Genomic DNA, 55,287 nt, shown 5'->3' on the forward strand with positions numbered 1-55,287 from the left:
GTGGCGATGAATTTAAATAGATAGCGGCTAGCGCTGTGTAGCCTGCGTGTTGCTATCTTATGTGCGTGAATGCATTGATGGGTGCACGCTAAGTGCTCTGTTTTTTAAAGTCGCAGACTGCGGCAAGGTGATGAATATGCAGTTGCAAGACATTCTTTACTCCCAAGGTTTCGGGATTCGCCGCGTATGCTCGGGCCTGGTACAGCAGGGCTGGGTGGAGGTGTATGAGGGCGATGCTGCGGAGCCTGTGAAGGTGACGGATTCAACAGCGGATTACGAGCCCGAGGGCCTGCGCTTTCGTGTGCAAGGCGTGGAGTGGGTTTACCATGAAAAAGGCTATGTGCTGCTGTACAAGCCTGCGGGTACCGAGTGCTCGCAGAAGCCTTCTGCCTACCCCAGCATCTACACTTTGTTGCCAGCGCCGCTGCGCCAGCGGCCCAACAAGGCGGCCGTGCAAGGGCTGCAGGCGGTGGGCCGTCTGGACCAAGATACCACCGGTTTTTTGCTGCTCAGCGATGATGGTCAATTCATTCACCGCATGAGCTCGCCCAAGAAGCATGTGGCCAAGGTATACCGCGTGACGGCCAAGCATGCGGTGACCCAAGCCATGGTCGACAAGCTGCTTGCTGGTGTAGTTCTGGATGATGATCCCAAGCCTGTGAAGGCAGCGGCTTGCGAAATCATTGCAGAGAATGTGTTGGACCTGACGCTGACAGAAGGCAAGTACCACCAAGTCAAGCGCATGCTGGCGGCGGTTGGAAACCGTGTGGAAGGGTTGCACCGCTGGAAGATCGGCAGCATGGCCTTGCCTGCAGACATGCAGCCTGGCGAATGGCGCTGGCTCAGTGCGCAGGACTTGGAACAGCTGCGTTGATGGGGTGAAGATGCATATAAAAAAAGCCAAGTTCAAAAAAGCTTGGCTTTTTTTATGCCGGTAGTGGCTGTGCTGCTCTGCGTGGCGTTAGGTGTGCTGGAGGGTTTGCTGCATGTCGAACATCACGCCATGACGCAGCGCTCCTTGTGCGATGCGCATGTGGTTGAGCCCCAGCACATCGAAGACAGAGCACATGATGCTGACCCCGCCACCAATGACTGGGCGCAGCTCTTCACGCAAGCCCTGCAATGGCAGGCGATCGATATGCCCCGCGTGGATGAGCTGCTGCTTGAGCTGGAACAGGGTGGGTCGGGTGATTTCCCCCGCAGGGTAGCCTGCCTGATGCAGGGCTTTGCTGATGGCTCCTGCCGTGCCGGATGAGCCAAACACCTGCTCCCAGCGCCCTTGTTTGAGTGGTGCCAGGTGTTGCTGCAACAGTGCTTGGGCTTGGGCATCGGCTGCAGCAAAACGCTCGGCGCTCAGGCATCCATCGCCAAAAAAACGCTGTGCCCACGCCACACTGCCAATCGGGCAGGACGTGGCAATGTGCAGCTGGCGGCCTTGGCCGATACATACCTCGCTGGAGCGGCCGCCGATGTCGATGACAAGTCTGCGCTCGGCAGTGGCGGGCAACAGGCTGGTGACACCCTGGTAGATGAGGGCGGCTTCGCGTTCGCCGGAAATCAGCTCCACCGGGCAGCTCAAAATACTTTGCGCCTGGGTCAGAAAGACTTCGCGGTTGTGCGCTTCACGCAGGGTTTGTGTGGCCACCGCGCGGCGGTGCTCCGGTGCTACGTGGGACATGAGCCCCGCGTAGCGGCGCAGACATTCCAGGCCCCGCTCTAGCGCGGCAGGCACAAGGTTGCCTTCGCTATCTAAGGCGCCGCCCAGGCGCACGGTCTCTTTGCGCTGCAGCTCTACTTGTAACTGGCCATCCTCAATACGGCCGACAAGCAGCAAGATGCTATTGGATCCGATATCGATGCTGGCGAGCAGAGGAGCTTTCATGGTGCAAAAGAAAATACGCAGCCCGCCAGATTACCATTACAAGCCGGTCATTCCAGTGGTTCGCTGCGGAAAGCATGTCACAGCGCTGTCATGCTTTCGTCATATCGCTTGGAGATACTGATACAGCAACGTCAAAGAGCTTTCATGTATTCAAAGACCGAACCATTCATCGCGCTGTATCAGGTCATGGCAGGTGGGCAGGTGTGCCATGCCTGACAGACTGCCTAGTGGCCTGCTGCATTCCCCTTCGGTGGCACTGCATGTGCCGCCACTGGCACTGCTCCCTCGTGACCATTGCATCCTGGCGTTCAATGAACGGGTGATGGCGTGGGCACGCCGCGTGGATGTGCCTTTGCTGGAGCGGCTGCGTTATTTGTGCATCGTCTCCTCCAACCTGGACGAATTTTTTGAAGTGCGCGCCGCACCCCATATTGCGGCAGTGAATGCGCAGGCGCAAGGTATCTACAACATGGCGGACGGTCTGGCCTTGCTGGACAAGGCCCAAGAGCTGGTGGCACGCCAATATGCGCTGTACAACGAAGCGCTGCTGCCGGCTTTTGAGACGGCAGGCTTGCGCATGGTGACGAACCAAGAGCGCACCGCCACACAGCGGCGCTGGGTGCACCGGCATTTCCAGCAGGCGGTCAAGCCTTTGCTGGTGCCCGTAGCGCTGGACCCTGCCCACCCCTTCCCGCAGGTGGCCAACAAGTCACTGAATATGGTGGTGCGCTTGAAGGGCTGCGATGCGTTTGGCCGCGCCAATGAGGTGGCGATTGTGAAGCTGCCGCGCGCGTTGCCCCGGCTGATGGAGTTGCCGCCCAGTATTTCCGGGCACCAGCGGGTGTTTGTGAGCCTGTCGAGCATGGTGCGCGCACACATCTCGGAGCTGTTTGATGGCCGTGAGGTGGTAGAGGCTGTGCAGTTCCGCGTGACGCGCAACACCGAGTTGCTGGTGGAAGAGGACGAGGTTGATGACTTGCGCACCGCGTTGCGCGAGGAGCTGGCCTATCGCCAGTTTGGGCAGGCGGTGCGGCTGGAGGTCAGCAGCCATTGCTCGGACTTCTTGGCCAGCACCTTGCTGCAGGAGTTCGATTTGCCACGGCAGGCACTGTTCCGTGTGCCGGGGCCGGTGAACTTGGTGCGGTTGACCGAGCTGATTGACCTGGTCAATGCGCCAGACATGCTGTTTCAGCCCTGGCAGGGCAGCTGGCCGCGCCAGCTCAAGCCTGCAGCCAAGGTGATGGCGCAGATGCGCAAGCAAGATGTGCTGATCCACCAGCCGTTTGAGCAGTTTGATGCGGTGCTGGAGTTGCTGCGGGAGGCGGTGCACGATCCAGCCGTGGTGGCGATCAAGCAGACCATCTACCGCACCGGTGCCAAGTCTGAATTGATGGACTTGCTGGCCAAAGCCGTGCGCATGGGCAAGGAAGTGATGGCCGTGGTGGAGCTGAAAGCGCGTTTTGACGAAGAGGCCAACATCAACTGGGCCGATGCGCTGGAAGCGGTGGGTGCGCAAGTGGTGTATGGCGTGGTGGGGCTCAAGACCCACGGCAAGATGCTGCTGATCACCCGCAGAGAAGGCCGGGGGCTGCGCCGCTACGGCCACTTGTCGACCGGTAACTACAACCCCAAGACCGCACGCATGTACACGGATTTGAGCTATCTGACCTGTGATGCCGTGCTGACCGCCGATATGGATGCGGTGTTCCGCCACTTGGCCAGCCCGAATGTGAAGCCCCAACTGGACAAGCTGGTCATGGCCCCTTTTGCGCTGCAGCAGACCATGCTGGCGCATCTGCAGGCCTGCAAGCATGCCGCGCTGCAAGGTGACGAGGCGCGGGTGGTGATCAAGACCAATGCGATGACGGATGAGGTGCTGATGCAAGCGCTGGTCGAGGCTGGCCAGGCCGGTGTGCAGATTGACCTGATCGTGCGTGGTGCGTGCATGCTGGCGCCGCAGGTGCCGGGCGTGACGGACAACATTCGGGTGCGCTCCATCATTGGGCGCCTGCTGGAGCATTCGCGGGTGTTTTACTTTGCCTGGGGTTCGCAGCACGAGCATGTCTACCTGTCCAGCGCCGACTGGATGCGCCGCAACATGACGCGCCGTGTGGAGCTGGCGTGGCCGGTGCATGACGCCAAGTTGCGCCAGCGCGTGATTGATGAATGCTTGGTGGCCTATCTGCACGATGACCGTGATGCCTGGCTGCAGCAAGCCGATGGGCGTTATCTGCCACCAGCGCACCCGCAGGATGGGCGTGGTGCGCAAAACGCCTTGATGCAGTTGTACGGGGCCTGAGTCTGCTGTTGAGGGGGCTTGCAGCAAGGTGCTGATTTGCCCGCTTGCATCTAGCGAATGCCTAGGACAGATCAGATGCGAGGTGCCTTGGTGGGATGGTGCGGAGCAGTCTGTATCAGCGGTTGTTTCTTGAAAAAAGGAGCATTAAGCGCTGGTGAATCCATGGCTTCAATGCATAAAGCATCGGAAGACAAGTGTGGATCAGCGCTAGACGCTCTGTTTTTTACATATCCAACTGCAGTTGCCAGTCGGTTTTGGCCACAGCTTCGGCTTCTTCGTGCAGCAGTTGTGCACTTAGGGGAAAGCGCGTTGCCCAGTCGGGCGGTGTGTGCAGCTGCATGTGCAGGCCCTGGCGCTGCAGCTGGACACCGGTCATATCGGGGGCACGGCGGCTGTTGCACAGCACCACGGCCAAACGCAGGCACAGCAGCTGCTCGGCGTGGGCGGGCAGGTGCATCAGCGATTCGACTTTTTTCAGCTTGCCGCGGTGGCCCAACACCAGCTCGCCCAGGTGGGCCAGCTCTGCCGGGGTAAAGCCGGGGGCGTTGCAGTGCTCCAGAATGTAGGCGCTGTGGCGGTGGTAGTTGCTGCGCGCGATGCGGCAACCCACTTCATGCAGCAAACCGGCCCATGCCAGCACGGCAGGGGCGGCTGTTTCTTGGGGGTGCAGCTGCAGCCACAGTTGCTGCGCGGTGTCGGCCACGTGGTGGGCATGCATGGTGTGTACGCCAAAGCGTTGCATCAGCCCCAAGACGCTGGCGGTATGGATGTCGCCTTCGCCCACTTGTGCGGCATCGTTGTCCACCAAACCGTAGAGCACCCCCATGCGCAGCGCACCTTGGGCCACTTCCATGCGCTCCAGACCCAGCAGGTCAAACACGGCGCGCAGCACACTCAGGCCGCCGGCAACGACAGGGCGGCGGTCTTCCTTGAGGCCGTCAAGTTTGATTTTGTCGATGTGCTTGGCGTGCAGCAGCTGCTGGTGCAGCCAGTCCAGGCCCGCGCGGGTGATGACGCCTTGGCCCTGGCCATTGGCCGCCAGGGTATCGCCCACGGCATTGGCTGTGCCTGCCGATGCGTAGGCCACATCCCAGCTGCCCGGGCTGAAGGTGTCCAGGGCTTCATCAAGGACAGCGCGCGCGGCAATTTCGGCGGTGCGAAAAGCTTCGGGCGTGAGTTCGCCCTGGGGGAAGTAGCGCGAGGTCCAGGCCACACTGCCAATGCGGTAGGAAGCCACGGCGTGGGTCACGCTGTTTTGGCCCAGCACAAATTCGGTGGAGCGCCCTCCAATATCAATGACCAGGCGGTGTTCATCGGAGGCAGGCAGCTGGCTGATAACGCCGCGGTAAATCAGCGCGGCTTCTTCTTCGCCAGAGATGACTTCGATGGGAAAGCCCAGGAGTTCGCTAGCGCGGTCAATAAAGACATCGCGGTTGCGGGCTTCGCGCAGGGTTTGCGTAGCGACTGCACGGACATGCTCCGCTTGAAATCCGCGCAGGCGTTCACCAAAGCGCGCCAGGCAATCCCAGCCGCGCTCCATCGATTCCTGGGTGAGGTTGCGCTGGCTGTCGAGGCCATTGCCCTGGCGCACGGTTTCTTTGAGGTATTCCACCCGATGCATCTGGTGGTGCTCATAGCTACCAATTTCAAGGCGGAAACTGTTGGAGCCGAGGTCTACGGCTGCCAGGGCAAGCGCATTGTTCATGGGAAAGTTCAGCGAACGGCAGAAAAAGCGCAGCTTATCAGCCACCGCTGCCTGGTGCTGCGAAAAACCTGTAAGACAAGGTGCGAGGGCGCGATGCTAGAGATGCCATGTGACGGCGTCATGACAATTTTTTGAAAGATGCACACTGTGGTTTTTGGAGGGTTCAACCTTTTATTTCAGAGTGTCATAGGTGTGTCACAAACGCTTTTTACATTCACGTCATCGAGTTTTCTTCGATCTTGTTCTTAACCGAAAGAGGTGCTTGCATGAAGATGTCCATGATGCGTATTTGGGTAACCGGTGCCTTGGTATCGGGTGGTTTGCTGAATGTGGCGATGGCCCAAGAGGCCACCGGTGCAGGCGCCAGCTTCCCAGCGCCGCTGTACTCCAAGTGGGCGGCGGATTACAACAAGGCGACAGGCGTCAAGATCAATTACCAGTCGGTGGGCTCCAGCGCTGGCCTCAAGCAGATTGAAGCCAAGACGGTGGACTTTGGCGCATCGGATGAGCCTTTGAAAGATGCAGATCTGGAAGCCAAGGGCCTGGTGCAGTTCCCGACGGTGATTGGCGGCATCGTGCCTGTGGTGAACATCAAGGGCGTGCAACCCGGCCAGCTGAAGCTGACGGGTCAGGTGCTGGGCGATATTTACTTGGGCAAGATCACCAAGTGGAATGACCCCGCGATCACTGCGCTGAACCCCGGGGTGGCGCTGCCTGATGGCAAGATCACGCCGGTGCGCCGTGCGGACGGCTCGGGAACCACCTTTGGCTTTACCAATTACCTCAGCCAGGTGAACCCCGAGTGGAAAGACAAAGTTGGCGAAGGCAAGGCCGTGAACTGGCCCACCGGTGCGGGTGGCAAGGGCAATGAAGGTGTGGCAGCCTTTGTGGGGCGCCTGGCCAACTCCATTGGCTATGTGGAATATGCCTACGTGAAGCAAAACAAGCTGACCTATGCGGTGCTGAAAAACAGCGAAGGCCAGTTTGTCTCGCCCAACGAAGGCAGCTTCAAGGCAGCCGCTGCGGGTGCCGACTGGAGCAAGAGCTTCTATCAAATCTTGAACAACAAGCCTGGCAAGGAAGCATGGCCCATCACCAGCGCCACGTTCATCTTGATGCACAAAGTGCAGGACAAGCCTGAGCAAGCTGCGACTACGCTGAAGTTCTTTGACTGGGCGTATAAGGGTGGCGATGCGACAGCGAACGGCCTGGACTATGTGCCCATGCCTGAGGCGGTGAAGGCGCAAGTGTTCAAGGCCTGGGCTGAGATCAAGGACGGCGCTGGCAAGCCCGTGTCCTGGAAGTAATCGGCGGATCTGACCGTGACATCCTGCCTGGTGCATGTGTGCTGGGCAGACCTAGTTTTTGTAAAGAGGTGGCATCAGTGTCCTCATCCATGTCTTCTGCCAATGCGGCGGCTACGCGGCAACAGCCTGTAGCCAATCGCAGACAGCCCCCGCAGCGCAAACGCTGGGCGGCGTCTGGCTGGACAGACCATTTGTTCGCATGGCTGGCCAAGGGCGCTGCTTTCGTGACATTGGGTCTGTTGCTGGCCATCATGGGTTCCTTGTTTGTCGGTGCATGGCCTGCGATTCATGAATATGGACTGGGCTTTTTCACCCGAACCGAATGGGATCCCGTGCAGGACCAGTACGGTGGCCTGGTGATGATTTACGGCACGCTGATGACCTCGCTGATTGCCCTGGTCATTGCCGTGCCGGTGAGCTTCGGGATTGCCCTCTTTTTGACCGAACTGGCACCCAGCTGGCTCAAGCGCCCGCTGGGTACTGCTATTGAATTGCTGGCTGCGGTGCCCTCCATCGTTTACGGTATGTGGGGCCTGATGGTTTTCGGTCCTGTGCTGGCAACGTATGTACAGCAACCGCTGCAGAGTCTGCTGGATGGCGTGCCCTATCTGGGGGCGCTGGTATCTGGCCCTCCGGTGGGGATCGGCATTTTGTCGGCCGGTATTATTTTGGCCATCATGATCATCCCCTTCATCGCTTCGGTGATGCGGGATGTGTTTGAAGTGACGCCTGCACTGCTCAAAGAGTCGGCCTACGGACTTGGTGCGACGACCTGGGAAGTGGTGTGGAAAGTGGTGCTGCCTTATACCAAGGCGGGTGTGCTGGGCGGCATCATGCTGGGCCTGGGCCGCGCGCTGGGAGAGACCATGGCGGTGACCTTTGTGATCGGCAATATGAACCAGCTCAATTCGCTGTCGATGTTTGAAGCGGCCAATAGCATCACTTCGGCACTGGCCAATGAGTTTGCCGAAGCCGGTGAGGGCTTGCACCAGGCATCGTTGATCTATCTGGGCCTGGCACTGTTCTTCATCACCTTTGTGGTGCTGGCATTCTCTAAGCTCTTGCTCAATCGCTTGCAAAAGAATGAGGGCGCACGCACATGAGTACCTCCAGCGAAAAACTGATTTCAGCGGAAAAACTCCATGCCGAGCGCCAAGCACGTTTTGCCAAGCGCAAACGGCTGAACCAAATTGCCCTGACCTTGTCTCTGGCAGCCATGGCCTTTGGTGTGTTCTGGCTGATCTGGATTTTGTGGGAAACCATTCGCTTGGGCCTGGGTGGGCTCAGCTTTGCGCTGTTCAGCGATATGACGCCGCCGCCCAATGAGGAGGGCGGCCTGGCCAATGCGATCTTTGGCTCCTTTGTTATGGTGGCGCTGGCCACCTGTGTGGGAACCCCCATTGGGGTGATGGCCGGTGTGTATCTGGCCGAATATGACAAGCGCAGCTGGCTGGCTGGCACCACACGGTTTGTGAACGACATCTTGTTGTCGGCGCCCTCCATCGTGATCGGCTTGTTTGTGTATGCCGTGGTGGTGGCACGTTTCAAGAGCTTCTCGGCCTACGCTGGCATCGTGGCGCTGGCGCTGATTGTGATTCCCGTGGTCATTCGCACCACAGAGAACATGCTCACCCTGGTGCCCGCCGCCCTGCGGGAAGCGGCCTATGCCCTGGGTACCCCCAAATGGAAGGTGATCCTGTCCATCACGCTGCGCGCGGCGCGGGCGGGGGTGATTACTGGCGTGCTGCTGGCAGTGGCCCGCATTGCCGGGGAGACGGCACCGCTGCTGTTTACGGCGCTGAACAACCAGTTCTGGAATGGCGATCTGTCCAAACCCATGGCTAGCTTGCCGGTGACCATCTTCAAGTTCGCCATGAGCCCGTATGAAAACTGGCAGCAACTGGCATGGGCCGGAGTCTTCCTGATTACCGTGGCCGTACTGGGCCTGAATATCTTGGCGCGCGTACTCACGCGCCAGAAGTAACGATTGCAAGGATTCGATATGTCAACTGCCAACATGACGGCACCTGCCGCTGTAGCGCCTATTTCTGGCAATGCCAAGTTGTCGGTGCGGGACTTGAACTTCTACTACGGCAAGTTCCACGCACTCAAAAATATCAATCTGGAAATTCCAGAAAACAAGGTCACGGCCTTTATCGGCCCTTCGGGCTGCGGCAAATCAACCCTGCTGCGCACTTTCAACCGTATGTTTGAGCTGTACCCCGAACAGCGTGCTGAAGGCCAGATTTTGCTAGACGGTGAAAACCTGCTGACCAGCAAGCAAGATGTGGCGCTGATCCGCGCCAAAGTGGGGATGGTGTTTCAAAAACCGACACCGTTTCCCATGTCGATTTACGACAACATCGCTTTTGGCGTGAAGTTGTTCGAAAGCCTGGATGGCGCGGACATGGATGAGCGTGTGGAGTGGGCCCTGCGCAAGGCTGCGCTGTGGACCGAGGTGAAAGACAAGTTGCAGCAAAGTGGCTCCAGTTTGTCCGGTGGCCAGCAGCAACGACTGTGCATTGCACGCGGCATTGCCATCAAGCCGGAGGTGTTGTTGCTCGACGAGCCATGCTCGGCGCTGGACCCGATCTCCACGGCCAAGGTGGAAGAGCTGATTGCCGAACTCAAGAACGACTACACCGTGGTCATCGTGACCCACAACATGCAGCAGGCGGCACGTTGCAGCGATTACACCGCCTATATGTACCTGGGAGACCTGGTGGAGTTTGGTGAGACTGAGCAGCTGTTCTTCAAACCCCAGCGCCGCGAGACCGAAGACTACATCACCGGCCGGTTCGGTTAATTTTCAGGAGACAGTTCTATGCCCGATAAGCATTTGTCGACCCAATTTGACAGTGAACTCAACCGCGTTTCGTCACGGGTGATGGAGCTGGGTGGTTTGGTGGAGCGCCAGATCAGCCAGGCTATTTATGCGCTGACACAGTTCAACCTGGAGGCCGTACAGCAAGTGGCCGCGCTGGAAGAGCGTGTGAATGCAATGGAGGTGGAGATTGACTACGAGCTGGCCTCCATCATTGGCCGGCGCCAGCCCACTGCGCGCGATTTGCGCATGTTGATGGCTTTTTCCAAGGTTACGGCCAACCTGGAGCGCATGGGCGACGAGGCGCACAAAATGGCGCGCATGGTCAAATCCATCATCGAAAGTGGTGCTGCACGAGCCTTGCCTTCGAGTGAGCTGCGTGTGGCTGCTGAGATGGCATCTGCCTTGCTGCGCAAGGCCTTGGATGCGCTGGCACGGCTGGATACCAAGGCTGCCTTGGGCATCCTCAAGGAAGATGACCTGATTGATGAAGAGTTTGACGGTTTTGTGCGCAAACTCATCACCTACATGATGGAAGATCCCCGCACCATTTCGTCCAGCCTGGACCTGCTCTTTCTGGCCAAGGCGATCGAGCGCATTGGCGATCATTCCAAGAACGTGGCAGAACTCATCATCTACTTGGTGGAGGGCAAAGACATTCGCCACCAATCCATGGATGTGATCGAGTCCACCGTGCGTTAAACATCGGGTAAGAAGCATGAAGAAATTGCCGCAAGTACTGATCGTGGAAGACGAGCCAGCGATTGCCGAGCTGATTGCTGTGAATTTGCGCCACAACGGGTTTACGCCGCTGTGGGCCGAAGATGGAGTGAGCGCGCAGCGCGAGTTGGATGCGGCTTTGCCGGATGTGATTTTGCTGGACTGGATGCTGCCCGGCGGCGCCAGTGGGCTGAATCTGGCACGCAAGTGGCGCGCAGATGCCCGCACCAAGCAAGTTCCGATCTTGATGCTGACGGCGCGCGGGGATGAGCCGGACAAGATCGCGGGCCTGGATGCCGGAGCGGATGACTACATCACCAAGCCTTTTTCGACCCAGGAGCTGCTGGCACGCATTCGTGCGGTGCTGCGCCGCCGCACGCCTGAACAAGCGGGTGAGCGTGTGCAGGTTGGGGCGCTGGTGCTCGACAGTGAAACCCACCGGGTGACTTACCAGGAGCAATTGCTCAAACTGGGGCCAACCGAGTTCAAGCTGCTCAGCCACCTCATGCACAACCCCGAGCGTGTGCACAGCCGTGCGCAACTGCTGGACAAGGTGTGGGGCGACCATGTCTACATTGAAGAGCGCACGGTCGACGTACACATCAAGCGCTTGCGTGAGGCGTTGGGTGATGCAGGCAGCCTGGTTGAAACCGTGCGCGGCGCAGGCTATCGCCTGTGCGCGACAGCGTAAGGACGGGTGATGGTGGCCTGGCGCTGGATAGAGTTGCTGCTGTGGCAGACGGTGCTGGGCGGCCTGGCTGCGTGGCTATGGGGGCTGTGGGCAGCGCCGGCTGGCATGGTGCTGGCGGTGTGGCTGTGGCTGGTGTGGGATCACTGGCAGGCACGGCGCCTGCGCCATTGGCTGATGCAGGAAGACCTGGCGACGGCGCCCCGGCTGAAAGGCATGTGGGGCATGCTGGCCACGTATATGCGCCGCGCAGTCCGTACCCGCGAGCAGGCCATGCTGGCTGCCGAGCAGCGCGTGCAAGACATCCTGGCTGCTTTGCAGGCTAGCCCGAATGGTTTGGTGCTGCTGGATGCCACAGGGCACATCGAATGGTGCAACCACATGGCAGAGCGCCATTTTGGCTTTGATGCCCAGCGTGACATTCAGCAAACCATTGGCAACCTGGTGCGTGACCCGGCCTTCAGCAGCTACTGGGCCAGCCAGGATTTTTCTCATTCGGTGCTGATGGGGGGGCGGGAAAGCTCTTCCTCACGGCCGGTGATGCTGTCCGTGCATATCTACCCTTACGGAGATGGGCGCCACCTGCTGCTGGCGCGTGACATCACGGCGCTGGAGCAGGCGGAGGCGATGCGCCGAGATTTTGTGGCCAATGTCTCGCATGAAATCCGTACGCCGCTGACGGTGCTGGTGGGCTTTGTCGAGACATTGCAGACCCTGGAGCTGTCCCCCGAGGAAAACAAGCACTATCTGGCGCTGATGGCCCAGCAGGCCGGGCGCATGCAAAACCTGGTGCAGGATTTGCTGACGCTCTCGCGCCTGGAAGGCAGTCCGCCCCCGGGCTTCAATGACTGGCTGTCCGTGTCGGCCATGCTGCGCCAGTGCGCGGTGGAGGCGCAGGCCTTGTCCAAGCTGCTCTCCAAGGGCAGCGGCACGGTACATGCCATCAGTTTTCCAGCGGCCGACGCACCGGGCATGGATTGGGAAATTGCCGGCACGCAGGCCGAGCTGATCAGCGCGTTCTCTAACCTCATCAGCAATGCACTGCGTTACACCCCGGCCGGTGGCAGTGTGCAAGTGCGCTGGGAGGTGCAAGCCGATGGCAGTGCTTGTTTCTCGGTCAAAGATTCCGGTCCTGGCATTGATGCGGCCCACATCGGCCGTTTGACCGAGCGCTTTTACCGCGTGGACCGCAGCCGCTCTCGCGATACCGGCGGCACAGGTTTGGGCTTGGCGATTGTCAAGCATGCGCTGCAGCGCCATGGTGCCAAGCTCGACATCCAAAGTCAGCTGGGCGCAGGGGCCACGTTCAGCGCCGTATTTCCTGCTAGCCGCTTGCGCAGCGCTCGAACAGTGGTGAATACGCCAGGCATTGCACCGCCCCCGTAATGCTAGGAATGGATAAAAAAACGGCCTGCGCGGGCCGTTTTTTTTATTGGTGTGCTTGCAATACCTTGCGCAGCAGGAGTGCAAAAATAATAGCTACTAGCGCTAGTGCTACAGCACTTCCAATCCAAAAAGGTGTTGGAACCGTTGCCCAGTAAGCGCTGGTAGCTTCATTTTTATAAGCCAACCAGTAGCCGCCGCCCAGCGCGCCGCCCCATAGGGTGCCGCAATACACGATGAGGGGGGCGACCGTCACACGCCAGCAGCGCAGCAGGAAAATGCAGACACACTGGATGCTGTCGGACGCGTGGTAGAGCGCCACCCACAGCAGCAGCGCGCCAGCCAGCGCTCGCACGTCGGGATCTTTGGTGTACAGGCGAGGCAGATGGTTGTGTGCCAGTAGCAAGACAGCGCACAGCACAATGCCGCTGACCATAGAGATCTTGACCCCCAGCCATGCCAGCTGCTGGGCCTGTGCTTCATTGCCCTGGCCGCGCCACCAGCTCACCCGTGCGCTGATGGCAATGCCCAGTGACAGTGGCACCATGTAGCACACAGCGGCCAGATTGGCGGCAATCTGGTGGCTGGCAGAAGCCAGAGCCCCTTGCCGTGCGACGAACAGGGCAATCAGGGTAAAGGAGGTGACTTCCACCAAAATTGACAACCCGGCAGGAACCCCCAGGCGCAAGAAAGCCCCCAGGCGCTGCCAGTCGGGCGGCTCTATGCGTTGCCACAGCTGCAGGGGGGCATACAACTGCTGGCGGCGCATGAGCACCACCGCCAAGATGGCAATGGCGTAGTCCACCAGCAACGTGGCCCAGGCACAACCGGCCGCACCTTGGGCGGCAAGGCCCCAGCCACCAAACGTGAACCAGATCGACAGCGGCACCTTCAGCGCCAGGGCGCCGACCTGCAGCCATGTCACCAGCTGTGGGTGTCCCAGCGCCTGATTGAGCGTGGTGTAGAGACGAAAGAACATGGCCGAGGGCAGTGCCAGGCCCACAATCAGCAGGTAGGCACGGACATCAGCTTGCATGGCCTGTGGCACTTCCGTCCACGCCAAAATCGGATCGGGAAAGACCAGAATCAGCATGCCCAGCAGCGAAAGCCCGGCTGCCAGATAGAGCGCTTGGCGAAAAGAGGCGCCAATGCCCGTGGTTTCCTGCTTGCCGTGCTGCTCGGCCCAGATGGGGAGCAGGGCCTGCAAAATGCCCATGAGTGAGACAAAAACGCTCACAAAAACGGCAGAAGCCACAGACAGCGCGGCCAAGGCTTCGGAGGAAAAACGGCCCGCCACAATGGTGTCGGTGATACCGAAGGCCATGACCGCCAGTTGCCCGGCCAGCACGGTGCCCGCATGCCGCGCAATGGTGGCAAGTTCACGCATCGATCACTCCTGCATCGCTTGTGCTTCAGGGCTTGCGCTGCAAGACCAGCAGGTGATCGCGGCGGTCGGTGGGGCGGCTGACCTGTTCTTTCAGCTGCCATTGGGCCGCGGTGTCGGCGTCCACGGCAGACCAGGCTGCGGGCGTGGCGATCAACCAGTTGCACGTTGTGCCACTGCTGGATTGCGGCAAGCCGCGTTGCAGCTGCCAAGACGTGTGAAAGCGGAAGGCGGTGGTCAAGGTCGGGCTGAATCCGAGGGTGTGCACACATTGCACCCGTGGCGGCATGGCTCGGGCGACGGCATTTACGTGGGGGGCATAGCTGCGGCCATAGTCCAGCATGGGTAGCCACAGCGTCATCAGCAGCACCCAGCCGAGGACCGTACCACCGGCAGGTACGGCCAGGCTCTTCCAAATGGCTGCACGGTGGCGCCGGGTGCGCCATGCGACCAGCAAGAACCAGCCCAGGGTTGCTGCCACGGCCACCAAGAACGGAAACAATGCAAACGAAGGCTCAAAACCGACGGCCAGGCGCTGCACGTTCTCTGCCGGTTTGGCAGGGAAGCCGGTTTGTATCGAAATCCAGACCACCCAGATCGTGATGGCCGAGATGGAGAAGAAGAACAGTGTCAGCCAATCAATCAAAGCGCCCAGGCTGCGCTTGAAGGTGGGCAGTGCAAAGGCCGCCAAGGCAGCGATGGCCGGCAGAGACAGAATCAGGGCGCGGTCACCTTCGAGGGTGAAGATGGTGCAGAACAAGGCAATCGCCCACAGCCACAGTGGCCAGACCACGTGCGGGTTGCGGGTGGGGCGCTGGAGCTGCCAGCGCCAGCGCCAGAGCGCCCACACGGCCAGCGGCCAGGCAGGCCAGCTGAACCACGTGAGCAAGCGGGCCATGCTTTGCCAGTCTTTGCCTTGCTCCCATGGGTTGATCAGGCGGTATTCCCACAGTCCCAGGGCCCAGGCCGCCGCCGCAGCGACCGCCATGGACAGTGCCCACCACGCAGCCCAGCTGTAGCGCTGAGGCGGCTTGGGGGCCTGGGTGTAGAGCGTCATCGCCATAGCGCCCAACCCCAGCAGCATGGCCATGGAGGGGGCGCCAGCCAGCGCCAGCGCCAGCAAGCCGAGTAAAGCGGTGATCGCTGACAGTTTGGGCTGCCACCACATGGCAGCCGCCGCAAAGAAAACGGCGCAGACCGCAGTCAGCTGAACCAAGGTGTGGCTGGTCTCGTGCGAGATCTGCGCCAGCCCCAGGCAGGCCATGACAGCGAGCAAGCCACCGTCAGCCATGGCGCGCGCATAGTCGATGGGCGAGGCCTCGCCGCCGAAGGCGAAGGCCACGGGCTGAGCCCCCGGTGTCCGTGCCAGACTGAAGACGGCACGCCATGTGCACAGCAATGCCAGTGCCAGCAGCAGCACGAAAGGCAGGCGCACGACCAAATCAGCTGGCATGGCTGCCGGCAGGAGCTTGAGCGCCCAGGCGCCCAGCCAGTATTGGAGCAACCCGGGTGCGCTGGCGCTCATGCCGTCCAGTTGCGGCTGGAACCATGAACTGTGCCCTTGGGCCATTGCTTGCATATAGCCAAACGTCGTAATGTCCACTTCGCGCCAGGGACCCCGACCGACAAAGCCAGCGAGGGTATAGGTAGCGCACAGCAGCAGCATGATCCAGCGTGGGAGGCTGCGGACGGCATTCTGAGCAACGATGGCGGGTGAGGGCGGGTTCATGAAAGCAATGGCAGCTGCGCGGTGCAGGGCAGGAGTAAAGCGAAGATGGGGGTCAAGCATGCCACGAGTGCACGCGTTGTGCAGCGGTGCTGACGTCGCGTAGAGGTGTCAGGGACCCAAAAAGAAAAGGCAGCCCGGTTGCCCTGGCTGCCTTTTTTGCGGAGAAGTAAAAAATTACTTCTTGCCGAAACGGTTGCGGAACTTTTCCACGCGGCCGCCCATGTTGTCCACCGACTTTTGAGTGCCGGTGTAGAAGGGGTGCGATTCAGAAGAAGTATCCAGCTTGAACAGAGGATATTCCTTGCCTTCGAAAGTTTCTGTTTCCTTGGTAGGAACGCAAGAACGTGTCACGAACTTGAAGTCGTTGGACATGTCTACGAACAGAACTTCACGGTAATCGGGGTGAATGCCTTCTTTCATGATCTTCCTTTAGTCAAGTGCGGCAGCCGTGTCGAACCCGAAGCAACCTTTGCTTCGAAAATGCATTCCACATACTTTCCGCAATAAAAGCCCCCCATTATAGCGTGAGGGGTGAAATTTCTGCAAAGCGAGCGGGTTATCAGCCGCCGCGGCGCATCATGTCGAAGAATTCGACATTGGTCTTGGTCTGCTTCATGTTCTTGATCATGAGTTCCATCGATTCGATTTCGTCCATGTTGTACATGAATTGACGCAGGATGCGCGTCTTTTGCAAGATCTCTGGCGGCAGCAGCAGCTCTTCACGGCGGGTGCCACTCTTGGAGAGTTCGATCGCAGGGAACACGCGCTTTTCGTACAGACGGCGGCTCAGGTGCACTTCGCTGTTGCCGGTGCCCTTGAATTCTTCAAAGATCACTTCGTCCATGCGCGAGCCGGTGTCGACTAGGGCTGTGGCGATGATGGTCAGCGAGCCGCCTTCTTCCACATTGCGCGCCGCGCCAAAGAAGCGCTTGGGGCGGTGCAGGGCGTTGGAGTCCACGCCGCCCGACAGCACCTTGCCCGAAGAAGGCACGACGTTGTTGTAGGCACGAGCCAGACGGGTGATGGAGTCCAGCAGGATCACCACGTCCTTCTTCAGCTCGACCAGGCGCTTGGCGCGCTCAATCACCATCTCGGCCACGTGCACGTGGCGCGATGCAGGCTCGTCGAAGGTAGAGGCAATGATTTCGCCCTTCACAGAGCGCTGCATTTCCGTCACTTCTTCAGGGCGCTCATCCACCAGCAACACCATCAGGTGCACATCGGGGTTGTTAGCTGTGATGGCGTGGGCGATGTGCTGCATCATCATGGTCTTGCCGCTCTTGGGCGGTGCCACGATCAGTGCACGCTGGCCACGGCCGATGGGCGCAATGATGTCGATGATGCGGCCGGTGATGTTTTCTTCGGCCTTGATGTCGCGCTCGAGCTTCATCTGTTCCTTGGGGAACAGAGGCGTCAAGTTTTCGAACATCACCTTGTGCTTGTTCGATTCGGGCGAGTTACCGTTGACCTTGTCCAGCTTGGTCAGTGCAAAGTAACGCTCACCATCCTTGGGTGTGCGCACTTCGCCTTCGATCATGTCGCCGGTGTGCAAATTGAAGCGGCGGACCTGGCTGGGCGAGATATAGATGTCGTCCGTGCTGGCTGTGAAGCTGGTGTCAGGGCTGCGCAGAAAGCCGAAGCCGTCAGGCAAGATTTCCAGCACGCCGTCGGCAAACACTTGTTCACCCGCTTTGGCACGCTTTTTAATGATGGCAAACATCAGCTCTTGCTTGCGCATGCGGCCTGTGTTTTCAATCTCAAGCGCTTCGGCCTGCTTCAACACTTCAGACACGTGCAGTGCCTTGAGTTCGTTAAGGTGCATCTGGAGTTACTCCTTGCAAGGAGTTCAAAGAAATCTGGGGATGTGGCGAATGCCAGAGTAATCGGCGAGGAGCGCAGTACGTCGATGGCTTGCCAAGATGATCAGAAGCGGCCGCCAATGCTTTGGGGCGTGATCGGGAATTGATTATGACAGGAAAAGAAAGCAAATTGCACACTAGTTTGTGTCTGGCAATTTGCAAAGATGTGGCGTCAGGTGGACACAGGCCTGAGCGTACGGGCCAGAGCGCGCGTGATGCAGGCTCTGGCCGGAGGGGCGATTAGCCGATTTGCTGGTCGATGAAAGCGGTCAGCTGAGGCTTGGCCATGGCGCCGACCTTGGTGGCAACCAGTTCACCATTTTTGAAGACCATCAGTGTGGGGATGCCGCGGATGCCGAACTTGGCAGGGATGGCGCGGTTTTCGTCCACATTCATCTTGGCGATGGTGATCTTGCCTTCGTAGGTCTTGGCCACGTCGTCCAAAATAGGTGCAATCATCTTGCAGGGGCCACACCATTCGGCCCAGTAGTCCACCAGCACCGTGCTGCCAGGCTGTAGCACATCGGCTTCAAAGCTGGCGTCTGTGACATGCTTGATGAGTTCGCTTGCCATGGAATTGTTCCTTGTTGTGTATGTTGGGGCGAGTGCGCTCCACTGCGCACAGAAAAACGTTCGAATAATTGTGACAGAAACGAATGTCCGGACGTGCGTTATGGCTGGGCAAAAACACCTATGACGCTTATAGCTGCGCGCAATGGTGCTTATTTGGGCGCGCAAGAGGCTGGGTCTTCGTGGGCGCGTTATGCTGCCTGCCCTTTGGCGTTTGCACGCCATGTATTTGTGAAAGATTGGGTTGTCTATGTCTGCTGCCGCGCTGCTGCCAGCTTTGAAGTGTGATGTTGCCATTGTGGGCGCAGGGCCTGCCGGCTTGATGGCGGCGCAGGTGCTTTCGGCCCAGGGCATGCAGGTGCATGTGTTTGATGGCAAGGCATCGGTGGGGCGCAAGTTCTTGCTGGCAGGCAAGGGGGGCTTGAACCTCACGCATTCGGAGGCGTTCGAGCGTTTTGTGGAGCGCTACGGCGACAGCCAGTCGATGTTGCAGCCACTGCTGCAAGATTTTTGCGCAGAGCAATTGCGTGCCTGGGCGGAAGGCTTGGGGATTGGGACGTTCGTCGGGACTTCAGGGCGCGTGTTTCCCACAGACATGAAGGCGGCGCCTTTGCTGCGCGCCTGGCTGGCACGTTTGCGCGCGCAAGGGGTGGTGTTTCATATGCGCCATCTGTGGAAAGGCTGGGGCGCAGAGCAAGCGCTGCTGATGGAGACGGCCGAAGGCGTGCTGCCTGTGCAAGCCAAGGCCACGCTGCTGGCGCTGGGCGGTGGCAGTTGGGCACGCCTGGGCTCGGATGGCGCCTGGGTGCCGCTGTTGCAGGCCCAAGGCGTGGATGTGGCGGCGTTGCAGTCGTCCAATTGCGGTTTTGATGTGGGCCAGGCTGCGGCTGCCACGCCGCAGACAGAAACCCGCCGTGCTTTCTTCCAAGAGCTGGTTGGTATGAAGCCGCAACAGCCCCAGGGCTGGAGCGCGGTGTTCACCGAGCGTTTTGCGGGTGCGCCGCTGAAGTCGGTGGCGATTCGTTTTGCCGACAGCCTGGGGCGCAGCTTTGAGCGTCGTGGCGAATTTGTAGCCACGGCCACGGGGGTGGAAGGCAGTCTGGTATATGCCGTCTCTAGCCTGCTGCGCGATGAAATCAGTCGCAGTGGCAGTGCCACGTTCGAGCTGGATTTGCTGCCCGCATTTTCGGCCGAGAAGGTGTTGCAAGAGGTGCGTCACCCACGTGGCTCGCGCAGTCTGTCCAGCCACTTGAAGGGCCGCTTGGGCCTGGATGGGGTGAAGGCCGGTTTGCTGTATGAAGTGCTGAGCAAAGAAACCATGCAAGACCCCATCAAGCTGGCACAGGCCATCAAGTGCCTGCCCATCACCGTGGTGGCGGCGCGCCCCATGGATGAAGCTATCAGCACTGCGGGTGGTGTGACCTGGTCGACCATGGATGAGCATCTGATGTGCAAAGCACTGCCTGGCGTGTTCTGTGCAGGCGAGATGCTGGATTGGGAGGCGCCCACAGGGGGTTACTTGCTTACCGCCTGTTTTGCCACCGGGATGCGTGCTGCGCGTGGCATGCAGGCATATGTAAAAGAATAAAAAATATAGCTGCTAGCGCTAGATAAATATGGGTTTTCTGTGGATTTAAAACTGAAACCTAGGAATGGTCGGCGCAAGCAGCTATATTTTTAGAATGTTTGCCGAGAATGCACAGGGTGTAATCGCCCGCGTAGGCGGCATGGCTGCCAGGCAGCGACAATGCGCGCATGTCGATTGTTCGTGATGCCCTGGAGCGTTTCCAAGCCCCCATTTACATAGCCGCCGTGGCCGTGGCTGTGTGTGCCGCGCTGCTGGTGAGCGGCACGCAGGCGCTGGAGCGTGCGATCAACCCTGCGCTGGCGTTGATGCTCTATGTCACCTTCTTGCAAGTGCCGCTGTCTGCACTGCGCGCTGCTGCGGCGCACCGGCGTTTTCTGTGTGCGCTGCTGGTCACCAATTTTGTGGCGATACCACTGCTGGTCTGGTGTTTGAGCCATGCGCTGCCCGCAGACCCCTTGCTGCGTTTTGGTGTTTTGCTCGTGCTGCTGGCCCCGTGCGTGGATTACGTCGTCACTTTTGCCCACATGGGCAAGGCCGATGCGCGCTTGCTGCTGGCTGCCACCCCGGTGCTGCTGCTGGTGCAAATGCTGCTTTTGCCCCTCTATCTGGGTGGCATGCTGGGCACTGATGCGGCTGCCTGGGTGCAGGCGGGGCCTTTTGTCGATACCTTTGTTGAATTGATTGTGCTGCCGCTGATGCTGGCGGCCTGCACGCAGTGGTGGGCTGCCCGCTCCACATGGGGGCAGCGTGCCAGCGTGGTCTTGGGGTGCTTGCCTGTGCCTGCGACAGCCTGGGTGCTTTTTGTGGTGGTGGCTGCCGTCGTTCCGCAGCTGGAGGCGGCGGGCCAAGCTGCATGGCAGGTGCTGCCGGTCTACCTGGCTTTTGCCGTACTGGCCCCGGGCGTGGCATGGGGCGTGGCCCAATGCTTTCAGTTGGCGGCGCCCGCAGCGCGTGCAGTCACTTTCAGTGGCAGCACGCGCAATGCCTTGGTGGTGCTGCCTTTGGCATTGGCTGTGCCAGGCGCCATTCCTGTGCTGCCCGCCGTGATTGTTTTGCAAACGCTGGTGGAACTGCTGAGCGAGCTGGTTTACATCAAGTGGATTGCCAAACTGCGCTGAACGTCGAGCACACGCAGTAGTGCCGGCAAGCAGTCTTGCTGGTCACGATCTTGGTGTGGGTGGGGTGCGGGATGTGTACTCTTTGATGGCCAAAGAAATCCCTGAATGAAGTTGACAACCCTTACCTCGGCACTGGTTTCACAGTTAGGGCTGCTTGGTTCCCCACCTGACCCGGTTGGCTGCTTCCCCATGCGAGGGGGGCTGTCAGGGATGGATTATAGAGGGGTTTGTGTCACACAGAAGTGACACGTGCAGATAAACCACCCATGTCGAGGATGCCAAGCCTACAGCCCGTAGAATTCGCCCTTATGTCTTATCTCGTGCTCGCCCGTAAATACCGTCCTCGCAACTTTGCCGAAATGGTGGGGCAGGAGCACGTCGTGCAAGCGCTGGGCAACGCGCTCACGCAGCAGCGTTTGCACCATGCGTATTTGTTCACAGGCACGCGCGGCGTGGGCAAGACCACGGTGTCGCGTATTTTTGCCAAGTCGGTCAATTGCACGGGGCCCGATGGGCAAGGTGGAATTACCGCAACCCCTTGTGGCGTATGCCCAGCGTGTACTGAAATTGATAGCGGGCGTTTTCCAGACTATATCGAGCTGGATGCCGCATCGAACCGCGGGGTGGATGAGGTGCAAAGCCTGCTGGAGCAGGCGGTGTACAAGCCGGTGCAGGGGCGCTTTAAAGTCTTCATGATTGACGAGGTGCACATGCTCACCAACACGGCTTTCAATGCAATGTTGAAGACGCTGGAAGAGCCGCCCGAGTACCTCAAGTTTGTGCTGGCAACCACCGATCCCCAAAAAGTGCCAGTGACGGTGCTCTCGCGCTGCCTGCAGTTCAACCTGCGTCCCATGGCGCCGGAGACGGTGTTCGAGCACCTGACCCAGGTGCTGGCCAAAGAAAACATACCGGCAGAGCCACAGGCATTGAAACTGCTCGCGCGTGGCGCGCGCGGCTCCATGCGCGATGCGCTGTCGCTGACCGATCAGGCCATTGCGTTTGGCAGTGGCCAGCTGCAAGAGGTATCGGTGCGCCAGATGCTGGGCAGTGTTGATCGCAGCTATGTGTTCCGCCTGATTGCGGCCTTGGCCCAAGGCGATGGACGTACGGTGGTGGAGATGGTGGATGCCTTGCGCCACAACGGGGTGGCTGCTGCATCCACGTTGGAAGAGATGACCACCGTGCTGCAGCGCATGGCGGTGCTGCAAGCCGTGCCTGATATGGCGGCAGCCGTGGATGCCGCAGACCCAGATGCGGCCACCATGGCAGATCTGGCGCAAACATTGCCCGCCGATGAAACCCAGCTGCTCTACAGCATCTGCTTGCATGGTCGCCAAGAGCTGGGCCTGGCGCCGGATGAGTACGCGGCGCTGACCATGGCGCTGCTGCGTTTGCTGGCGTTCAAGCCGAAAGGCGCTGTCTCAACAGGTGCTGCGGCACCTGCGGCTGAAAAAAAAACACTGAATCTTCCTGAGCTGCCTGCGGCCAAGCCCCACGCTGCACCACAGTCACAGTCACAGTCACAGTCACAGTCACAGTCACAGTCACAGTCACAGTCACAGTCACAGTCACAGTCACAGTCACAGCCACAGCCACAGCCACAGCCACAGCCACAGCCACAGCCACAGCCACAGCCACAGCCCGTAGTGGAGGCTGTTCCTGCCGCACGTTCTGTGCAGCCGGTTGTGGAGGCGGCGCTAGAGTCAGAGGTTGTGAGTACAGCCGAGGCAGAGCCAGAGCAAGACGGCATGCCCCCACCTTGGGAGGATCTGCCGCCCGAGGCCATGGAGGCTCCAGCTGCCTATGGCCACGATGAGCCTCCGGTGTGGGACGATGTGCCTGCAGAGCCTCTGCAAGAAGCAGCCCCTGCCGCGCCGGTGGTGCAACGCAAGACGGTGGCGCAGGACGATGGTCAAGCGTTGGTGCAAACGCCGCTGGGAGACACATGGCATGCCATCGTCACGCAGCTTGATGAAGCGCAGGCCATTGCCGCACTCGTGCGGGAGCTGGCCATGCAGTCCCAACTGATGGGGCAAGATGGCGGCACCTGGTCATTGCGCGTGCAGCGCACGTCCCTCAATCAAACCATGCCACGTGAGCGGCTGCTCAAAGCCTTGGCGGCTATCACGGCGTGTACCAGCTTGCATGTGGAAAACGGTGCCGTGTCAGACACGCCAGCTCTGCGCAACAAAGCCCACGCCGAGGCCCGCCAAAAACAGGCCGAGGCGATTGTGATACATGACCCGCAGGTGCAGCACTTGCAGCAGACATTGGGCGCTACCATCGTGCCCGGAAGCATTCGCCCGGTATAAGCTAAACAAAGACTGGGGCATGCCAAGTCGTGGCACCATTGGCCCCAACTGATTTTTAAGTGACAAACAAAGGAAACCAACCATGTTCAACAAAGGACAACTCGCCGGCTTGATGAAGCAAGCTCAAACCATGCAGGACAACCTGAAGAAGGCGCAAGAAGAGCTGGGTAACGTCGAGGTGGAAGGCGAGTCGGGTGCCGGTCTGGTCAAGGTGGTGATGACGTGCAAGCACGATGTCAAGCGCATCACCATTGATCCCAGCTTGCTGAGCGAAGACAAAGACATGCTGGAAGACCTGGTGGCTGCGGCCTTCAATGCGGCGGTGCGCAAGGCTGAAGAGACATCGAATGAAAAAATGTCCAAGCTGACTGCAGGCATGCCGGGTCTGCCCGGTGGTATGAAGTTCCCCTTCTGATTGCCGCGCGTTATGTTGACCAAGGGAAAGCCGCTGCGCTTTCCCTTTTTCTTTGGGCTTGATACATGTCTGACCTGCAACCACTTGATCCCTTGATTCAGGCTTTGCGTCGCCTCCCCGGTGTGGGGGTGAAGTCCGCGCAGCGCATGGCTTTTCACCTGATGCAGCGCGATCAAGACGGCGCGCGGGTGCTTGCGCGGGCATTGGTGGAGGCTGTGGATGCGGTGCAGCATTGCACGCGCTGCAACACGTTCACGCACGATGCGGTGTGTCCTATTTGCCAGGATGTCGCGCGAGATGCGGCGCGCTTGTGTGTGGTGGAGACGCCTGCTGACCTGGCAGCCATGGAGCGTACCGGGGCCTACAGTGGGTACTACTTCGTGCTGATGGGGCGCATCTCTCCCATGGATGGTGTGGGCGCCAAAGACATTGGCTTGCCGCAGTTGCTGCAGCGGGCACTCGACGGGGTGGTGCAAGAGGTGATTTTGGCCACCAGCTTTACCACCGAAGGGGAGGCCACGGCCCACGCCGTCACGGAGTTGATGCAGGGGCGCAATATCCAGGTTACCCGTTTGGCGCGGGGCGTGCCGGTGGGTAGCGAGCTGGAGTATGTGGACCTGGGAACGATTGCCCATGCGCTGGTAGAGCGCCGATAAAAAAAGCCCTGCAATGCAGGGCTTTTTTGTGGGTGCGCCGCTTTAGCGCTTTTTCTTGGTGGCGCTGCCGCCCTTGCTGTTTTGGGCAATCTTGGGTGCTGCTGGCTTTTTGCTGGCAGTACTGCCCCGGGATTGCTTGGTGACCACGGTCTTGCTGTTTTTACCGGCCGTCTTTTTGTTATTGGCTCCAGAGGCCACAATTTTGACGGTTTTATAGACATCCAGAGACTGGCCCGCGCTGAGCTTGGCGGTGGTCTTGATGTCATTCCAGCGGGCCAGATTGGCTACCGTCACCCCATTGCGATTGGCCACTTTGGCCATGGTGTCGCCCTTGCGCACCTTGACGGGCGTGCGGCGTGTCACTTCGGTAATTTCCGGTGCAAATGCGAGGGTGCCGTGGTCTGCAATGTGGGAAGACACATCGTTGAGGTGCTCGGAGGTGCGTGGCACCATCAAGGCAGAGCCCGACTTGATCATCATGCGCGGGGGAATGCGGTTCACGCTGCGCAAGTCGGCCTCGCTCATGCCTACGCGCTGGGCCGCATTGGCCACCGTCATGGTGCTGGGGGCGACCCAGACCGTCCAGCTGGCGTACTGGCCATCGTTGTGCGCCGACAGGTTGCGCTGGAACACTTTGGCGTTGTCCCAGGGCAGCAAGACCTGGGTGGTGCCTCCCGCAAAAATGGTGGGGCGGTGGAAAGACGGGTTGAGGGCCTTGAAGTCTTCCAAGCGCACGTCTGCCAAGCGTGCCAGCAGTTCTACGTCCATATCGCGCTTGATGTCCACGGCCTGAAAGTAGGGGTGGTTTTCAATATTGGGCAGCTCGATGTTGAACTTCTCGGGGTGCGCAATGATGTTTTTGACAGCCTGGAGCTTGGGGACGTAATTGCGCGTCTCATTGGGCATGTTCAGCTCGACATAGCTGCTGCCCTGGCCCTGGCGCTCATTGCGCTTGATGGCGCGGCCCACGCTGCCTTCGCCCCAGTTGTAGGCGGCCAAGGCCAAGTGCCAGTCGCCAAACATGCGGTGCAGCTTTTCCAGATAGTCCAGCGCTGCCTTGGTGGAGGCCAGCACATCGCGGCGGTCATCACGGAACGCATTTTGTGTCAGGTCGAAGTACGAACCTGTGGCGGGCATGAACTGCCACATGCCGGCTGCTTTGGCACTGGAGACTGCCTGCGGGTTGAACGCGCTTTCAATGTAGGGCAGCAAGGCCAGCTCGGTGGGCATGTTGCGCTGCTCCAGCTCTTCCACAATGTGATAGAGGTACTTGCTGGAGCGCGTGGTCATGCGGTCGATGTAGTCGGGGCGGCTGCCATACCATTGCTCTTGGGCATCGACCAGTTCGTGCTCCAGATCGGGAATGGCGAAACCCTTGCGAATGCGTTCCCACAAATCGCTGTTGGACTCCAGCGAGGCGACTTTAGAGGTGCCGGTGCGGGTCTGGGTGATGGGCTTGAGGGGGCCGTCGTACTGGGCCGATGGCGAGGTCGCACAGCCAGCAAGCCAGGCAACGCTGAAGGCAACGAGAAGATGGCGCAAGTTCATCAGAATGCGTTTTTCCATTCACGCAGCGCGGCGAGCACGCTTGCGGGTTGGTGAATTGGGGTGTCGGGGCGAAAGCTTTGTGCACTTTGCACAACCTGCTTAACGTCGCAACGCAGAAAAGGGTTGATTGCCAGTTCTTGCTCCAGCGTAGAAGGCAGCGTTGGTTGCTGCTGCGCGCGCAGTGCTTCGCAATGTGCGCGGTATTGGAGCAGTGCGGTATTACTTGGTTCCACCGCACAGGCAAATTTCAAGTTACTGAGAGTGTATTCATGCGCACAAGCCACACGGGTAGCGTGTGGTAACTGCGCCAGTAGCTGCAGCGAGGCATACATCTGCTGCGGCGTGCCTTCAAACAAACGGCCACAGCCACCGGAAAACAACGTGTCGCCGCAAAACAAAATAGGGGCTTGGTCAGCAGGTTCGCAATACCATGCGATGTGGCCTGCGGTGTGGCCGGGTACTTCCAGGATGCGCCAGTCCAGGCCCAGCAGTTGCAGCTCGGTGGTGGCATCCACACGGATCACGGGCTCTGGCAGCACTTCAAAGGCGGGGCCGTAAACCAGTGCGCCCGTGGCGCTGCGCAGGGTGTCGACGCCACCCACATGGTCGGCATGGTGGTGGGTCACTAGAATGGCTTGCAACTGCAGGTTCAACGCTTGCAGCGCAGCTTGAACGGGCGCAGCGTCGCCGGGGTCGACCACCAGGGCTTGCTTGCCGTTGTGCAGCAGCCAGATGTAATTGTCAGAAAACGCAGGCAACGGCAACAGGTTCATGAACGAGGTCAGTCAAAAAGACCATCCTTGGATGGCACAGGCTTTTGGCCGCTACCTGCTCGACTGGGAGCAGCAGCGGTGTGATGAGGCAGTGGCTGATATTTTCGGCTATCACAGCCTGCAGCTGGGCTGGCCCATGTTGCAGGCCTTGCGGCACAACCGCATGCCCCACCAGTGGGTGGCGGCGCCAGCACCCCCATCCATCCTTGATTTAAACCCCGATCGTACGGCTTGCCAAGCACCGCAGGCGGCACAGCTGTTTTGCGCGCCCGAGGCGCTGCCCTTTGCAGAGGCCAGTTTGGACCTGGTGGTCATGCCGCACACCCTGGAATGGTGCGAAAACCCGCATGCAGCCTTGCGTGAGGCGGTGCGTGTGCTGGTGCCGGAAGGGCGGTTGCTGCTGTTTGGGCTCAACCCCTTCAGTTTATGGGGGCTTCAGCAGGGCTTGGAGCGTGCACAGGCCCCGCATTTGAATGCCAGCAAGGGGCTGCCGTACTGGCGTGTGCGCGATTGGCTGCAGGTGCTGGCCATGGATGTGGTGGCGGCAGATTTTGGCTGCCATGCCCCGGCTGTGGAAAGCCAGGCATGGTTGGAGCGCTGGCGTTGGCTGGATCGCTTGGGCCACAAGGCGTGGCCCGTGCTGGGCGGTGCATACTGTGTGCTGGCCGTTAAAAAAGTGCACGGCATGCGGTTGATGGAACCTGCATGGCGCACACGCAAAACGGCAGGGCAAACCGCGCCTGCGGCCGCGTGCCGGCAAGCGCCGCAAAGGAAAGAAATTTGAACCAGGTTGTGATTTATACGGACGGTGCCTGCAAGGGCAACCCCGGCCCCGGTGGCTGGGGGGTGTTGCTGCAGGCAGGCCCCCACATCAAGGAGTTGTTTGGTGGCGAACGCGAGACCACCAACAACCGCATGGAACTGACGGCCGTCATCGAGGCGTTGCGCGCCCTCAAGCGCCCCTGCGATGTGACGCTGTTCTTGGACAGTGAGTACGTACGCAAGGGCATCACCGAGTGGGTGCACGGCTGGAAGGCCAAGGGCTGGAAGACGGCCTCCAAGCAGCCCGTCAAGAATGCCGAGCTGTGGCAGGAGCTGGATGCGCTGGTGGCCACGACGGGGCACCGTATCGAGTGGCGCTGGGTGAAGGGCCACGCCGGTGACCCCGGCAATGAAAAGGCCGATGAGCTGGCGAACAAGGGCGTGGACAAAGCCCTGGGGCGACTGTAATAACTAAAACAGTAGCGGCTAGCGCTGATGTAAAAAGGACTTCAGATACTTATCGATCTAAAGTCCTTTGTTGTTGGGTGCTGCGTGCTTTGAATGCGATAGCAGCCAAGGGGCGGCGCTGCTGCGCTCGCCACGGGCCTGCACGGCGTCAGATGCCGACAGGCAGCTGCTCTTCCACTGTCTGGGCCGATGCCGGGCGGGTGATGCGGCCAATTTCCTCGCCCTTGCGCAGCACCACCAGGGTGGGCCAGAGTTTGACCTTGAAGTGGCGCCCCAGCTTGCGGCCTGGGCCATCCTCGATCTTGATGTGCGTGATGTCCCGGCGCTCTTGCAGTGCCTCGCGCAAGAAGGGTTGTGCGCCCTGGCAATGCGGGCACCAGTCCACGCCAAATTCCACCGCCACTGTGCCGGGCAGATCGGCCAGGTCTTCAGGGCTGGGTGCGGGGTCGGTAAAAGCGGTGGCAAAAGCCATGGTCTCTCCTTGGGGTGTACACGTCGCAGCACCGCATGGTGCGGCCAGAGGGCGCTGCCGTCAATCCGCAGTGTTATGTATTTTGTAGCGCCTGCAGCTCATCCAGCGTATTGGCGTTGGCAAAAGCTTGTGGGGCGTCGCTGGGGCGGTCAAAGCGGCACAGTGCCTGGGGGTGTTGCTGCGTCCAGGCGTCAATCTTGCGGCCTCCGCCTGCGACAAAAGCTTGCAGGCTGGCCAGCAAACTGTGGTGCAGCAGCGCAAAAACGGGTTGCGGGCGTATCTGCTGCGTGCCACCGCGGCCAACTTCGGGGCCTGCGGCCAGCACGATGGTGGCGCGCTCCTGCTCGGCTGTGGCGGCCATGCGCTGGGCCAGATCTTCGGGAAAGCAGGGGCTGTCGCACGGCACGGTCAGCAGCCAGTCGGTGGTGCAATGGCTCAGACCCGTAAGAAAGCCCGCCAGCGGGCCGGCATAGTCTGGCAGCACATCTTCGTGTACGGGCACGCCAAAGCGCTGGTAGCTGTCCAGGCTGCGGTTGGCATTGAGCATGCAAGGGCCCACCTGTGGCGCCAGGCGCTGCAGCGCGTGCAGCGCCAGGGGCTGGCCGTTGAAGGCTTGCAGGCCTTTGTCGACGCCGCCCATGCGGCTGCCACGGCCACCCGCCAGAACCAGGCCGGTGATGTCTTGTGAAGGAATCATGCTGCGATGCGCCCCATGCTGTGAATCAGCCCCGCAGTATGGCGCTTGTGCAAAGGCTTAGCCGCCGATGTAGCTCATCTCTACCCGTTTGCGGCCCTGTGCGGCTTCGGGGGGCAGGCTGGCACGCAGCTCGGAATAACGGTCGCTGCGCTGGCCCCAGATGTGGGCCATGGCATTGCTGATGGTGGCATCGTCGGCCTCGCTGCGCAGCAGCGAGCGCAGATCCCAGCCCTGATCGGCAAACAGGCACAGGTACAGCCGCCCTTCGGTGGACAGGCGTGCGCGGTTGCAGTCACCACAGAACGCCTGGGTGACGCTGCTGATGACGCCGATTTCGCCCAGCGATGGGTCGTGCTGGCCGTTGGCACCGACATAGCCCCAGCGCTTGGCGGTCTCGCCCACGGCGGTGGGGTCGAGCGCGATCAGCGGCATCTCGGCGTTGAGCAGCTGCACCACCTCGGCGGAGGGCAGTACTTCATCCATGCACCAGCCGTTGGTGGCGCCCACATCCATGTATTCAATAAAGCGCAGCGTCACGCCCGTGCCGCGAAAGTGCCGGGCCATGGGCAGGATCTGGTCCACATTGGTGCTGCGCTTGACGACCATGTTGACCTTGATGTCGCGCAGGCCCGCCTCGCGTGCGGCTTCAATGCCGTCCAGCACATCGGCCACCGGGAAGTCCACGTCGTTCATGTGGCGAAAGATCGCATCGTCCAGGCCGTCGAGGCTCACGGTCACGCGCTGCAGACCGGCGGCCTTCAGCAGGTGGGCCTTGCGGCGCAGCAGCGAGCCGTTGGTGGTCAGGGTGATGTCCAGTGCATCGCCCGCGGGCGTGCGCAGGGCGGCCAGCTGGGCGATGAGCTGGTCCAGGTCTTTGCGCAGCAGCGGCTCCCCGCCGGTCAGGCGGAATTTACGCACGCCGTGTGCCGCGAACAGGCGCGCCAGGCGCGTGATCTCTTCGAAGCTCAGCAGTGCTTTGTGCGGCAGGTAAGGGTAGTCCTTGTCAAAGACATCCTTGGGCATGCAATAGGCGCAGCGGAAGTTGCAGCGGTCGGTCACGCTGATGCGCAGGTCACGCAAAGGGCGCGCGCGCAGATCCCGCAATTGCCCCTGAGGGGGCATGTGCGGGGTGTGGGGCGGCACTTGCAGAACGCCGTACCGTTGTTCCACCAAGGGAATGACGCGATCAACCATAGGGGCAAGATTGTGCCTCAAGGCCGCTGCCAGTATGGTCTGCAGGGTTAGCGGCGCGGGGCCGCATGGGTGGTGCGTGCGTGGGGGATCAGGGTGCCGTGGGTGGCTGGGGCTGGCCTTTGCTCTCGGGGATAACCCAGCCGATAAAGCGGGGGTGGTACTGGGCCACGGCGGGGCCGTTGAAGTTCCAGCCGGTGCAGCGGCCCAGGTAGGCGGGGGGCATCTCGGGGTTGCTGATGAAGGCGGACACAATGCTCTGGAAGGCGGCCGTGGCCATGTTTTGCAGCAGCTCGCGCATGTGGGTGCAGCCGGCGACACCGGCCAAGTTGCTGTCAATGGATTTGCGCCAGCCACGGGCCATGCAGCTGCCCACCATGCGCTGCATGGCATCCAGCGCGCCAGGGCAGCCCTGAATGGGGTGCGCTTCCATCACGGCTTCAATGGCCTGCACGATCAGATCCGTGTTGACGGTGACACGAATGCGCATGTGGTGGATGGGGTCGCCCGCCTTGCGCAGGCCCTGGCCGTTGGGGCGTGGCAGGTCAATGGCCTTGGTGTCGAGCAGCTCTCCCTCAATGTCCCACAAGCCATCTTCGCGCTCATAGCAGCGGTAGTTGACTTGGCGGATGTGCTGCGGGGTGCGTGCCACGGTTGGCGTAGAAAGAGGCATGTGCGTTATTTGTATAGCTGTCAGCGCTTGACCAGCAAGCGCTAGATGGCAATTTGATCGTGAAAGCGCAGGCCTGGGGCCGCGATGTCGGCATTGTGGGCAGGGCACGGTGCAGTGTCAGTCACGCAGGCAACGCCAATTGGCATGAAATTAGCCAAATACCAAGGTGCAGGCTGCGCTTTTAGCTATCTATTTTTTATGGGGCTTGCCCTATAGACAGGGTGCTTGGCGCGGCAGACCATGTGCGGATATTGACTGTGCCTGGAGGCCGCGATGAAAACCCTGGTGGACCAACTCTCTCAGTATGCCGACTACCACCGTGACGGGCGCAACATCCTCACGCACTTTGTGGGCGTGCCCATGATCTTGTTTGCCGTGGTGATTCTGCTCTCGCGCCCTGCCTGGGTGCTGGGGGGCAGTGGCTTTGTCTTCAGCCCAGCGGTGGCCGCGACACTGGCCGCTTCCGTGTATTACCTGCTGCTGGACATGCGCTATGGCGTGACCTTGGCCCTGGTGCTGGGGGCCATGCTAGCTGTGGGCGCATGGCTGGCGCAGCAGCCATTGGCCATGTGGCTGGGCTGGGGTGTGGGGCTGTTTGTGGTGGGCTGGGTCATTCAGTTCGTCGGCCACTACTGGGAGGGGCGCAAGCCTGCGTTCATGGACGATATCGTGGGGCTGCTGATTGGCCCGCTGTTCGTGCTGGCCGAAATGGGTTTTGCCCTGGGGTTGCGCAAAGAGGTGCAGCAGGCCATTGAGGCGCGCTCAGGGCCAGTGCGTCATCAGGCACAGGCGGCTTTGTAACCGAGCGCTGCGCGGATATTCCAGGGGGTTGCAAGAAGCACGCAAGGGCATGCCTCTAAAATCGCCAGGTTCTCCCCGTAAGGGGATATCTATTTCATAACCTGAGCAACCATCATGTCCTTTGAAAAACTGACTCCCGGCAAGAACGCCCCCGAAACTTTCAACGTGGTGATCGAGATTGCTGCCAATTCCGATCCCGTGAAGTACGAAGTGGACAAGGAAACTGGCTGCGTGTTCGTGGACCGTTTCATGGGTACAGCCATGCACTACCCCGTGAACTACGGCTACGTGCCCCAGACCCTGGCCGGTGATGGCGACCCAGTGGACGTGCTGGTGATGACACCCTTCCCACTGCCTACCGGCGTGGTGGTGCCTTGCCGTGCAATCGGTATCTTGCACATGGAAGACGAAGGCGGCGTGGATGGCAAGGTGCTGGCAGTTCCTACCAAGAAAATTCTGCCAGCCTACGAGAAGATCGAAATCCTGGACGATGTGCATGAGCTGACCCTGCAACAAATCTCCCACTTCTTTGAACACTACAAGGATCTGGAAAAGGGCAAGTGGGTGAAGGTGCTGGGCTGGAAGGGCATCGACGAAGCCAAGAAGGAAATCACCGACGGCATCGCCAGCTACAACAAGGCGTGAGTCGGGCCGTGAAACTCGGTTTTCACGCGATTCCCTTTTAAAGACTGTAAATGTTTGTTAATGTGCAGGCCCCAGAGCGGGGTCTGCACTTTTTTTTGTGCTGCCAGCCCCGCCAGACTTTTCTTGGAGACGAAATGGTTTTGGCGAATATGCGCATGGCGGCCAAATTGGGCCTGGGCTTTGCGTTGGTCAGCTTTTTGACGCTGGCCTTGGGCAGTATTTCTTTGTGGCAGATGCGCCAGATGCATGTGAGCACGCAGGCCGTGACGCAGCACGCCATGCCCAGCATGCTGGATGTGGGTGGTTTGCGCACGCTGTGGAGCAGCTTGCGCCGCTCGGAAGCAGGCATTTTGAATGTGAACAGCGTGGCGGAAGCCGAGGGCTACATCACCAAAATTCAGAGCACCTTGCAAGCCATCCAAGGCCATGAAAGCAGCTTTGCCTCGCTGCCGCGCAGCGCCAAAGAGCAGGAGCTGATGGCGGGCTATCTGCAATTGCACAAACAATATTTGCAAGAGCAGCAAAGCTTTTTCAAGCTGGCCCGAGACAAGGATTACAACCAGCTCGACGGTGACGTCTTGCTGGGGGATGCGGTCACCAATTTCTATGTGGGCTCTGCGGAGCCGGTGTACGTTCAGCTGGTAGGCAGTCTGGAGCGCCTGGCGGCAGTGAGCCGTGAATTGGCGGATGCAGCAGAAAAAGATGCAGCGCACAGCTTTGAATTTGCCAAGATCTGGGTCTTGGCGGGTATGGCCCTCAGTGCATTCAGTGCGGCCATTCTGGGCTGGCTGATCACGCGGGCCGTGACGGTGCCTGTGGAGCAGGCCGTGCGTGCTGCGCGCAGCATTGCACAAGGCGATCTGACGCAAGACATTCCCCAGGGGGGCAACGATGAAATGGGCAAGCTGCTGCAAGAGCTGGCCGTCATGCGCAAGAGCCTGGAAGACGTGGTGAGCCATGTGCGCACCAATGCCGACGGTGTTTCGACATCCAGCGAGCAAATCGCTTTGGGCAATTCCGATCTGTCGAGCCGTACCGAAGAACAAGCCAGCGCGCTGCAGCAAACAGCGGCATCGATGGAGCAAATGGCATCGACCGTGCGCCACAACGCAGACAGCGCTGCACAGGCCAATCAACTGGCACTCAATGCTTCTCAGGTGGCCGCGCGTGGGGGTTCCGTGGTGGGCCAGGTCGTGAGCACGATGAAGGAGATCGATACCAGCGGTCAAAAAATTGCCGACATCATTGGCGTGATTGACGGTATTGCCTTCCAGACCAACATTCTGGCGTTGAATGCAGCCGTGGAAGCGGCGCGTGCGGGTGAGCAGGGCCGCGGTTTTGCTGTGGTGGCTGGTGAGGTGCGTGCGCTGGCAGGGCGCAGTGCCGAGGCCGCCAAGGAGATTAAGCACCTGATCGGCGAGAACGTGGCGCGTGTGGGTCAAGGCAGCCATTTGGTGGCCCAGGCCGGTGCCACGATGGATGAAGTGGTCGCCGCCATTCGCCATGTTTCTGACCTGGTGGGAGAGATCAGTGCTGCGAGCAAGGAGCAAAGCCAGGGTGTGGGGCAGGTGAGCGAAGCCATTGCCCAAATGGATCAGACAACGCAGCAAAACGCTGCCTTGGTCGAGGAGAGTGCGGCAGCGGCAGAAGGTTTGCAGCGCCAGTCCAAAGATCTGGTGCAGGCGGTTTCAAGCTTCAAGCTGAAATTCATGGCAGCGCAGGCACAGATTGCCCACACGCCACCCAAGGTAGAGAAGGTGCCAGCCGTGAGTCAGCGTGTGGCACATACGGCGCCTCCTGTAACGGTGCCAGCTCCTGCTGTTAGTAAAAAAATAGCGGTAAAAAATGAGGTGGCAGAAGATCAAGAGTGGGAAACTTTTTGATGCATTGATGTAGAAAATCATTTTTTGAAAGCCCCTTGCACTGTCGGTGCAAGGGGCTTTTTTTTGTAGTCCTTGCAATGACACGCTGCGTATTTACTGGGGTTTTCTTATTACTGCAGATGAGTGGTAATTTTTTGTAAGTTGCAAAGCCATTAACCTGCATTGCAAGATTATTTGGAGCTTTGCGCGGCGACGCAAGAAAGGCAGGCAGTGAGGACTATGAAAATTTCAACGCGTTTGTCGGCGACTTTTGCGGTCCTTGTGGCGACACTGTTGCTGGTGGCCGGTGTGGCCGCCATGCAGCTTTCTTCCATGCACCAGACACAGGTGCGGATTACAGAAAATATCTTGGTCAGTGTTCAGCTGATTAATCGTCTCAATACGGACTTGGTGAAGGCTCGCTTGCTGGAGCTGCGCCATGTTTTTAATGACAGCGCCAGCTACAAAGAAAATATTGAACGGGAAATGAGTAATTTGCAGGAGGAGATGAATGGCATCAAAAAAGAATATATACCGTTGATTAAGTCCGAAAAAGAAAATAAAACCTATGAGCTTTTGCTGGAGGAGCGCAAAGAATATGTGCAGCTGATGCAAACGCTGTTTGCTGTTTCGCGCTCTGGTGATGGAGAAAAAGCACGTGAAGTATTGGGTGGGCGTTCGTTGGAGTTGTTCAACATCTCCGCCAAAACGCTGTCTGAGATTATTGCCATCAAGAATCAGCAGGCCGCCGCAGAAGTGAGCGCTGCCAAGCGGGTTTATGACCAAGCCTTGATGGTGTTGGTGGGCTCTGGCGTGGCAGCGGTGCTGATTGCCATAGCGGCAGCCGTCTGGATCATTCGCTCCATTCAGCGACCTTTGCGCAATGCAGTCGATGTGGCCGATCGGGTGGCAGAGGGCGATTTGACGGCACACATTGAAACGCGAAGCAAGGACGAGTTGGGCATGCTGCTTGCAGCACTCGAGCGCATGCAGTCCAGCTTGATTCAAACGGTGCAGACAGTGCGGGTGGGGGCGGATGGCGTGGCGACGGCCAGTTCGCAAATTGCCATGGGCAATGCAGATTTGTCGAGCCGCACCGAAGAACAAGCCAGTGCGCTGGAGCAGACGGCAGCTTCTATGGAAGAGTTGGGTTCGACCGTTCGCCAGAATGCCGACAACGCACGCCAAGCGAATCAGCTAGCGTTGAATGCATCAACTGTGGCGCAGCAGGGCGGAGAGGTAGTGGGGCAGGTGGTGGATACCATGCGCGGCATCAATGACAGTAGTCGCAAAATTGCCGACATCATCGGTGTGATTGATTCCATTGCATTTCAGACCAATATCTTGGCATTGAATGCCGCTGTGGAAGCAGCGCGTGCAGGGGAGCAGGGCCGAGGCTTCGCCGTGGTCGCTGGCGAAGTGCGTAACCTGGCACAGCGCAGCTCAGAAGCAGCCAAGGAAATCAAAACGCTGATTACCGACAGTGTGGAGCGCGTTGAACAAGGCAGTCTGCTGGTGGACAAGGCTGGTTCTACGATGAGCGAGGTGGTGGCATCGATCCGCAGAGTGACCGACATCGTGGGTGAGATCAGCGCAGCCAGCAGTGAACAAAGTCAAGGCGTGGCGCAAGTGGGCGAGGCCGTTACGCAGATGGATCAAACCACGCAGCAAAACGCCGCCTTGGTCGAAGAGAGTGCCGCGGCTGCAGATAGCTTGAGCAAACAGGCCCAGGAATTGGTGGATGCGGTGTCTGTATTCAAGCTCAATACGCAGGCTGCAGCACCCGTTCGAGGGCCAGCGAAAACGGTAGAGCTGCGCGCCAAGCCAGGTGTTCAGTGGCGCCAGGAAGGGGCTATGTCCGCGCGGACTTTGACGCCAGTAGTGAAAGCTGAACGCAAAAATGCATCGCTTGCCCCGAGTGCGGCATTCCCCGCAGCGCGGACAGCGCCGGTTGCGCAAGCGGATGATTGGGAGAGTTTTTAGCGGGTGATGGGTGTGTGGATGGCGCTTGAGCCGCGTTGCATTGGCAATGCGGCTTTTTTTCTGCAAAGCGGCGCTGCAAAACCCATACAGGTAGAGGGCGCCGCAGCGGGTGATAATCGATGCTTTGAACGTGCCGCTGGGGTGGACCCATGTGGCATGGATTGTTAGCGCTCAGGCCCCGCGGCCTCACTTTTCATGACCACTTCTATCTGCATTGCTCAACTCAACTTGGTGGTTGGGGATTTGGGCGGCAACGCAAAAAAGATCATTGAAGCTGCAAGGCAAGCGCATGCTCAAGGCGCCTCGCTTTTGGTGACGCCTGAATTGGCGCTCTGTGGGTATGCCGCAGAGGATCTGCTGTTGCGTCCATCTTTCCAGCAAGCCAGTGATGAGGCATTGCAGCAAGTGATGGAGGCCACCGCAGATTTGGAAGGACTGACACTGTTGCTGGGCCATACCCAGGCTGTCTCAGGCACATCGCACCGGTACAACACCGCCAGCTGGATTGGTCAAGGACAGGTATTGGCCAGCTACGTCAAGCAAGCGCTACCCAATTACGGTGTGTTCGATGAGTTGCGTTACTTCACGCCGCAGCATCAGCCATGCCTGATCGATGTCGGTGGTGTTCAAGCAGGCGTTTTGATTTGTGAGGATGCATGGGTCACGGAGCCAGCACAGGCCGCCAAAAATGCAGGTGCCCAAATGCTGATTGTGCTGAACGCTTCGCCTTACCACCTGGGTAAGCAGGCCGAGCGTGAGGCTGTTTTGGCACAGCGGGTGGCCGAGACAGGACTGCCCGTCATATACGCCCATATGGTGGGCGGGCAGGACGAGCTGGTGTTTGATGGCAGCAGCTTTGCTTTGAATGCCGATGGCGCAGTGGCAGCGCGTGCTCCCTCTTTTGCTACAGATTTGCTCACGGTGAATCTGCAGCCGCAAGCCCAGCCAGTGTGCTTGTCGGGCAGTATTGCTGCGGCTCAGGAAGACAACGCCTACCTTTGGCAAGCACTGGTGTTGGCAGTACGTGACTACGTGACCAAGAATGGTTTTCCTGAAGCGCTGCTAGGCCTTTCAGGGGGTATCGATTCCGCTTTGGTGCTGGCCATTGCGGTGGATGCCTTGGGGCGCGACAAGGTGCGTACGGTGATGATGTCTTCGCCGTACACGGCCGACATCAGCTGGAAAGATGCGCAAGAGATGGCGGATCGCGTGGGTGTACGTCACAATGTGATTGACATTGCGCCGCAATTCGAAGCGTTCAAAGCCGCACTGGCCGGGCAATTCCAAGGCTTGGCAGAGGATACAACGGAAGAGAATCTGCAGGCCCGCATCCGTGGCACGCTGTTGATGGCACTGTCCAACAAGTTTGGCTCCATCGTGCTGACCACCGGTAACAAGAGTGAGCTGGCCACGGGCTATTGCACGCTGTATGGGGACATGGCCGGAGGCTTTGCCGTCATCAAGGATGTGCTGAAAACGCGGGTTTTTGACCTGGCGCGCTGGCGCAATGCCAACGACCCCTTTGGAACGGGGCTGAATCCCATTCCCGAGCGGATCATCACGCGTCCACCAAGTGCAGAACTGCGCCCTGATCAAAAAGACGAAGACAGTTTGCCGCCTTACCCGGTGCTCGACGACATCATTGCGCGTTATGTCGAGAATGACGAGCCCATCGAAATCATTGTGGCGGCAGGCCATGATCGCGACAATGTCGAGCGTGTCGCTCGTCTGATTCGCATCAATGAATACAAGCGCAGGCAGGCCCCTGTTGGTCCTCGCCTGTCGCATCGCAGCTTTGGCAAGGACTGGCGCAATCCCATTACCAATGGATTTCGGCGCTAAGTTCGTGTCACTGCGCAATTGACCAAGTTTTATATTCCACTGGAGCCCAACCATGAAAATGATTACAGCCATCATCAAGCCCTTCAAACTTGAGGAGGTGCGTGAAGCCTTGGCGGAATGTGGTGTGACCGGTTTGACCGTGACCGAGGTGAAGGGTTTTGGGCGCCAAAAGGGTCACACAGAGTTGTACCGTGGCGCTGAGTACGTGGTGGACTTTCTGCCCAAGGTGAAGATCGAAGTCGTGGTTGCCACCGACGATACCGATCGATGTGTGGATGCCATCGTGGCCGCAGCGCGCACCGGCAAGATTGGTGATGGCAAGATTTTTGTCACCGCTGTGGAAAAGGTCGTACGCATTCGTACGGGCGATTTGGATGACGCGGCAGTTTGATGCGGTTTGAGTCCATGAAAAAAGCGATCTCAAGAGATCGCTTTTTTTTGTGGCTTTTTGCCAATCTGGGTTACAGCACTTCGCGCAGGTTTTTGCTCTCTGGTGCGGTGCCGGAGGCTTCCACCAGAAACTCCAGCAAATCAGTGGTGTTGTCACTGGCGCGTATCAAATCCATTTGCCAAGCGCCCATGAAGCCGCTGCTGACGCTGGACTCTAGGAAAGTGAGCATGCTGCTGTAGTAATGCTCCACATTGAGCAGGCCAATCGGCTTGTCGTGATAGCCCAGCTGGCGCCAGGTCCAGACTTCAAAGAGCTCTTCAAAAGTACCGATACCACCGGGTAGGGCCAGAAAAGCATTGCTGCGCTCCGCCATCATGGCTTTGCGTTCGTGCATATTGCCCACGATATGCAGCTCGTCGCAGGCGGGGTTGGCCAGCTCTTTGTCGACCAGTGCCTGAGGGATGACGCCCACCACGCGACCTCCGGCCGCTTTAGTGGCATCTGCAACGATGCCCATCAGTCCAGTGCGTCCGCCGCCATAGACCAGTTGACCGCCGTGTTGGCCGATCCAGGTTCCAACAGCGCGTGCGGCTTGCGCATAGGCAGGCAGCTCACCAGGGCGTGAGCCGCAATACACGCAGATAGAGAAATGGGGTTTCAAGGACATAACGGTATTTGGAAAATGCAGAGAGCGTGCTTACGTCGCTGTGTGAGGCGCAGGCACTTGTATTAGGCGTGTACCTGCAAGCACATCATGCAGGAACTGGCGTTGTGGGTGAAAGCGACTCAGGAGTGCCCATACGGCCACCCAGCCCAGTGTCAGGACCGTAACTTCTGCCATGGGCAGGTGGTAGGGCTGGACGAGCGCCAGCGGCGGCAGCACCCACAACCAAGCGAAGGTATAGCGCGCCAGTGCACGCACGCGCGTTAAGGGTTGGCCGTGCTTGTCAACCACTTGGATGCGCCAAGTCTTCATGGCCAAGGTCTGTCCCTTGCTCCAGAACCACGCAAAGTAAACACCGAGCACCAAGAACAACAGTGCCTGCAAGGTGGTGGGCGACAGAGGTTTGCCAAACAGCACGCCTGCAGCGCCGAGCACCAAGCCCCCCACGAAGACTACGCCAAACAGCAGCAGGCTTTCATACAGCCAGCTGGCCATGCGATGCCAGAGCTTGGGGGCAGCAAGGGTTGAGGGTGAGAGGGTGGGGGCAGCAGAGGTGGTCATGCGAGCGAATCGTATAGAGCAATCTTCCCTGAATGGGCGCTGCCTATTGTGCCTGTGCTGCGGTGCATGGCGGCTGTTGTTTGGCAGTCGCGCATTGCCATGGAGGCAGTTATTGAGCTGGCGCAGGCAGCGGTGGAAGTTCTACGCGTGGCATCGATTGGGGCACCGTCACGGGCTGGCTAGAAGCAGCAGGTGGATGGCTCAATGGCGGTAAATGCAGGGATGGCGCAGCTTTGGGGGTTTCCACCGGCAACGCTTCTGTCGCGGCAGGCGCCAGCACAGCTGGAGCTGGCAGGGGCTCGGTTTTCGGTGCTTGCACTTTGGGCGCAGGTACGGCCAGCTTGCGCTTGGCTTTCTTGATGGCTGCGGCCTTGGCCTTGCGTGCTTGTTCAGCCAAGCGGTTTTTCTCGGCCTCGCTGAGTGCTTGATATGCATCCCATTTCGCCTGCAACTCCTGATTAGACAAGCGCTTGGTGCTCTCAAAGTTGAGGCGTGCCTGGTTGCGTTGCTGGGCGCTCAGGCTGGCCCAGGTGTTCATGCGGCTGAGCAGCTTGTTGCGCTCGGACTCATCCATTTGAGGGTAGCGATCCGCCAGCACCAGCCAGCGGCGCTTGGCCAGCGCACCCATGCTGTCCCAGCGGTCGCGCAGCGGCATCAGCACTAGGCGCTGTGCTTCGGTAATTTCACGCCAGATGGGGCCGGAAGAGCTCAGGCGCAGCTGAGGCGCATGGGTGCTGCTGCTCAGTGAAGGATGGGTGTGGCCTTCTTCGACGGCCATATAGGCAGGCACGGCGCTGGGCACCATGGCAACCTGGTTCATGCTCCAGATTCCGCCAACTGCAAAGCCCAACAACAATACGCTCGCCACGGTAATGGCGAAAAAGGGTGTGCGCGAAGTTGTTGGGTGATCAGCTGTCAGGGGCATGTATTGCCAAGTGTAAATTTGCAAACCCATCCTCAGGCAGAGATGGGTGCAGCCGTAGTTTAAGGGGTGTCGGAGACCGTGGCTTGCAGATATTGCTGGAAGCCGGGGTCTGTGTAGGCGGCAGGAGGCAGATCGCTGGTCAGCAGCGCAGCGTCAACTTCGGCCACATCCAGTGTGGCACGGCTGTCTTGCTCCACACCGATGAAAGTCAGTGCGCCCGCCAAGGCGATCAACGGTAACGCAGTCAACAAACGGCGTACCCAGATAGGGGTATTGTCGTTGCCGGGGTTGCCTAGCGACAGTGTTCCGCTTGCCGCATTACCCAAAATGGAGGTGGCTGATTCAGCTTGGCGGATGTGCAGCGGGGTGCTGCCGCGCTTGCGCATCGACAGGGCCTGGACACGTGCTGCACGCAGGCGTTCGGTGACCACATAGGGTAAGTCCGCATGCGTCATGGACAAGCGTGCAGTCAGCTTTCGGGCAAATTGCTCGGCCGCAAGTTCATCGTGGTGCGAAGGTGTGGTCATAACTCGATTCCTTTAGCTTTGAGCGCTTTGCTCAGCGACTGGATGGCTCTAAAGCAGTGTGTCTTCACGCTGCCTTCCGAGCAACCCATTGCTGCAGCGGTCTCTGCAACATCCATGTCCTCCCAGTAACGCAGCAGGAAAGCTTCCCGTTGACGTGCTGGCAAAGATTGAATTTCATTTTCAATGCTTTGTAACAATTGGGTGCGTTGGGTGAGTGTTTCCGCACTTTGTGCGGTTTCATGCGATGCATCGGCTGCGTAAGTCTGCATCCAATCGAATTCGCCATCTTCACCGTCATCGCCATGTGCGAGGTCTGACATGCTCGTAAACACGGCGTTGCGTGTTTTCTGGCGGCGAAACCAATCCAGTGTGCAGTTGGACAGAATGCGGTGAAACAGCATGGGCAGCTCTGCGGCAGGCTTGTCGCCGTAGTGCTGCGCCAGCTTGAGCATGCTGTCTTGAACGATGTCTAAAGCGGCTTCTTCATCACGGACGTGATAAACCGAGCGCTTGAACGCACGTTTTTCCACGCCTTTGAGGAAGTCGGATAGCTCTTGTTCAGTGGCCAAGACAGGGGTGCTCGGTAAGTCGAAATCTCGCGCAGCCGCTGGCATCAAACGGTGCAAGCAGTGCGCGGCAAAGGCGTTCATTATCGCATTGCGTTGGCAAACCGCCTAAAAAGCGTTAGCCAAACCGTATGTTGCAGTGCCATAATCATTTCTTGCAATTAATCAAGGCAAACGGGTCAAGGTCCGGCGTACACCATCTCGCTCATGTCCTTTGGCCTTAAGTCCCAAGACAGTCCCACAAGGACTCGAGCGAGGGGCACCCAAGGTTTTTCGTTAGAGAAATTCGCAAAGGTTGATCATGGAAATCTCCAAAGCAGAGCAAGCCAATGCAGCGGCTGCTTCTTCGCACACTGCCACCCAAGATTTGATGGGGGCAGAAATTCTCGTCAAGGCGCTTCAAGCAGAAGGTGTGAAACACCTGTGGGGCTACCCTGGCGGCGCAGTGCTCTATATCTACGACGCACTGTACAAACAAGACAGCATTGAACACGTTCTGGTGCGCCACGAGCAGGCTGCCGTGCACGCCGCCGACGGCTTTGCGCGCGCGACCGGTGAAGTGGGCGTGGCGCTGGTGACATCAGGCCCTGGCCTGACCAATGCGGTGACCGGCATTGCTACGGCATACACAGACTCCATCCCGCTGGTGGTGATCAGCGGTCAAACCTCGGTGGCGGCGATCGGCACCGATGCGTTCCAGGAGTGCGATACCGTCGGTATTACCCGCCCCATCGTCAAGCACAACTTCCTGGTTAAGGATGTGCGTGATCTGGCGGCCGTCATGAAAAAAGCTTTTCATGTGGCGCGCACAGGCCGTCCCGGCCCTGTGGTGGTGGACATTCCGAAGGATGTGTCCTTCAAAAAGGCGCCGTACAGCGGTTACCCCAGCTCGGTGGAGATGCGCTCGTACAACCCGGTGAAGAAGGGCCACTCTGGCCAGATTCGCAAGGCGCTGCAATTGCTGCTGGCGGCCAAGCGCCCCTATATCTATACCGGTGGTGGCGTGTTGCTGGGCAACGCCAGCCCAGAGCTGCGTACCCTGGTCGACATGCTGGGTTACCCCGTCACGCACACTTTGATGGGGCTGGGTGCTTACCCCGCCAGTGATCGCAAGTACCTGGGCATGCTGGGCATGCATGGCACGATCGAGGCCAACAACACCATGCAGAACTGCGATGTGCTGTTGGCCGTGGGTGCCCGTTTTGACGACCGCGTGATTGGCAACCCCAAGCACTTCATGTCGGCCGAGCGCAAGATCATTCACATCGACATCGACCCATCGTCGATTTCCAAGCGTGTGAAGGTGGATGTGCCAATCGTCGGCGACGTCAAGGACGTGCTGACCGAGTTGATCGCCATGATCAAAGAAACCACGACCCGCCCTGACGAAGGTGCGCTGGCGCAGTGGTGGAAGCAGATTGAAGCTTGGCGCAGCCGCGATTGCCTGCAGTTTGATCGCACCAACAAGGAAGTGATCAAGCCCCAGGCGGTGGTGGACACCTTGTTCAACATGACCCAGGGTGAAGACGTGTACATCACGTCTGACGTGGGTCAGCACCAGATGTGGGCGGCGCAGTACTACCGCTTTGATGAGCCACGTCGCTGGATCAACTCCGGCGGTCTGGGCACCATGGGTGTGGGCCTACCGTATGCCATGGGTATCAAGCTGGCCAAGCCGCAAGCGGAAGTATTCTGTATCACGGGCGAAGGCTCGATTCAGATGAACATCCAAGAGCTGGCCACTTGCCGCCAGTACAACACGCCGGTCATCATCTGCGCGCTGAACAACCGCTTCCTGGGCATGGTGCGCCAGTGGCAGCAGATTGAATACTCGGGACGCTACTCCAGCAGCTACATGGATTCGTTGCCCGACTTCGTGAAGCTGGCCGAAGCCTTTGGCCACGCAGGTATCTTGGTGGAAGATCCTTCGCAGGTGGAGGCCGCTTTGATCGAAGCGCGCCGCATTGCCCGCGAAGAGAACAAGTGCGTGTTCATCGACTTCCGCACCGACCCCACCGAGAACGTGTTCCCGATGGTGCAAGCGGGCAAGGGCATCACCGAGATGCTGCTGGGCCCTGACGACCTGTAAAAACAAGAGCTGCTAGCGCAAGCTGGCAGCGGTTTTTCAAGTCATTCAGTGCGCAAAAGCAGATTGAATCTGCGCTAAGCGCTCTCATTTTGACGAATCTATTGTGTGCCAAGCCTGTGACTTACCGGTCACAGGGGAGGGCAGCGAAAAGAGGGATCTGGATATGAAACACATCATTGCCGTGCTGCTCGAAAACGAGCCTGGAGCCTTGTCACGCGTGGTTGGCCTGTTTTCGGCCCGCGGCTACAACATTGAATCGCTCACCGTGGCGCCGACGGAAGACCCGTCGCTGTCGCGCATGACCATCCAGACCACGGGCTCGGATGACATCATTGAGCAAATCACCAAGCACCTGAATCGCCTGATTGAAGTCGTGAAAGTGGTGGACCTGACCGAAGGTGCCTACACCGAGCGCGAGCTGATGATGGTGAAAGTGCGCGCGGTGGGCAAGGAGCGCGAAGAGATGAAGCGCATGGCGGATATTTTCCGCGGCCGCATCATCGACGTGACGGAAAAAAGCTACACGATTGAGCTGACGGGCGACCAGTCCAAGAACGATGCTTTCTTGCAAGGCATTGACCGCACAGCGATTTTGGAGACCGTGCGCACCGGTGCATCAGGCATTGGTCGCGGCGAGCGCATCTTGCGTGTCTGAGGCAGTTTGCCGCTTACACTGATTTTTGAACAACGTTTTACACCCCCCATAACAACACTGGGAACAACTGGAGCCAAGCATGAAAGTTTTCTACGACAAAGACTGTGACCTGAGCCTGATCAAGGGTAAGACCGTGGCCATCATCGGTTACGGCAGCCAGGGCCATGCCCACGCGCAAAACCTGAACGAAAGTGGCGTGAAGGTCATCGTGGGTCTGCGCAAGGGTGGCGCTTCCTGGGACAAGGTTGGCAAGGCTGGCCTGACCGTGATGGAAGTGAACGACGCGGTGAAGGCTGCCGACGTGGTCATGATCTTGCTGCCCGACGAAAACATCCCTGAGGTGTACAAGAACAACGTGGAGCCCAACATCAAGCCTGGCGCAACGCTGGCTTTCGCCCACGGCTTTAACGTGCACTACAACCAAGTCGTGCCCCGCGCTGACCTGGACGTGATCATGGTTGCCCCCAAGGGCCCAGGCCACACTGTGCGCTCCGAGTACCTGAAGGGCGGCGGTGTGCCTTCCCTGATCGCCATCTACCAAGACAAGTCTGGCAAGGCGCGTGATGTGGCACTGTCCTACGCTTCTGCCAACGGCGGCGGCAAGGGCGGCATCATCGAAACCAACTTCAAGGAAGAAACCGAGACCGACCTGTTCGGCGAGCAAGCCGTGCTGTGCGGCGGCGCGGTGGAACTGGTGAAGATGGGCTTCGAGACCCTGACCGAAGCTGGCTACGCCCCTGAAATGGCGTACTTCGAGTGCCTGCACGAGCTGAAGCTGATCGTCGACCTGATGTACGAAGGCGGCATTGCCAACATGAACTACTCCATCTCGAACAACGCCGAGTATGGTGAGTACGTGACCGGCCCAGAAGTCATCAACGAAGAGTCGCGCAAGGCCATGCGCAACGCTCTGAAGCGCATCCAAAGCGGTGAATACGCCAAGATGTTCATCAGCGAAGGTCGCCTGAACTACCCATCGATGACGGCCCGCCGTCGCCAAAACGCCGACCACGCCATTGAGCAAGTCGGTGGCCAGCTGCGTTCCATGATGCCTTGGATTGCCAAGAACAAGCTGGTGGACCAGTCGCGCAACTAATGCACAGATAGCGCCCGACACTTTTCGGGCGAAATATGAAGGCCACTGCACGCGCAGTGGCCTTTTTCTTTGCGTGTGTGCGCGGCGCAGCGATACACTGGCAACAGGTCAGCCGCGCATGCGGTCTGCGTAAAATACTATGGTTTTAATAGCTGCCCTGATGTTTGACGGAGCAGCGCACTGGAGGTGCATTTCATGCATGACAGCAATGACGCCCAAACTGGCGACAACGGCGTAGTGATTCGCAAGCGCCGCAAAGGCATTTACATCCTGCCGAACTTGTTCACACTGGCTGCATTGTTTGGTGGCTTCTACGCCATCGTGATGGCCATGAATGGTCGCTTTGATCTGGCTGCCATCGGTGTGTTTTGCGCCATGGTGCTCGATAGCCTGGACGGCCGTGTGGCGCGTATGACCAACACGCAAAGCGCGTTCGGCGAGCAGATGGATTCACTGTGCGACATGGTGTCGTTTGGTGTTGCGCCTGCATTGGTGGCCTATGAATGGGCGCTCAAAGGTCTGGGGCGCTGGGGCTGGATCGCAGCCTTTGTGTACTGCTCCTGTGCAGCCTTGCGCCTGGCACGTTTTAACGTGAACACCGGTGTGGTGGATAAGCGCTGGTTCCAGGGCCTGCCATCACCTGCTGCTGCGGCGCTGGTGGTCGGCTTTATGTGGGTGCTCAACGACTACGGTGTGGTGCGCGGTGAAGATGGCATGCTGACCTGGGTGCAGATGATGTGGGTGATGTTCTTCTTGACGCTGTATTCGGGCTTGACGATGGTGACCAACGTGCCTTTCTACAGTTTCAAAGATGTGAACATGAAGCGCAGCGTGCCGTTTGCGGTGATTATTTTGATTGTGCTGGCCATTGCCATCATCAATATTCATACACCTACGGTGCTGTTTGCCGTCTTTGCGCTCTATGGTTTCAGTGGTTATGTGGTGTATTTGGTGCGCAAGTCCAAGGGGCAGCAAACCAGCGTGATCAGCACTTCCAAGGATGAGCCCGAGGAACGTGGCCTGCACCACTAAGCAAAAACGCGGAAACCCTATTTCAAAAAACTGTGCTAGAGTTGCCCGCATGCAAAACCTGTCGCTAGCCCTACTACTAACCATCATGTCCAACGGGCAGATAGAGTAGCGCGCGCGTACAACACCCTACTTCCACGGCCCGTAGCTTCCAGCGACGGGCCGTTTTGTTTTTGGGGTTGCTGGGACCAGGTCGAATTTTCTTGAATCACGAAAGAGAGCTCCTATGTCGATGTTGCAGAACCCAGCTAGCAAGTACCAGCCTTTTGTCCCGGTACGCCTGACCGATCGCACCTGGCCTGATGCCACCATCAGCAAGCCTCCCGTCTGGTGCAGCGTGGATTTGCGCGATGGCAACCAGGCGCTGATTGAGCCCATGGACATCGAACGCAAGATTCGCATGTTCGAACAGCTGGTCAAAATCGGCTTCAAGGAAATCGAAGTGGGCTTTCCTTCGGCTTCCCAAATTGAGTTTGATTTCATGCGCAAGCTCATCGAGGAAAAGCGCATTCCCGATGACGTGACCGTGCAGGTGCTGACCCAAGCGCGTGAACACCTGATTCGTCGCACATTTGAAGCCTTGGAAGGCGTGCCACGCGCCATCGTTCACCTGTACAACGCCACTGCACCGGTGATGCGCCGCGTGGTGCTGGGTATGAGTGAAGATGAAATTGTCGAGTTGGCGCGCACCAACGCCCAATTGTTCAAGGACATCGCTGCCGAGCACCCCACGACCGACTGGACGTTCGAGTACTCACCCGAAATGTATTCGGACACCGAGGTGGAGTTCTCCAAGCGTGTGGTCGATGCCGTCACTGAAGTTTGGCAGCCCACACCCCAGAAGAAGTGCATCATCAACTTGCCCACCACGGTGGAGCACTCCAGCCCCAACATCTTTGCCGACATGGTGGAGTGGACGCACCGCAACTTGCAGCGCCGTGATTCCATCGTGCTGTCGGTTCACCCGCACAACGATCGCGGCACTGGCACAGCCACCGCAGAAATGGCTTTGCTGGCCGGCGCGGATCGCCTGGAAGGCTGCTTATTCGGCAATGGTGAGCGCACCGGCAACCTGGATGTGGTGAATGTTGCCTTGAATATGTACATCCAGGGCATCAACCCGGGTTTGGATTTCTCGGACATTGACGGCATCCGTGCCACCGTGGAGTATTGCAACCAGTTGCCTGTGCACCCACGTCACCCCTATGTGGGTGAGTTGGTGTACACCTCGTTCTCTGGTTCGCACCAGGACGCGATCAAGAAAGCCTTCTCGGCACGCCAAGAAGGTGACATCTGGGATATGCCTTACTTGCCGATTGACCCCAAGGATCTGGGGCGCAGCTATGAGGCAGTGATCCGCGTGAACAGCCAGTCGGGCAAGGGCGGTATCTCGTACCTGCTCGAAGCTGAGTACGGCTTGCAATTGCCTCGCCGTCTGCAGATTGAATTCTCGCAAGTGGTGCAGCAAGAAATGGATGCTTTGGGCACCGAGTTCACCGCGGCTGATTTGTGGAAGATTTTCCGCAAGGAATTCGCCATGGATGTGGCGCAGGCACCCCAATACCGTCTGGCCGAGGAAGATGGTGTGGTGACCTTAAACGCCAAGCTCAACTGGGATGGCCAAGAGCGCATCTTGGAAGGTGCGGGCACCGGTCCTATTGATGCGTTTGTGCAGGCGTTGTCGCAATCGCTGGGCCGCCAGGTGCGCGTGATGAATTACACCGAGCATGCCGTGGGTGAGGGCGCCAATGCCCAAGCCGTGGCCTATGTGGAAGTGCGTGTGGATGACGGTCACACGGTGTTTGGTGTGGGCATGGATGCCAACATTGTTTCGGCATCGATTCGTGCCATCTTGTCGGGCCTGCGCCGCGTAACTGCGGCACAAACAGCAACAGCTTAAGGCGCGATACGGGCGGCAGTTTGCATGGATCATACAAGTGCCGTCCGGCTACTGACTTGCCGGATTGTGAAATCCGCAGGTCAGACAGGCGGTAGTGCTTGGGCCAAGTTCGGTGCCGCCTGTATTGCTTGCTCTCAAATAATTAGAAATGAGCGCTCACTAGGTGCTACAAACGGTAGGTGCAGGCCTATAATTTGGGCATTCACCACTCCGCAAACGTGTGCATCTGTAAGTTGCACGACTTTGTGCGTGGTCACCGGCACTCCCTTGTTGTTTGTTGCGCGGAGCACTTGCATGCACCACCGATTCTCGTTTGCGTCTCGTCGAATGGCCAAGGCACTGGCTTTTCTGACTTTGAGTTGTGCTTTGGCTTCACCAGCCGCTTACGCCGCCAAAAAGGCTCCGACGAAAAAGCAAGCAACTGCCGCCGCTTCGGCGCAGAAAAAGCCGGTAGCGAAGGCATCTGCCACGAAAAAAGTCGTGGCCCAAAAGAGTAATCGCGCATCGTCCACCAGCCGCAGGGCTGTGGCCGCTAGCTCCGCCAAGTCTGGCAGCAAGGTGGCTCGCAAGGCGACGGCAACCCGTGCGGTCGCCGTCGCTGCCGCAGGTGCCGCCGCCGTGGCGGTGGCGCGGCCTTCGTTTGGTCAGATGGCAGGTCTGCACCAGGTGGCGGATCCGCTGGAGCTGAAATCCAGTGTGGCCCTGGTACTGGACCAGGACACGAAAGAGGTGTTATTGAGCAAGAACGACCACGCGGTCTTGCCCATTGCCTCCATCACCAAGCTCATGACGGGCTTGCTGATTTCCGAAGCGCACTTGCCCATGGATGAAATCATCACCATCACGCAAGACGATGTGGATACCGAAAAGCACAGCAGCTCACGCTTGCGCGTGGGCACCCAGCTGTCGCGTGGCGAAATGCTGCACCTGGCGCTGATGTCCAGCGAAAACCGTGCTGCGCACGCGCTGGGGCGTACCTATCCCGGTGGTCTGGAACACTTTGTTCAGCTGATGAACAACAAGGCCAAGCTGCTGGGCATGAGCGAGACGCAGTATGTGGAGCCCACTGGCCTGTCCAGCCGCAACCAGTCCAGCGCGCACGATCTGGCGACGCTGGTGAACGTGGCACACGGCAATACCTTGGTGCGTCAGCTGTCTACCTCGCCCAGCCATGAAGTGGCCGTGGGCAACCGCATGCTGCAGTTCAACAACACCAACAGCTTGGTCCGGAGTGAGCGCTGGGACATCGGTTTGCAAAAGACGGGCTACATCTCCGAAGCAGGCCGTTGCCTGGTCATGCAGGCGGAAGTCGCGGGCCGCAAGCTGATCATGGTGTTTCTGGATTCCATGGGTAAATACAGCCGCCAGGGCGATGCAGAACGTGTGCGCCACTGGGTGGAGAATCTGGGTGACAAGCACATGCTGGCGGCCAGCAAATAAAGTCCAGCCACTCGCTGTGATCTAGAAAAAGAGAGCAGCTAGCGCAGGTGTTGAATGGGTTTTAGGGTGAAATGACCTTGAATCCATTGAAATACAAGCGCTAGCCGCTCTCTTTTTTTGTTTGTGAATGCTGCACGCAAGATGGGCGCGGCATACCAGAGCTGGCTGGCTACGCGATGCATCCTGCAAGCGCAGGCCCATGAAAAAAGCCGCGCCATGTGCATGGTGCGGCTGGTGATGCGTGTGTGGCGCGGCGTACTGGAATCGAACCAGTGACCCACAGCTTAGAAGGCTGTTGCTCTATCCAACTGAGCTAACGCCACCGCATTTAGTTTGCTAGGTTTCTAGCTTCATAAAGAATAGCAGATTCTCCTAAAAGTGCGGAGCGCTCCGCATTTGTCAAATCTGCCACTTTCATGACTGGTAGTTATTATGCCGGAAATGCGGGCCTCATTTGGTCGGTTTCACCCTTGTGCCGCGTCTTAGGTAGTGGCGCTTGGTTGTGTTGATGGATGTGTGGCCAAGTTGGTTGGCCGCAGCTTGCTCACCACGGCTGTCGGCCACGTCATCGGCGGCCTTGGCGCGCAGGTCGTAGAACCAAAAAGCCCGAATGGCTTCTGCCAATGCATGATTGCCAGCCTTGCTTGCCACATCTGCAGCTTTGGTGCGGGCATCTTCAAAGTGCCTGCGCAGGGTGATGGGCGTGACTGCGGTGCCTTGCTTATTGGTCAGCAGGTTGTAGCTGTGCAGTTTGCACTGCTCTTTGTGCTTGGCCAGGCGGTCCAGCAGGGCGGCCAGCTCACCCTCAATCACAAACCGCAGCGGTGCTTTCGTCTTGCTTTGCCTGATGAACAGGTGCCCGTCTTGAATGTCCTGCTCAGTCAGCGTGCGCACATCGCCAGGGCGTTGCCCTGTGAGGTACGCCAAATCCATAGCGTTCTGCAGCACATTGCTGCCCTGTGCGTACACAGCGCGGTAGACCTCGTCGGTGATGTAGATGTTGCGCTTGCCCAGTGCGTGACCTTCAATGCCGGTGCACGGGTTCTCTGCCTCCGTCCAGCCCCATGCGCGTGCCATGTTAAACATGTGGCTGAACGTGCGCTTCAAGCGGTTGGCTGTGGTGGGCGTGTCTTTGGCCCATTGCAGCAACTGGTAGATGTGCTTGGGCTTGATGGCACCCAGCGGTGCAGGCGTGGGGTTGCAGAAAAAATCACGCAGCTTTTTAAGATCGCCGCGTTGCGTGTTTTGTGTGGACTTGGCTTTGGTGGCAAGCACTTCTGCCTCGTACTTATCCGCCAAGTCGGCAAACGTCTCTTGCGGGCCTTGATGGGGCTGGGCAGAAAGCTCAAGCCATTTTTTGACAGCCTCGCGGTAGTTACTGCCCAGCGGAATCTCTTTGCGGGGCTTGGCGCCGGTGTCAAAGTAGTAATACGTTTTGCCCGACTTCTGTTTGCGGGCACGGAAGTTGGGCATTGAATTAACCATGGGCAAATGCTGGCTCCCACACTGCTGGGGCCATCTCCTGTTTGGTGGTTGTACCTTCAATCACGGCACGTGCCACTATGGGGCGGCCTGCCGCATTCACGTAAAACGGTATGTGCATTGTGCGCAGTGCGGCGGCTTGCAACACCTCGCGGGGTTTGCCCTTTTTGCCCTTTGCAATGCCGGTTAGCTCTTTGATCTCGTCAGGGGTGAGAAACAAGGCCATAGCTATTCCTCCAAAAGAAAAGCCCGCACGGCTTGCACCGGGCGGGCTGGGTTTGTGGGTATAAGTAAAAAGTGGCTCTAGCGCTTATGTGGCAAGCGCTAGTAGCTATAAATTTATGTTTCTAACTAACGCAGTTGCAGGCTGCCTTGCCCAAAGCCGCTGGTGGCAGCGCTTGGCGTGGCTGCGCGGCGTGCCTGAACTTCAGCGCGCTCGGCCATGCGGTGGGTGCAGGCTGCGGCAAGGTTGGCCAAGGCAGTGTCGGGCACCATCAAATCAGTGCGGATGGCCTTGGCCAGCTGCGGCAGCGTCATGGCAATGGAGCCAGATTCCAGCGCTTGCACGTGCGGCCGCAGCTCGTGGCTGTTGCCGGTAAAGCCCAGCAGCAGGCGGGTGAAGTGCGGCGGCTCCCCATCCTTAAGCACCGCATCAAACACGGCTTGGTAGACCTGCGCCGTGGCGGCGTGGGCCATTTGGCGGGCTAAGTCGATGCGACTGGTGGTTTCTTGATTGGGCTGGCCATAGGTGCCTGTTTGGCGAATGCTGGGCAGTACCTCGCTGGTGACCCATTTTGCGAATTTGCGCGCCTCGGGTTTGCGGCTTCGCAGGACGAGGGCATACAGGCCGGACTCGTTGATGATGACCAACTTGCCACCACCATTTCGACTCTCACTATTCGTTATGGTCGAGCGTTCGTCGTCGTCAAGATGGTCGCCAATTGCTTTGCTGGCATTGCTGTAGCCAAGAGCATTGCAGATGTCGTTGGCAACAAACCAAGGTTGGTTGTCGCGGATGATGACGCGAACGGAAAAGATGCCGAAGTTGAAAGGGGTGATGTCAGCCATTGCGGCCTCCGTAGGTTGCATGTTTGCTACAACCACCGCCTTTGACGCCAACCAAAGGGCGGTGACTCGAAGAGGTTGGCGTACCGGGCAACCCTGCGGCAAACCGGCGAGCCTTACGGCTCCCCCTCCGAGCCACCATAAAACTGGGGCCACAGACGAAAAAGCCGCACGACTGCGGGAACAAGTGCGGCTTTTCATCACCGCAGGAAGTTGCTTCGGGACGCCAATCCCGATCACGCTTTACAGGCGTGACAGGTAGAAGTATACGACTTACCAGTCGCAGAATGCGACTGTGATTGCGTTGCTCTGCAACATCTAGATATGTGCTTCGTGTAACCTCGTCACAGTTTCTGACAAGGGGAGAGAAGATGAGCGAAAAGAAAAATAAAACGTGGCCAATGACGCGTGAACAGTCATTTATTGCATCGGCTGTGTTTATCGGATTTTTTGTTCTTTGGTTTTTGTGGGCTGCTGTTGGTCCGTTAGTTTTATGTTGGATTGAAGGTCATTCGGGCTTGGCATCTTGGGTTCAAGCAATAGGTTCAATAGCTGCTTTTACAATTGCTCTGACTGTTTATATTGATAGTGTGAATAAGCGGGAAAGAGATGATTTATTAAATAAAAATAAACATATCCTGTGGATATTAAGAATATTGCACATAATTAAGCGTGACTTTGATGATGTACCTTTAAATGGAAGCGTTTATGCTGCAAGAATAAGATCATCTTATTTTTATATTACATCTTTAGAGAATGAAGCATCAAAAATTCTGCATGAAGAAATTAGTGGTGATCTAATAGAATTTATTTCTACATTTTCAATCTATATCGAGGTGGCAAAAAAGCACGAGAAATTCCTGTTTGATGGAATTAGTGTTGATAATAATAAGGAAGCGGTTAGAATTGAAATTCAGAAATATAAGAATACTTTTATGCCATATTGCAATAATCTCATAGAAAAATTCGAAATTATTTATAAACAAAAGAACGATTAAGATTATGAATTATATGGATGGTTATGTTTTGTCGATGCTTTTCGCTGCTTTATCGATCGTACTTATAGTTGCCGTTTTCTTTTTTAATGATGCGGTATCAAATTTTTTACTTTTTAGGCCTGCTTGGATTTTCTCAATTGGTATTTTTATTTCTACTTCTGGCGCATTGCTTTCATTGAGTGGAGCAGATTTTTTGGTTTTATTGGATACTTTAACTAAAGCAGCTAGTCCAGATAAACAGGAAATTTACAAAAAAATAGCATACGGTTACTTGGCGCAAGTTAAGATATTTGACTATATACTAATTCCAGTTGGTGCCGGTTTTATGGTTTCTGCAATTTTCATGCGATTCACGCTTCTGATGCGATTAAAAGATGAGCAATATAAGCATGATTCTGAAGAATTATATAGGTTGAAAATTGATTTATCTCATAAATATAGAGATATTAATTATTATCTGAATAATAATGAAAGAGGATTAAGGATAATAAATATTAATAAATCCATAGAGTCGATGGAAAAGAAATTGTGGAAAATAGAAGATTCATTTGATAATAAATTTGGTTTATTTGATTTTAAGTATTGCAAAAGAGTTGATCGCCCTTGATTTTATTTATTTTTAATACTTTCAGAAATAGCCGCGTACACAGCAGGCAGACAAATTTCTGTTTGTCAGGCGACGTGTGCTACATGTCAAACAGTTGTTGCACTTGGTGGCCGCTGCCAGAATGAAGGACGGCAGAGATGGCCTTGTGTGTTGCGACGATATAAGAGTGGGTGTTTATGGCAGCGGCTCGATTTTTTAGTGCTTGATATCGGTGGTTGCAGCAACTAAACGGTCAATTAGCTCAGAGGCTTCGCACATGGCATCAGTGATGAGTCGCGTCATCGCGCTGCAGTTTTCAGAGCTTTCCTGATCAAGGGTAAGGGCTGCTTTGAGCTTGAGCATGACGTTGGCCATTTCAGGTGCCAGCGCAATCAAGGCTGCATCTGCCGCGTTTTGTGGCCCAGTGAGTGAGCAGATGCCAATGCGGTTGAGTTCCGGCCCGTAGGTGCGGGCTATGGCGTGGGTTTCTGCCTGGCTGTATATGCGGCAGTGGCCGTGTGGGGCCGGGCCAGTTGTCCAGGGGCCAGGCGTCCATGGGGTACCGATGATTTCAAGTTCTACTGCTTGGTCAGTGTTGGGTTGTTTCATGGAGTGTGAGTGGATTGTTAGGTTGAGCTAAGTCAGGTGGTGGGCTGCCCTCCCGGGCTACGTTTGAAGTTCCGCAACTTCAACCCGAGAGGGCTACCCATGACGACACATGACGCAAATTCGATGGCAGCAGCTGAGCTGGCTGATCGGTATATTGAGATGGTGCTGGCGACCAAGCCTGAGTTACTCATCTCAAAATACATAGCTGATGGGGCGTCTAACCGTATCCCGGACTATGCGAAGGGCTTGGCAGACTTCCGGCAAGAGCTGATTAATCAGCTTTCGCCGCAGCCTTTGCCTCTTTCTGATGACACTTGAGTTCTTCCTTGCAATTCTTGTAGACGGTTGCAATCTCTTTGCCGAACAGCTCGCCGTAATGACCGTCACACTTGAATTTCAAAACGGCAATCAGCGGCAGTAGTGCTTTGATGAGCATGTGAAGTTCTCCTTGGTTAAAAAGCAAAAACAAAGCCCACGCGGAATCATTCCGGGTGGGCTTTTTGGCGGGTGAAGAAAAAAGGCTAGGTCGGCCTGCTACAGATAGG

At 58.2% G+C, this 55,287-nt stretch carries 54 protein-coding genes, 1 tRNA gene and 1 other RNA gene (1 of these 56 only partly in view); 30 read left to right on the forward strand and 26 right to left on the reverse strand.

Features of this window, described 5'->3' with window-relative positions; translation table 11 throughout:
• The first annotated feature begins 136 nt into the window (after positions 1-136).
• The gene (locus AC27VO_RS10265; protein ID WP_488666623.1) at positions 137-874 is read left to right on the forward strand and encodes a 16S rRNA pseudouridine(516) synthase; all 738 of its coding nucleotides are present in this window, start codon (positions 137-139) and stop codon (positions 872-874) included.
• An 87-nt stretch (positions 875-961) separates the two neighbouring features.
• On the opposite strand, the gene AC27VO_RS10270 is transcribed toward AC27VO_RS10265, so the two are convergent.
• Positions 962-1,882 (reverse strand): Ppx/GppA phosphatase family protein, encoded by a 921-nt coding sequence (locus AC27VO_RS10270; protein WP_488666624.1) that lies wholly within the window; start codon positions 1,880-1,882, stop codon positions 962-964.
• 208 nt (positions 1,883-2,090) lie between these two features.
• Between AC27VO_RS10270 and ppk1 the strand changes: the two genes are divergently transcribed.
• The gene (gene ppk1, locus AC27VO_RS10275) at positions 2,091-4,181 is read left to right on the forward strand and encodes a polyphosphate kinase 1 (protein ID WP_488666625.1); all 2,091 of its coding nucleotides are present in this window, start codon (positions 2,091-2,093) and stop codon (positions 4,179-4,181) included.
• A 223-nt stretch (positions 4,182-4,404) separates the two neighbouring features.
• Here the strand turns inward: ppk1 and AC27VO_RS10280 are convergent, their stop codons facing one another.
• The gene (locus AC27VO_RS10280) at positions 4,405-5,886 is read right to left on the reverse strand and encodes a Ppx/GppA phosphatase family protein (protein WP_488666626.1); all 1,482 of its coding nucleotides are present in this window, start codon (positions 5,884-5,886) and stop codon (positions 4,405-4,407) included.
• 266 nt (positions 5,887-6,152) lie between these two features.
• Here AC27VO_RS10280 and pstS point away from each other — a divergent pair, with 266 nt between their 5' ends.
• From pstS to phoR, 7 genes are all read left to right on the forward strand, one after another.
• The gene (gene pstS / locus AC27VO_RS10285; RefSeq protein ID WP_488666627.1) at positions 6,153-7,193 is read left to right on the forward strand and encodes a phosphate ABC transporter substrate-binding protein PstS; all 1,041 of its coding nucleotides are present in this window, start codon (positions 6,153-6,155) and stop codon (positions 7,191-7,193) included.
• 89 nt (positions 7,194-7,282) lie between these two features.
• Positions 7,283-8,296 (forward strand): phosphate ABC transporter permease subunit PstC, encoded by a 1,014-nt coding sequence (gene pstC, locus AC27VO_RS10290; protein WP_488666628.1) that lies wholly within the window; start codon positions 7,283-7,285, stop codon positions 8,294-8,296.
• Positions 8,293-9,177, forward strand: coding sequence for a phosphate ABC transporter permease PstA (pstA, locus tag AC27VO_RS10295; protein WP_488666629.1), 885 nt, complete (start codon positions 8,293-8,295; stop codon positions 9,175-9,177). Before pstC ends, pstA begins: the two co-directional genes overlap by 4 nt.
• A gap of 18 nt (positions 9,178-9,195) precedes the next feature.
• Positions 9,196-9,999 carry a phosphate ABC transporter ATP-binding protein PstB gene (gene pstB / locus AC27VO_RS10300; RefSeq protein ID WP_488666630.1) on the forward strand — a complete coding sequence of 268 codons (804 nt, stop codon included), beginning with the start codon at positions 9,196-9,198 and terminating at the stop codon, positions 9,997-9,999.
• An 18-nt stretch (positions 10,000-10,017) separates the two neighbouring features.
• Complete coding sequence (gene phoU, locus AC27VO_RS10305; RefSeq protein WP_488666631.1) at positions 10,018-10,719, forward strand: phosphate signaling complex protein PhoU; 702 nt, start codon at positions 10,018-10,020, stop codon at positions 10,717-10,719.
• A gap of 16 nt (positions 10,720-10,735) precedes the next feature.
• The gene (gene phoB, locus AC27VO_RS10310) at positions 10,736-11,428 is read left to right on the forward strand and encodes a phosphate regulon transcriptional regulator PhoB (RefSeq protein WP_488666632.1); all 693 of its coding nucleotides are present in this window, start codon (positions 10,736-10,738) and stop codon (positions 11,426-11,428) included.
• Positions 11,429-11,437: 9 nt separating this feature from the next.
• Positions 11,438-12,811 carry a phosphate regulon sensor histidine kinase PhoR gene (phoR, locus tag AC27VO_RS10315; RefSeq protein WP_488666633.1) on the forward strand — a complete coding sequence of 458 codons (1,374 nt, stop codon included), beginning with the start codon at positions 11,438-11,440 and terminating at the stop codon, positions 12,809-12,811.
• 43 nt (positions 12,812-12,854) lie between these two features.
• Here phoR and AC27VO_RS10320 read toward each other — a convergent pair whose 3' ends face one another.
• From AC27VO_RS10320 to trxA, 5 genes are all read right to left on the reverse strand, one after another.
• Positions 12,855-14,195 (reverse strand): MATE family efflux transporter, encoded by a 1,341-nt coding sequence (locus tag AC27VO_RS10320; protein ID WP_488666634.1) that lies wholly within the window; start codon positions 14,193-14,195, stop codon positions 12,855-12,857.
• Positions 14,196-14,220: 25 nt separating this feature from the next.
• Positions 14,221-15,921 carry a hypothetical protein gene (locus tag AC27VO_RS10325; RefSeq protein ID WP_488666635.1) on the reverse strand — a complete coding sequence of 567 codons (1,701 nt, stop codon included), beginning with the start codon at positions 15,919-15,921 and terminating at the stop codon, positions 14,221-14,223.
• Between the two features lie 174 nt (positions 15,922-16,095).
• The gene (locus tag AC27VO_RS10330) at positions 16,096-16,341 is read right to left on the reverse strand and encodes a type B 50S ribosomal protein L31 (protein WP_488666636.1); all 246 of its coding nucleotides are present in this window, start codon (positions 16,339-16,341) and stop codon (positions 16,096-16,098) included.
• Between the two features lie 139 nt (positions 16,342-16,480).
• Positions 16,481-17,743 (reverse strand): transcription termination factor Rho, encoded by a 1,263-nt coding sequence (gene rho, locus AC27VO_RS10335; protein ID WP_488666637.1) that lies wholly within the window; start codon positions 17,741-17,743, stop codon positions 16,481-16,483.
• 277 nt (positions 17,744-18,020) lie between these two features.
• The gene (gene trxA, locus AC27VO_RS10340; RefSeq protein WP_488666638.1) at positions 18,021-18,353 is read right to left on the reverse strand and encodes a thioredoxin TrxA; all 333 of its coding nucleotides are present in this window, start codon (positions 18,351-18,353) and stop codon (positions 18,021-18,023) included.
• Positions 18,354-18,600: 247 nt separating this feature from the next.
• Between trxA and AC27VO_RS10345 the strand changes: the two genes are divergently transcribed.
• Entirely contained in the window at positions 18,601-19,938 is a 1,338-nt protein-coding gene (locus tag AC27VO_RS10345) for a TIGR03862 family flavoprotein (RefSeq protein ID WP_488666639.1), read from the forward strand.
• A gap of 167 nt (positions 19,939-20,105) precedes the next feature.
• Complete coding sequence (locus AC27VO_RS10350) at positions 20,106-21,056, forward strand: arsenic resistance protein (RefSeq protein WP_488666640.1); 951 nt, start codon at positions 20,106-20,108, stop codon at positions 21,054-21,056.
• A 110-nt stretch (positions 21,057-21,166) separates the two neighbouring features.
• Here the strand turns inward: AC27VO_RS10350 and ffs are convergent.
• An RNA gene (gene ffs / locus AC27VO_RS10355) (signal recognition particle sRNA small type) lies at positions 21,167-21,262 on the reverse strand.
• Between the two features lie 102 nt (positions 21,263-21,364).
• Here ffs and dnaX point away from each other — a divergent pair.
• The 3 genes from dnaX to recR all read left to right on the forward strand — a co-directional run bounded on the left by dnaX (position 21,365) and on the right by recR (position 24,442).
• Complete coding sequence (gene dnaX / locus AC27VO_RS10360) at positions 21,365-23,371, forward strand: DNA polymerase III subunit gamma/tau (RefSeq protein ID WP_488666641.1); 2,007 nt, start codon at positions 21,365-21,367, stop codon at positions 23,369-23,371.
• 82 nt (positions 23,372-23,453) lie between these two features.
• Complete coding sequence (locus AC27VO_RS10365) at positions 23,454-23,786, forward strand: YbaB/EbfC family nucleoid-associated protein (RefSeq protein WP_488666642.1); 333 nt, start codon at positions 23,454-23,456, stop codon at positions 23,784-23,786.
• Positions 23,787-23,851: 65 nt separating this feature from the next.
• Positions 23,852-24,442 carry a recombination mediator RecR gene (gene recR, locus AC27VO_RS10370; RefSeq protein ID WP_488666643.1) on the forward strand — a complete coding sequence of 197 codons (591 nt, stop codon included), beginning with the start codon at positions 23,852-23,854 and terminating at the stop codon, positions 24,440-24,442.
• 42 nt (positions 24,443-24,484) lie between these two features.
• Here the strand turns inward: recR and AC27VO_RS10375 are convergent, their stop codons facing one another.
• Together AC27VO_RS10375 and gloB are read right to left on the reverse strand one after the other, a co-directional pair.
• Complete coding sequence (locus tag AC27VO_RS10375; RefSeq protein WP_488666781.1) at positions 24,485-25,990, reverse strand: transglycosylase SLT domain-containing protein; 1,506 nt, start codon at positions 25,988-25,990, stop codon at positions 24,485-24,487.
• Positions 25,990-26,763 carry a hydroxyacylglutathione hydrolase gene (gloB, locus tag AC27VO_RS10380; RefSeq protein WP_488666644.1) on the reverse strand — a complete coding sequence of 258 codons (774 nt, stop codon included), beginning with the start codon at positions 26,761-26,763 and terminating at the stop codon, positions 25,990-25,992. Before gloB ends, AC27VO_RS10375 begins: the two co-directional genes overlap by 1 nt.
• Here gloB and AC27VO_RS10385 point away from each other — a divergent pair.
• The gene (locus AC27VO_RS10385; protein ID WP_488666645.1) at positions 26,762-27,547 is read left to right on the forward strand and encodes a class I SAM-dependent methyltransferase; all 786 of its coding nucleotides are present in this window, start codon (positions 26,762-26,764) and stop codon (positions 27,545-27,547) included. The genes gloB and AC27VO_RS10385 overlap by 2 nt on opposite strands.
• Positions 27,544-27,993 carry a ribonuclease HI gene (gene rnhA, locus AC27VO_RS10390; protein ID WP_488666646.1) on the forward strand — a complete coding sequence of 150 codons (450 nt, stop codon included), beginning with the start codon at positions 27,544-27,546 and terminating at the stop codon, positions 27,991-27,993. Before AC27VO_RS10385 ends, rnhA begins: the two co-directional genes overlap by 4 nt.
• 148 nt (positions 27,994-28,141) lie before the next feature.
• Here the strand turns inward: rnhA and AC27VO_RS10395 are convergent, their stop codons facing one another.
• The 4 genes from AC27VO_RS10395 to AC27VO_RS10410 all read right to left on the reverse strand — a co-directional run bounded on the left by AC27VO_RS10395 (position 28,142) and on the right by AC27VO_RS10410 (position 31,026).
• A complete protein-coding gene (locus AC27VO_RS10395) occupies positions 28,142-28,465 on the reverse strand; it encodes a thioredoxin family protein (RefSeq protein ID WP_488666647.1) in 324 nt (107 codons plus the stop codon).
• Positions 28,466-28,538: 73 nt separating this feature from the next.
• Positions 28,539-29,162 carry a molybdenum cofactor guanylyltransferase MobA gene (gene mobA, locus AC27VO_RS10400; RefSeq protein ID WP_488666648.1) on the reverse strand — a complete coding sequence of 208 codons (624 nt, stop codon included), beginning with the start codon at positions 29,160-29,162 and terminating at the stop codon, positions 28,539-28,541.
• Between the two features lie 57 nt (positions 29,163-29,219).
• Positions 29,220-30,356, reverse strand: coding sequence for a GTP 3',8-cyclase MoaA (moaA, locus tag AC27VO_RS10405; RefSeq protein WP_488666649.1), 1,137 nt, complete (start codon positions 30,354-30,356; stop codon positions 29,220-29,222).
• Positions 30,357-30,444: 88 nt separating this feature from the next.
• Positions 30,445-31,026 (reverse strand): DUF2889 domain-containing protein, encoded by a 582-nt coding sequence (locus AC27VO_RS10410; protein WP_488666650.1) that lies wholly within the window; start codon positions 31,024-31,026, stop codon positions 30,445-30,447.
• A 273-nt stretch (positions 31,027-31,299) separates the two neighbouring features.
• On the opposite strand from AC27VO_RS10410, the gene AC27VO_RS10415 reads away from it, so the two are divergent.
• From AC27VO_RS10415 to AC27VO_RS10440, 6 genes are all read left to right on the forward strand, one after another.
• A complete protein-coding gene (locus AC27VO_RS10415; RefSeq protein ID WP_488666651.1) occupies positions 31,300-31,827 on the forward strand; it encodes an Mpo1 family 2-hydroxy fatty acid dioxygenase in 528 nt (175 codons plus the stop codon).
• Positions 31,828-31,941: 114 nt separating this feature from the next.
• The gene (gene ppa / locus AC27VO_RS10420; protein ID WP_488666652.1) at positions 31,942-32,472 is read left to right on the forward strand and encodes an inorganic diphosphatase; all 531 of its coding nucleotides are present in this window, start codon (positions 31,942-31,944) and stop codon (positions 32,470-32,472) included.
• A gap of 134 nt (positions 32,473-32,606) precedes the next feature.
• A complete protein-coding gene (locus AC27VO_RS10425; protein ID WP_488666653.1) occupies positions 32,607-34,355 on the forward strand; it encodes a methyl-accepting chemotaxis protein in 1,749 nt (582 codons plus the stop codon).
• Between the two features lie 219 nt (positions 34,356-34,574).
• Positions 34,575-36,317: a methyl-accepting chemotaxis protein gene (locus AC27VO_RS10430; protein WP_488666654.1), complete on the forward strand. Its 1,743-nt coding sequence runs from the start codon at positions 34,575-34,577 to the stop codon at positions 36,315-36,317.
• Between the two features lie 195 nt (positions 36,318-36,512).
• A complete protein-coding gene (locus AC27VO_RS10435) occupies positions 36,513-38,159 on the forward strand; it encodes an NAD+ synthase (protein ID WP_488666655.1) in 1,647 nt (548 codons plus the stop codon).
• Positions 38,160-38,211: 52 nt separating this feature from the next.
• The gene (locus tag AC27VO_RS10440) at positions 38,212-38,550 is read left to right on the forward strand and encodes a P-II family nitrogen regulator (protein WP_488666656.1); all 339 of its coding nucleotides are present in this window, start codon (positions 38,212-38,214) and stop codon (positions 38,548-38,550) included.
• A gap of 70 nt (positions 38,551-38,620) precedes the next feature.
• Here AC27VO_RS10440 and AC27VO_RS10445 read toward each other — a convergent pair whose 3' ends face one another.
• The 5 genes from AC27VO_RS10445 to AC27VO_RS10465 form a co-directional block, all read right to left on the reverse strand.
• Positions 38,621-39,217 (reverse strand): LOG family protein, encoded by a 597-nt coding sequence (locus tag AC27VO_RS10445; RefSeq protein WP_488666657.1) that lies wholly within the window; start codon positions 39,215-39,217, stop codon positions 38,621-38,623.
• Positions 39,218-39,247: 30 nt separating this feature from the next.
• Positions 39,248-39,775 (reverse strand): RDD family protein, encoded by a 528-nt coding sequence (locus AC27VO_RS10450; RefSeq protein WP_488666658.1) that lies wholly within the window; start codon positions 39,773-39,775, stop codon positions 39,248-39,250.
• Between the two features lie 109 nt (positions 39,776-39,884).
• On the reverse strand, positions 39,885-40,595 hold the full coding sequence (locus AC27VO_RS10455; protein WP_488666659.1) for a DUF3106 domain-containing protein: 711 nt from the start codon (positions 40,593-40,595) through the stop codon (positions 39,885-39,887).
• A gap of 164 nt (positions 40,596-40,759) precedes the next feature.
• Complete coding sequence (locus AC27VO_RS10460) at positions 40,760-41,227, reverse strand: DUF3619 family protein (protein ID WP_488666660.1); 468 nt, start codon at positions 41,225-41,227, stop codon at positions 40,760-40,762.
• The gene (locus tag AC27VO_RS10465; protein ID WP_488666782.1) at positions 41,224-41,796 is read right to left on the reverse strand and encodes an RNA polymerase sigma factor; all 573 of its coding nucleotides are present in this window, start codon (positions 41,794-41,796) and stop codon (positions 41,224-41,226) included. Before AC27VO_RS10465 ends, AC27VO_RS10460 begins: the two co-directional genes overlap by 4 nt.
• 298 nt (positions 41,797-42,094) lie before the next feature.
• On the opposite strand from AC27VO_RS10465, the gene AC27VO_RS10470 reads away from it, so the two are divergent.
• The 6 genes from AC27VO_RS10470 (at position 42,095) to pbpG (ending at position 50,002) form a co-directional block, all read left to right on the forward strand.
• The gene (locus AC27VO_RS10470; RefSeq protein WP_488666661.1) at positions 42,095-43,882 is read left to right on the forward strand and encodes an acetolactate synthase 3 catalytic subunit; all 1,788 of its coding nucleotides are present in this window, start codon (positions 42,095-42,097) and stop codon (positions 43,880-43,882) included.
• A gap of 163 nt (positions 43,883-44,045) precedes the next feature.
• On the forward strand, positions 44,046-44,537 hold the full coding sequence (gene ilvN / locus AC27VO_RS10475; protein ID WP_314323491.1) for an acetolactate synthase small subunit: 492 nt from the start codon (positions 44,046-44,048) through the stop codon (positions 44,535-44,537).
• 79 nt (positions 44,538-44,616) lie between these two features.
• The gene (ilvC, locus tag AC27VO_RS10480; RefSeq protein ID WP_488666662.1) at positions 44,617-45,633 is read left to right on the forward strand and encodes a ketol-acid reductoisomerase; all 1,017 of its coding nucleotides are present in this window, start codon (positions 44,617-44,619) and stop codon (positions 45,631-45,633) included.
• A gap of 195 nt (positions 45,634-45,828) precedes the next feature.
• Positions 45,829-46,665, forward strand: coding sequence for a CDP-diacylglycerol--serine O-phosphatidyltransferase (gene pssA, locus AC27VO_RS10485; protein ID WP_488666663.1), 837 nt, complete (start codon positions 45,829-45,831; stop codon positions 46,663-46,665).
• Between the two features lie 229 nt (positions 46,666-46,894).
• Positions 46,895-48,562: a 2-isopropylmalate synthase gene (gene leuA / locus AC27VO_RS10490; RefSeq protein ID WP_488666783.1), complete on the forward strand. Its 1,668-nt coding sequence runs from the start codon at positions 46,895-46,897 to the stop codon at positions 48,560-48,562.
• A gap of 294 nt (positions 48,563-48,856) precedes the next feature.
• Complete coding sequence (pbpG, locus tag AC27VO_RS10495; RefSeq protein ID WP_488666664.1) at positions 48,857-50,002, forward strand: D-alanyl-D-alanine endopeptidase; 1,146 nt, start codon at positions 48,857-48,859, stop codon at positions 50,000-50,002.
• A gap of 246 nt (positions 50,003-50,248) precedes the next feature.
• Here pbpG and AC27VO_RS10500 read toward each other — a convergent pair.
• The 4 genes from AC27VO_RS10500 to AC27VO_RS10515 form a co-directional block, all read right to left on the reverse strand.
• Positions 50,249-50,325 (reverse strand) — tRNA-Arg (locus tag AC27VO_RS10500).
• A 127-nt stretch (positions 50,326-50,452) separates the two neighbouring features.
• Entirely contained in the window at positions 50,453-51,487 is a 1,035-nt protein-coding gene (locus AC27VO_RS10505) for a tyrosine-type recombinase/integrase (RefSeq protein ID WP_488666665.1), read from the reverse strand.
• A complete protein-coding gene (locus tag AC27VO_RS10510; protein ID WP_488666666.1) occupies positions 51,480-51,710 on the reverse strand; it encodes a DUF4224 domain-containing protein in 231 nt (76 codons plus the stop codon). Before AC27VO_RS10510 ends, AC27VO_RS10505 begins: the two co-directional genes overlap by 8 nt.
• Positions 51,711-51,835: 125 nt before the next feature.
• On the reverse strand, positions 51,836-52,552 hold the full coding sequence (locus AC27VO_RS10515) for a BRO-N domain-containing protein (protein ID WP_488666667.1): 717 nt from the start codon (positions 52,550-52,552) through the stop codon (positions 51,836-51,838).
• Between the two features lie 368 nt (positions 52,553-52,920).
• Here AC27VO_RS10515 and AC27VO_RS10520 point away from each other — a divergent pair, with 368 nt between their 5' ends.
• Positions 52,921-53,547 (forward strand): hypothetical protein, encoded by a 627-nt coding sequence (locus AC27VO_RS10520; RefSeq protein WP_488666668.1) that lies wholly within the window; start codon positions 52,921-52,923, stop codon positions 53,545-53,547.
• Positions 53,548-53,551: 4 nt separating this feature from the next.
• Positions 53,552-54,154, forward strand: coding sequence for a hypothetical protein (locus tag AC27VO_RS10525; RefSeq protein ID WP_488666669.1), 603 nt, complete (start codon positions 53,552-53,554; stop codon positions 54,152-54,154).
• Positions 54,155-54,349: 195 nt separating this feature from the next.
• Here AC27VO_RS10525 and AC27VO_RS10530 read toward each other — a convergent pair whose 3' ends face one another.
• The 3 genes from AC27VO_RS10530 to AC27VO_RS10540 form a co-directional block, all read right to left on the reverse strand.
• Entirely contained in the window at positions 54,350-54,742 is a 393-nt protein-coding gene (locus tag AC27VO_RS10530; RefSeq protein WP_488666670.1) for a hypothetical protein, read from the reverse strand.
• Positions 54,743-55,013: 271 nt separating this feature from the next.
• Entirely contained in the window at positions 55,014-55,178 is a 165-nt protein-coding gene (locus AC27VO_RS10535) for a hypothetical protein (RefSeq protein WP_488666671.1), read from the reverse strand.
• A 98-nt stretch (positions 55,179-55,276) separates the two neighbouring features.
• A protein-coding gene (locus tag AC27VO_RS10540) for a type II toxin-antitoxin system HipA family toxin (protein WP_488666672.1) crosses the window boundary here: on the reverse strand, positions 55,277-55,287 show its 3' end. It continues 1,255 nt past the right edge of the window; the window shows 11 of its 1,266 coding nt (coding positions 1,256-1,266); its start codon lies beyond the right edge, outside the window; it ends in the stop codon at positions 55,277-55,279.

The sequence above is a fragment of the Comamonas sp. 14P8.1.4 genome (genome assembly GCF_057799285.1).

Excerpts from the sequence above, each read along its gene's own strand:
- AC27VO_RS10425 (WP_488666653.1), top strand. The coding sequence starts at position 32,607 with ATGGTTTTGGCGAATATGCGCATGGCGGCCAAATTGGGCCTGGGCTTT.
- AC27VO_RS10385 (WP_488666645.1), top strand. The coding sequence starts at position 26,762 with ATGAACGAGGTCAGTCAAAAAGACCATCCTTGGATGGCACAGGCTTTT.
- mobA (WP_488666648.1), bottom strand. The coding sequence starts at position 29,162 with ATGATTCCTTCACAAGACATCACCGGCCTGGTTCTGGCGGGTGGCCGT.
- dnaX (WP_488666641.1), top strand. The coding sequence starts at position 21,365 with ATGTCTTATCTCGTGCTCGCCCGTAAATACCGTCCTCGCAACTTTGCC.
- AC27VO_RS10515 (WP_488666667.1), bottom strand. The coding sequence starts at position 52,552 with ATGGCTGACATCACCCCTTTCAACTTCGGCATCTTTTCCGTTCGCGTC.
- recR (WP_488666643.1), top strand. The coding sequence starts at position 23,852 with ATGTCTGACCTGCAACCACTTGATCCCTTGATTCAGGCTTTGCGTCGC.
- AC27VO_RS10410 (WP_488666650.1), bottom strand. The coding sequence starts at position 31,026 with ATGCCTCTTTCTACGCCAACCGTGGCACGCACCCCGCAGCACATCCGC.
- AC27VO_RS10395 (WP_488666647.1), bottom strand. The coding sequence starts at position 28,465 with ATGGCTTTTGCCACCGCTTTTACCGACCCCGCACCCAGCCCTGAAGAC.
- AC27VO_RS10535 (WP_488666671.1), bottom strand. The coding sequence starts at position 55,178 with ATGCTCATCAAAGCACTACTGCCGCTGATTGCCGTTTTGAAATTCAAG.
- AC27VO_RS10325 (WP_488666635.1), bottom strand. The coding sequence starts at position 15,921 with ATGAACCCGCCCTCACCCGCCATCGTTGCTCAGAATGCCGTCCGCAGC.
- gloB (WP_488666644.1), bottom strand. The coding sequence starts at position 26,763 with ATGAACCTGTTGCCGTTGCCTGCGTTTTCTGACAATTACATCTGGCTG.
- AC27VO_RS10460 (WP_488666660.1), bottom strand. The coding sequence starts at position 41,227 with ATGACCACACCTTCGCACCACGATGAACTTGCGGCCGAGCAATTTGCC.
- ilvN (WP_314323491.1), top strand. The coding sequence starts at position 44,046 with ATGAAACACATCATTGCCGTGCTGCTCGAAAACGAGCCTGGAGCCTTG.
- trxA (WP_488666638.1), bottom strand. The coding sequence starts at position 18,353 with ATGGCAAGCGAACTCATCAAGCATGTCACAGACGCCAGCTTTGAAGCC.
- AC27VO_RS10445 (WP_488666657.1), bottom strand. The coding sequence starts at position 39,217 with ATGTCCTTGAAACCCCATTTCTCTATCTGCGTGTATTGCGGCTCACGC.
- moaA (WP_488666649.1), bottom strand. The coding sequence starts at position 30,356 with ATGGTTGATCGCGTCATTCCCTTGGTGGAACAACGGTACGGCGTTCTG.
- AC27VO_RS10520 (WP_488666668.1), top strand. The coding sequence starts at position 52,921 with ATGAGCGAAAAGAAAAATAAAACGTGGCCAATGACGCGTGAACAGTCA.
- AC27VO_RS10270 (WP_488666624.1), bottom strand. The coding sequence starts at position 1,882 with ATGAAAGCTCCTCTGCTCGCCAGCATCGATATCGGATCCAATAGCATC.
- AC27VO_RS10365 (WP_488666642.1), top strand. The coding sequence starts at position 23,454 with ATGTTCAACAAAGGACAACTCGCCGGCTTGATGAAGCAAGCTCAAACC.
- AC27VO_RS10345 (WP_488666639.1), top strand. The coding sequence starts at position 18,601 with ATGTCTGCTGCCGCGCTGCTGCCAGCTTTGAAGTGTGATGTTGCCATT.
- AC27VO_RS10350 (WP_488666640.1), top strand. The coding sequence starts at position 20,106 with ATGTCGATTGTTCGTGATGCCCTGGAGCGTTTCCAAGCCCCCATTTAC.
- AC27VO_RS10530 (WP_488666670.1), bottom strand. The coding sequence starts at position 54,742 with ATGAAACAACCCAACACTGACCAAGCAGTAGAACTTGAAATCATCGGT.
- ppa (WP_488666652.1), top strand. The coding sequence starts at position 31,942 with ATGTCCTTTGAAAAACTGACTCCCGGCAAGAACGCCCCCGAAACTTTC.
- pstB (WP_488666630.1), top strand. The coding sequence starts at position 9,196 with ATGTCAACTGCCAACATGACGGCACCTGCCGCTGTAGCGCCTATTTCT.
- AC27VO_RS10320 (WP_488666634.1), bottom strand. The coding sequence starts at position 14,195 with ATGCGTGAACTTGCCACCATTGCGCGGCATGCGGGCACCGTGCTGGCC.
- pssA (WP_488666663.1), top strand. The coding sequence starts at position 45,829 with ATGCATGACAGCAATGACGCCCAAACTGGCGACAACGGCGTAGTGATT.
- AC27VO_RS10525 (WP_488666669.1), top strand. The coding sequence starts at position 53,552 with ATGAATTATATGGATGGTTATGTTTTGTCGATGCTTTTCGCTGCTTTA.
- pstC (WP_488666628.1), top strand. The coding sequence starts at position 7,283 with ATGTCTTCTGCCAATGCGGCGGCTACGCGGCAACAGCCTGTAGCCAAT.
- rho (WP_488666637.1), bottom strand. The coding sequence starts at position 17,743 with ATGCACCTTAACGAACTCAAGGCACTGCACGTGTCTGAAGTGTTGAAG.
- AC27VO_RS10505 (WP_488666665.1), bottom strand. The coding sequence starts at position 51,487 with ATGGTTAATTCAATGCCCAACTTCCGTGCCCGCAAACAGAAGTCGGGC.
- leuA (WP_488666783.1), top strand. The coding sequence starts at position 46,895 with ATGTTGCAGAACCCAGCTAGCAAGTACCAGCCTTTTGTCCCGGTACGC.
- pbpG (WP_488666664.1), top strand. The coding sequence starts at position 48,857 with ATGCACCACCGATTCTCGTTTGCGTCTCGTCGAATGGCCAAGGCACTG.
- AC27VO_RS10430 (WP_488666654.1), top strand. The coding sequence starts at position 34,575 with ATGAAAATTTCAACGCGTTTGTCGGCGACTTTTGCGGTCCTTGTGGCG.
- AC27VO_RS10450 (WP_488666658.1), bottom strand. The coding sequence starts at position 39,775 with ATGACCACCTCTGCTGCCCCCACCCTCTCACCCTCAACCCTTGCTGCC.
- AC27VO_RS10455 (WP_488666659.1), bottom strand. The coding sequence starts at position 40,595 with ATGAACCAGGTTGCCATGGTGCCCAGCGCCGTGCCTGCCTATATGGCC.
- pstS (WP_488666627.1), top strand. The coding sequence starts at position 6,153 with ATGAAGATGTCCATGATGCGTATTTGGGTAACCGGTGCCTTGGTATCG.
- AC27VO_RS10510 (WP_488666666.1), bottom strand. The coding sequence starts at position 51,710 with ATGGCCTTGTTTCTCACCCCTGACGAGATCAAAGAGCTAACCGGCATT.
- phoU (WP_488666631.1), top strand. The coding sequence starts at position 10,018 with ATGCCCGATAAGCATTTGTCGACCCAATTTGACAGTGAACTCAACCGC.
- phoR (WP_488666633.1), top strand. The coding sequence starts at position 11,438 with ATGGTGGCCTGGCGCTGGATAGAGTTGCTGCTGTGGCAGACGGTGCTG.
- AC27VO_RS10440 (WP_488666656.1), top strand. The coding sequence starts at position 38,212 with ATGAAAATGATTACAGCCATCATCAAGCCCTTCAAACTTGAGGAGGTG.
- AC27VO_RS10415 (WP_488666651.1), top strand. The coding sequence starts at position 31,300 with ATGAAAACCCTGGTGGACCAACTCTCTCAGTATGCCGACTACCACCGT.
- ilvC (WP_488666662.1), top strand. The coding sequence starts at position 44,617 with ATGAAAGTTTTCTACGACAAAGACTGTGACCTGAGCCTGATCAAGGGT.
- AC27VO_RS10265 (WP_488666623.1), top strand. The coding sequence starts at position 137 with ATGCAGTTGCAAGACATTCTTTACTCCCAAGGTTTCGGGATTCGCCGC.
- AC27VO_RS10470 (WP_488666661.1), top strand. The coding sequence starts at position 42,095 with ATGGAAATCTCCAAAGCAGAGCAAGCCAATGCAGCGGCTGCTTCTTCG.
- AC27VO_RS10435 (WP_488666655.1), top strand. The coding sequence starts at position 36,513 with ATGACCACTTCTATCTGCATTGCTCAACTCAACTTGGTGGTTGGGGAT.
- AC27VO_RS10280 (WP_488666626.1), bottom strand. The coding sequence starts at position 5,886 with ATGAACAATGCGCTTGCCCTGGCAGCCGTAGACCTCGGCTCCAACAGT.
- phoB (WP_488666632.1), top strand. The coding sequence starts at position 10,736 with ATGAAGAAATTGCCGCAAGTACTGATCGTGGAAGACGAGCCAGCGATT.
- AC27VO_RS10330 (WP_488666636.1), bottom strand. The coding sequence starts at position 16,341 with ATGAAAGAAGGCATTCACCCCGATTACCGTGAAGTTCTGTTCGTAGAC.
- pstA (WP_488666629.1), top strand. The coding sequence starts at position 8,293 with ATGAGTACCTCCAGCGAAAAACTGATTTCAGCGGAAAAACTCCATGCC.
- ppk1 (WP_488666625.1), top strand. The coding sequence starts at position 2,091 with ATGCCTGACAGACTGCCTAGTGGCCTGCTGCATTCCCCTTCGGTGGCA.
- AC27VO_RS10375 (WP_488666781.1), bottom strand. The coding sequence starts at position 25,990 with ATGAACTTGCGCCATCTTCTCGTTGCCTTCAGCGTTGCCTGGCTTGCT.